Genomic DNA, 57073 nt, shown 5'->3' with positions numbered 1-57073 from the left:
CGGGCAAATGACGATGCCCTGAGGCGCCGTAAGCTTTGAAAGATTCACTGGCTTCTGCCAGTAGTGAAGGCACCTTGGCCCCTCGGCCTGCCCCCGTCACACCTGACTTGCAGTCAGCAATCAGCTGTTGAGGATCAACCAGCCCGGCTTCCAGCAGCGGCAGGTAGCCTAGCTGCACAGAGGTTGGATAGCAGCCTGGCACGGCCACCAGGCGCGCCGTTTTGATTTTTTCGCGGTGCATCTCGGGCAGGCCATAGACCGCTTCTTCAAGTAGCGAAGGCGCACCGTGAGGTTGGCCGTACCACTGGCTCCATACCTTGACATCACGCAGGCGGAAGTCAGCCGACAGGTCGATAATGCGGGTGCCTTTGTCCAAAAGCTCGCCAGCCAAAGCGTGGGCAACACCGTGGGGAGTGGCGAAAAATACCGCATCCATATCGCCTAACTGCTTTGCATCGGGTTCACTGAACGTCAATGTGTCGTAGTGGCCGCGCAGATTGGGATACATATCGCATACCTTGACGCCGGCTTCCGAGCGCGAGGTAATGGCTTCAACGCTGACATGGGGGTGCTGGGCGAGTAACCGCAGTAGCTCAACGCCGGTATAACCGGTACCGCCGACAATTCCGACCTTAATCACAAACGACTCCTTACACGTTGCACATTCGAGACAGGGTAATAATTAACAGCCTAAACAGATTGGCGCAGGCTGTCGAAGCGTATCGGGCTATGATACACAAGAGAACTACACTACATGCGTAAAGGAAGGTCGTCGTGGCGCGTTTTTCCCGATCAGATTTCACCCTCGAGGGGTTTCGACGCCAGTTGGCCCATGTTGATGCGCTGCCTCAGCTGTGCGTATTGGGGTTAGTGTCGGGGATCATTACGGGGGCGGCGATGGTCGCCTTCCGGCTACTGCTCGAAGCGGGGGCGGTGTTTTATATGCCGGATGGAAACCCGGAAGGATTTGAAGGACTGCCTCCGTGGCTGCGCTCACTGCTGCCTATTATTGCCGTTAGCGTGCTGGGGCTGCTGCTTTATCGGCAAAAAGCCGCTGCCCAAAAGATGGGAGTAGGGCACGTTATTGAGCGCCTCTCTTATCACCAGGGCCGCTTCCCAATGCGAAACTGGCTGAATCAATGGTGGGTGGGGGTGGTGTCGGTTCTTGGTGGGCTCTCTGCTGGACGGGAAGGCCCGGCTATTCATTTAGGCGCTGCCGCGTCAAGCGGGTTGGGAGTCAAGCTTCGGTTACCCAATAACAGCCTGCGCGTTTTGGTTGCCTGTGGGACGGCGGCGGGGATTTCTGCGTCGTTCAATACACCGGTTGCCGGGGTTATCTTCGCCATGGAAGTCGTCATGATGGAGTATACCCTGATGAGCTTTATGCCGGTGATTTTAGCCTCTACGATGGCGGCGCTCATTGCGCAGATGGTGTATGGCAATGAGCCGGCTTTTCGTATCCCCGAGGTCGTGCTGGGCTCGCTCATGAATTTACCATGGGTCATCGTACTCGGCTTTGTGGTCGGGCTATTGGCGGGGCTGTTTATTCATATTTCACGTAACAAACGCATGCAGGCATGGCCGTTGTGGCTTCGTTTGGCTTGTGTGGGGGTGGCGACCGGGGTGGTGGCATGGTGGTTTCCGCAGGTTCAGGGAATTGGCTACGACAGTGTGGCGGCGGCGCTTAATAATCAATTGGACATTAACGTGTTGCTGGCGCTGATGATTGCCAAGCTTTTGATTACCGCCCTGACCGTATCAGGTAGCGTACCTATCGGGATTATTGGCCCCACGCTGGTGATTGGTGCTGCGACAGGCGCGCTGGGCGGTATTTTGGGTGGCTGGCTATGGCCTGATAAAGCGTCAGACCCAGGCATTTACGCCATGTTAGGCATGGCGGCCATGATGGGGGCCGTGCTGCAAGCGCCGCTTGCGGCGTTAATGGCGCTGCTGGAGCTTACTCATACGCCGCATGTCATGTTGCCGGGTATGTTGGTGGTGGTGGTTGCCTGCCTGACGTCTCGCCAGCTTACCGGCTGCGAAGGATTTTTTATTAGTTCCGTACGTTATGGGCTGCACCCGCTTCAACAGCCGTTAATGCAGGCGCTTTCCCGCGTGTCGGTGCCTGCGGTGATGGAGCGAAGCCTGGTACGTACTGAGCGCAAGGTGACGTTTGAGCAGGCACGTAAACTACTGGAAACCAATCCTGTCTGGCTGATTATTGAGCGTTCAAATGAAGAAAAATTGGTACTAGCATTAAAAGCGTCGGCGCTGGCGCGGTGGCTTTTGGAGCACGATGAAGCGCTTGATGGCGATGCTCCTCCCGATAATGAATCCGTCGATTTACTGGAAATTCCGGGCCAGCGCCTGGAACTTGCGCCGATTGGCCTACAGGCCACCCTGTCAGAGGCGTTTGTAAAGCTTCAAGACGATGCCTTGGGCGCGCTTTATGTAGTGCACGGTTATCGGCCAAAGCGGCAGCGAATTTCAGGTATCATCACCCGTGGTGCCATTGAACGTTATTATTACTATTCTGACCCCAATACTGACGCTGACCCAAATACCCGTACTGACCCGAAAGCGAATGATTCGCCCGTATAAGGAGAGACAATGTATCTATGGTTGAAGGCCCTGCATTTAATGACCATGGTGACCTGGTTTGCCGCCCTGTTTTATTTGCCGCGGCTGTATGTGTATCACGCCATGGCACGAGATAAAGGCGACGATCAAGCTATCGCCTATTTCAAAACCATGGAGCGTAAGCTTTATCGCGGCATCATGACGCCTTCCATGATACTGGTGCTTATCTTTGGCGGGGCAATGCTGTATCTGGTGCCCGGCTGGTTCAGCCAAGGCTGGATGCACGTTAAACTCACCTTTGTGGTACTGCTGATCGCCTATCATCACGTCTGTCTGATTTATTTAAAACAGTTTGCCCAGGATCGCTGCACGAAAAGCCACACATTCTTTCGCTGGTTCAATGAAGCGCCGGTGATTGCGCTAGTGGCGATTATTCTACTTGCCGTTGTGAAACCTTTTTGATGCGCCAACCTCTTTCACCGGTTGTTTTAGTACTGGCGGGCCATGACCCGACGGGCGGAGCGGGTTTAGTGGCAGATAGCGAAGCCATTGCCGCCTGTGGCGGTTGGGCAGTGACGATTCCCACCGCGTTAACGGTACAAAACTGCCATAACGTGAGCCATGTCGTTCCGGCAGACCCCGCGTTGATGCGCCAAATGGCAGAGGCGCTTAGCGGGATGCAGGTTGCTGCGATCAAGCTGGGCCTGTTGGCAGATGAGGCAACGCTAAGGGCGGCTGAGCAGATTATTCGCCGTTTCCCTGGTATCCCGGTTGTGGCCGACCCGGTACTTAAAGCCGGTGGCGGTACTGAGTTATCTACACCCCAATTGCAACGCCTCTATGCGACTCGCCTGCTACCGCTTGTGGATATCTTAACTCCCAACCGTTATGAGCTTAAGCAGCTCACCCCAGAGATTGACGGCCCCCTGGATGATACGGCGCGCGCCGTCGCACTTTTATCCCAGGGTTGCCAGGCTATTTTAGTAACCGCGACCGATGAGCCTGTTCCAGGTAACGAGCAGCAGGTTGTTAATACACTGCACTCGCCGGATACCACGCGCCAATGGCAGTGGCCACGTCTGCCGGAACGGTTTCACGGTTCAGGCTGCACCTTGGCATCTGCCATTGCGGCACGCTTGGCCGCCGGTGAGCGTTTGCCGACGGCCTGTGAACAGGCCCAGCACTTTACCTGGGAGAGTCTGTCTCATGGATATCAGCCGCCTAGCGGGCAGTGTTTACCTAATCGCTTGCCACGGCCGGTTCGCTTTTGATTTTATTCGCGCTACGCCATTGATATTGAGGACGCCATGACCACATCTGCTGAACTGTTTGAGCTTGCTAGCCGCCATATTCCAGGTGGCGTAAATTCGCCGGTACGTGCGTTTAAAGGCCTGCACCGTCCGCCGGTATTTATGGAGCGCGCCCAGGGCGCTTATCTGTTTGATGTGGAAGGCAACCGCTACGTGGACTATGTAGGTTCCTGGGGCCCAATGATTACCGGTCATGCGGACCAGGATGTGTTGGCAGCGGTACGTGCTCGTTTGGACAACGGTCTCTCGTTTGGTACCCCGACCGCGGTTGAAACCACCATGGCAGATCTGATCTGCGAAATGATCCCCACCATGGAAATGGTGCGCATGACCAGCTCCGGTACGGAAGCCACCATGTCGGCGATCCGCTTGGCTCGCGGCACCACCGGGCGCGACAAGATCGTTAAGTTTGAAGGTAACTATCACGGCCATTCAGATTCGTTGCTGGTAAAAGCGGGCTCTGGCGCGCTCACCCATGGCGAACCCAGCTCGCCAGGTGTTCCCGCGTCACTTGCCGAGCACACCATTACGCTCTCCTATAACGATATTGAAGGCGTTGAGGCGTGCTTTGCTGAAATCGGTGACCAGATTGCCTGCATTATTGTTGAACCTGTTGCAGGTAACATGAACTGTATTCCTCCCCAGCCGGGCTTTTTGGAAACACTGCGCCGGGTGTGTAACGAGCATGAAAGCATTCTGATTTTCGATGAAGTCATGACCGGATTCCGCGTTGCGCTGGGCGGGGCTCAGGCGCATTACGGCATTACGCCTGATTTAACGTGCCTCGGTAAGATTGTTGGTGGTGGTATGCCAGTCGGTGCGTTTGGCGGCAAGCGCGAGATTATGCAAAATATCTCCCCCATGGGGCCGGTTTATCAGGCAGGTACGCTGTCGGGTAACCCCTTGGCGATGGCGGCAGGTATTGCGTTATTAACCAAGCTCCAGGTCCCCGGCTTTCATGACGCGCTTTCTCAGCGGGTTGAAACACTCTGCAGCGGCCTGAAAGAGCGTGCTAATGCAGCCGGTGTCTCCATGATGACACAGTCAGCGGGGGGCATGTTTGGGCTGTTTTTCACCTCTCAACGCCGTGTGGATAACTTTGCCCAGGCAACCGCGTGTGACCCCGAGGCGTTCCGCCGCTTCTTTGGCGCAATGCTGGATCACGGCGTTTATCTGGCCCCTTCGGCGTTTGAAGCAGGCTTTATGTCGAGCGCTCATACGCCTGAGGATATCCAATTTACGCTGGATGCTGCAGAAAAAGCCTTCTCAATAATGTAGTCAGGCAACCTGTCTGCTATATCCATGCCGGGAGAAATACAATGGCCACGGTAAATACCCTTGTTCTAGCAAGCGGCAATGCGGGAAAGCTTAACGAGTTCAATCAACTGCTGGCCCCATTGGGGTTGGATGTTCGCCCACAGGCAGATTTTGGCGTACATGATGTCGAAGAAACGGGGTTAACCTTTGTTGAAAATGCCCTTTTAAAAGCGCGTGAGGCGAGCCGGGTTAGCGGCTTACCGGCGCTTGCTGATGACTCCGGCCTTGAGGTTGATGCGCTTTCAGGGGCGCCGGGGATTTACTCCGCACGCTACGCTGGTGAGCCGAAAAGCGATCAGCGTAACAATGAAAAACTATTGGCAGCGCTTAATGACTGTGCGGAAGGTCAGCGCACCGGGCGCTACTGGTGCGTGCTGGTGTATTTGCGCCATCCTGCTGATCCGGTACCGGTTATTGTTCAGCACAGCTGGGAAGGGGAGTTACTTGCTCATCCACGCGGAGAGGGTGGCTTTGGCTATGACCCGCTGTTCTGGCTACCCGACCAGGGAATGAGCGTGGCGGAATTACCCAGTGACTTAAAAAATCGGCTAAGCCACCGTGGGCGGGCGCTTCAAGGGTTGGTTGATATACTTAAGGTGGCACATGGCTAAGCCATTACCTCCGTTATCGCTCTATATTCATACGCCCTGGTGCGTACGCAAGTGCCCTTATTGTGACTTCAACTCTCATGAACCTAACGGTGATTTACCCGAATCAGCTTATTTAAAAGCACTACTTCATGATCTGGATGGCGATCTGGCGTTAGCTGCTGAGCGTCAGATTCAAACCATCTTTATTGGCGGTGGTACGCCAAGCCTGATGTCGCCCGAGTTCTTTGAACGGCTGTTTAATGGAATACGCCGACGCTTGCCCTTCGCGCCCAATATAGAAATCACCATGGAGGCGAATCCTGGTACCACCGAGCAGGCACGCTTTACGGGCTACCGCGAGGCGGGCATCAATCGTCTCTCGTTGGGTATTCAAAGCTTTCAGCCCGCTCAGTTGAAGGCCTTGGGGCGTATTCACGGCGGTGAAGAGGCTATTACTGCGGTAGGCCAGGCGCGTGCGGCGGGGTTTGATAATATTAATATCGACCTGATGCACGGCTTGCCTGGCCAGACACCCTCCCTGGCGCTTGATGATATTGACCAGGCGCTTGCGCTGTCACCGGACCATCTCTCTTGGTATCAGCTAACCCTTGAGCCCAATACCGCGTTTCATTCACAGCCACCTGTTCTGCCTGAAGAGGAGGCGCTTTGGGATATTCAGGAGCTTGGCCATCAGCGATTGGAGCAGGCGGGCTTTGAACGCTACGAGATTTCGGCCTACGCAAAACCTGGCAAGCAGAGTCGGCACAACCTCAACTATTGGCAGTTTGGCGACTATCTGGGTATTGGCGCCGGGGCACACGGTAAGCTGACGACGATTGACCCGCAAGGGCAGTGGCATATTGAACGGCGCTGGAAAACGCGCCAGCCGGATGCTTACTTACGGCGTGATAATGACCCACGCGGTTTCGTGGCGGGCAAGCAGCCTATCGCGGCGGACGAGTTGCCGCTTGAGTTTTCCATGAATGCGCTTCGCTTAACCGAAGGGGTTGCCATGCAGGCCTGGTCGGCGCATACCGGCCAGCCGCAGGAAGCACTTTTAGCGCGTTTACACACCGCCGCCAAAAAAGGACTTTTGATGGAAATGCCCGAAAAGCTGCGTGCATCGCCTCAAGGTCTATTATTCTTGAATGAGTTGCTGGCCTTTATCAGCGACGAATAATTCAAGCGCAAAAATATACAAGGAGTGAGTGATGCGTATTTCTCGACTACTGACCCCATTGGCTGCTGCGATCTTAGTGGCGGGTTGTGCCACCTCTGACCCTTATGGTGGCCAGACACAACGTTCATCGACCGGCATGGGGACTGGGATTGGCGCGGCGGTAGGCGCTGCTGCGGGTGCACTTTCGGGTAGCGGAAGTACCAGCCGTCGTGATCGTGCCTTGATTGGTGCTGCCGTGGGTGCTGCTGCGGGTGCTGGTATTGGCGCTTACATGGACCGTCAAGAACAGCAGCTTCGCCAGAACCTGGAGGGCTCGCGCATTGAAATCGACCGTCGCGGCGACGACATCGTACTGAATATGCCCAGCAGCGTGACGTTCGGGTTTGACTCCTCAGATCTAACCGGCGATGCGCGCAGTGCGCTTAATGAAGTGGCTAACGTGCTCAAGCAGTATACCGATACGCGAGTTAATATTGCCGGCTTCACCGACAGCACCGGGGATGCCAGCTACAACCAGCGTCTCTCTGAGCGCCGAGCTCAGTCAGTGGGCAACTACTTAAGTCAAAACGGGGTATCCTCCTCGCGTCTTAACACCATGGGATACGGCGCTAACCAGCCGGTTGCCAGCAACGATACCGAGCAGGGCCGGGCGCAAAACCGCCGGGTTGAAATCACCCTGACGCCAATCGGTAACGGCCAGGGCTAAGTAAGACATAACTCCCCCGCGCATTACCGTTTAAAGCCCGCTATGATCCCATAGCGGGCTTTTTTCGTTCACTTATCTGCGAGTTACCATGCTGTCTTATCAACACGCCTATCACGCCGGTAATTTTGCCGATGTACACAAACACTTGACGCTTTACGCCGTCGTTGATTATTCATTACGTAAAAAAACACCCATTACATATATAGATACGCATGCGGGAAGAGGGCTTTACCCACTCGCCACCAAAGAGACGCAGCGGCTTCAGGAGTATCGTGAGGGTATTTGGCCGCTATGGCACGAACGCGAGGTACTCACCGACCCGTTACTCTGTGATTGGTTAAATGCTGTCACCAGCGTTCAGCCCAGTACCAGTGCGTTAACGCACTATCCCGGCTCCCCATGGTGGCTAAGCCAATCATTGCGCGAGCACGATAAGCTGCGCCTTTTTGAGCTTCATCCGGGTGAGCATGAGCACTTGAACACGCAGTCTCTTCCTCCTCAGGCAAAACGTATCTATGGCGATGGTTTAGCGGGTTTAACGGCCATGCTGCCGGTGTCTACCCCGCGGCTTTGCGTATTGATTGACCCTAGTTTTGAGCGTAAAGCGGAGTACCAGGAAGTGGTTGATACGGCGATATACACGCTTGAAAAGGCGCGCCACGCCATACTACTGATGTGGTATCCCCTGCTACCCGCTGGGCATCATCACGCGTTATTGGACGGGTTAAAGGCAAGCGGTATTCGCAAAATGTGGCGCAGCGAGCTTTTGCTGCGCGCGCCAGGCGAGCAAACGCACGGTATGTACGGTAGTGGTATGTTGGTCGTTAACCCGCCCTGGGGGCTTGATGAGCGCCTGAAGACCGCAATGGCAGAGGTAACCCGTTGCCTTGGAAGTGAAAGCCGCGTTGAGGCGCAGTGGTGGGTTGAGGAGTAGGGTGGCACAAAAACGTTGAGTGAAAGCCGCCCGCTAGATGATCTCTAGCGTGGTTTTAACACGCTCCACTACCACCACTATTCTAAACCATTTGACGTTAGGATTACGGTGGAACAACAGCGCCGCCCCGCCGATCCATAAAGTGAGCGTATTACTTGCCGATGCAGAAACTGCCAAAAATCTCGCCCAGCAAGTCATCAGCGCTAAACTCGCCGGTAATTTCACTCAGCGCTTGCTGCGCGTCGCGAAGGTCTTCGGCCAGCAGTTCTCCAGCGCCGTAGCCATCCAACTGGGCACGGCCGGTATCAAGCGCTGCCATTGCCCGGTCGAGGGCATCCAGGTGACGCCGACGTGCGGAGAAGCGTCCTTCGGTGGTCGCCGCAAAGCCCATCACGGTTTTCAAATGGGTTTTTAGGTTATCCACACCCGCACCGGTTTTGGCGGAAAGGCGAAGCGTGGGAGTGACTGTGGATAAATCAATTCCAGCCTGCTCAGCGCTGGTATCGATTTTGTTACGTACCAACGTTAAACGGCTTTGATCGGGAAGGCGGGCGACAAACTCGGGCCAGATCATCATGGGGTCGGTCGCCTCGGTGGTAGAGGCGTCCACCAATAGCAGTACCCGGTCGGCTTTCTCGATTTCTGCCCAGGCGCGGGCGACACCGATTTTTTCAACGGCGTCCGGGGTATCGCGCAAGCCCGCCGTATCAATAATGTGCAGTGGCATGCCATCAATATGGATGTGCTCACGCAGCACGTCCCGCGTGGTGCCTGCAATATCAGTCACAATGGCGGTCTCTTGTTCGGTCAACGCATTAAGCAGGCTGGACTTACCCGCATTGGGGCGACCGGCAATGACCACGTTCATGCCTTCGCGTAACAGCGCCCCTTGGCCGGCGGCTTTGCGCACGTCGCTGAGTGCTTGCTGAACACTTTCCAAACGCTGGGCGACATGACCATCCGCCAGAAAGTCGATCTCCTCTTCAGGGAAGTCGATGGCGGCTTCTACATAGACACGCAGCTCGATAAGCCGCTCAACCAGATGGGAGACGCGGGTAGAAAACTCGCCCTGTAGTGAGCGCACGGCATTTTCCGCCGCTGAACGCGAGGTGGCATCAATCAAGTCGGCAATCGCTTCGGCTTGGGCAAGGTCGAGCTTGTCATTGAGAAAGGCCCGTTCGGAGAACTCACCAGGCCGCGCCAACCGCGCGCCCAAGGCCACACAACGCTCAAGCAGCATGTCCATGATAATGGGGCCACCGTGCCCCTGTAGCTCCAGCACATCTTCGCCGGTAAAGGAGTGAGGGCCGTTGAACAGCAGGGCGATGCCTTCGTCAATAATGCTATCAGCGCCCTTAAAGGGGCCGTGATAGGCATGCCGAGGCGCCGGGCAGTGGCCGAGTACGGACTCTGCAATATCGCGACAGGCAGGCCCTGAGACGCGAATAATCCCTACGCCGCCACGCCCAGGCGGTGTCGCCAGAGCAGTAATCGTATCCTGGGTATAAAGTCGTTCAGCCATGGCGCGCCTCATTAATGGATGCGTACATTGTGAATTTGTCGTCTCTAAAACGCCAGACCCCCGCACGAGGGCGGGGGTCTGGGAGCGTGGTTAACAAGGATTACTTGGTTCGCATTCCTTTACCCACACTGGGGTCTTTTTCGATACTACGCGTAATAAAGTACTGTTGCGCGACCGAAATGATGTTGTTGGTTACCCAGTAGATGACCAGACCCGCCGGGAACCACAGGAAGAAGAAGGTGAAGATAATCGGCAGCATCTTCATGATCTTCGCCTGCATGGGGTCCGGAGGTGTCGGGTTCAGCAGCTGCTGAACATACATGGATATACCCATCAGTATTGGCAGGATGAAGTAAGGATCCTTCACCGATAGATCGTGAATCCAGAAGATAAACGGCGCATGGCGCAGCTCTACCGACTCCAGCAACATCCAGTAAAGCGCGATAAACACCGGCATCTGTATGACGATGGGTAAGCAGCCACCTAAAGGATTGATCTTCTCCTTTTGGTAGAATTTCATCATCTCTTGAGACATTTTCTGACGATCATCGCCATAGGTCTCTTTAAGACGCTGCATTTCCGGGCCCAGTTTCCGCATGCGTGCCATTGACTTATAAGCCTTGGCAGACAGCGGGAAGAGCACCAGCTTAACCACAACCGTCAGCAGAACAATTGACCAGCCCCAGTTGCCCACGATGTCGTGGATCTTATCCAGCAACCAGAACAGTGGGTTGGCAATAAACCACAACCAGCCATAGTCAACGGTCAGGCGCAGATTGGGTGCCACTTGCTCAAGGTGATCCTGAACCTTGGGGCCCATGTAGAGCGTGGCGCCCAGTGTCGCTTCACCTTCCGCCGCAATGTTGCTGGTGGGGCCTGCAAACGCCACCACGTTACGGTCACTTGAGTCAGTGGTAACGTAGTAAAGGTTTTGCTGATCTTGGGGCGGTGCCCAGGCAGAAACAAAGTAGTGCTGGATAAGCGCAATCCAGCCGCCCTGGGCTTCACGATTTTCAAAGTTACGGTTTTGAATGTCTTCAAAATCGATCTTTTCATAACGTTCGTCTGGCGTTGAGTACGCTGCCCCAATATAGGAGTTCATACCCATGGCAACGCCGCTTGACGGGTCAGGGCTGTTATCACGCGCTAATTGGCCAATAAAACGAGCACTTACCGGCGCATCGGTATTATTGGCAATATAGTAATCAACATTGACCGCGTAATTCCCACGTTCGAACGTAAGACGCTTGATAATATCAACGCCGTTAACGTCTGCCCGTAAATCAACGACCAGCTGGTCATCATCATCTGCCAGACGATAGGCATTGCTTTCCGGAGTAAATTCAATACGACTTGCTTGCCCGTCCAGCTGTAGGCCGGAACGTGCAACATAGCTACGCGTTGAATTATCCGAGAGCAACACATAGTTGCGTTCAGTATCCAGCGTCATTTTATGCTGAGGTAACGCAGCATAAATAATGTCGCCGCCGTGCGGGTCAATGCGCACGTCGAGAACATCGGTAGCCACCGCAATAAAGTCACGGCTAGATGTTTCGCTTTCAGTACTGCTTGCCAGCCCATCGTCTACCGCACTGTTGGGTGCCGACGTTGACGGAACCGTCAGGTCGTTACTGCTTTCAGCATTGGCTGAGGGGGCGTCACTACTGCTTTGCGTAATTTCAGGCGTCGAGTCGTAATCTGTCGGCCCATAATCCTGATTCCACTGGATCACCAGTAGATAGGCAAGTACTGCCATTGGAATCAGTAAGAGAAGTCGTTTTACGTCCATGAGGGTTCTGCCCGCTGGGTGATGAACATGCTAATGGCGCAGTGTCATTTACTCGACCCATGACACACGAAAGCCTGCCAAGCGGCAGGCCGAGGTCGAGCGGCGAGGTGTGTCGTCAAGTGTCACGTGTTACGCCATCAAGCGGTGGTGCAATTGATACCGTTTGCGCGTCACGCTGAAGGCGTTTCCACATACCATGCAACTGCCGACTAAGCGTTTCATTGTCGATATCCTGCACACCGCGCTTGGCTAATATCACAATATCCATGGAGGGAAGGTGATCCTGGCGAAGCCTGACGGACTCTCGGACTAGACGCTTAAAGCGGTTGCGATCTACAGCGCGCTTTGCATTTTTCTTGCTGACGATTAGTCCAATGCGAGGATGCCCTCGGGTAGTCATGCGCGCTAACGCCATCATACCTTTGCCATGAACTTTAAGGTCAGCTTGTTCAAACACGTGACTAAAATCCCCAGCGTTTAAAAGACGCAAACGCCGGGGAAAGCCTTGAGGCGGCACACGCAATCCGAGATCAGGCGCTCAGACGCTTGCGGCCTTTCGCACGGCGGCGAGAGATAACGGCACGGCCGTTTTTGGTTGCCATGCGAGCACGGAAGCCATGCATGCGCTTGCGTTTGAGAACGCTGGGTTGAAAAGTGCGTTTCATAACTCGTAATTCCCACGTGGTTTAGGACGGATGTGAATCCAAAAGACCCGGCCCAGTGAGGAAACTAGCCGGGGAGTTTCAATTCAAGACCGGAAATTGTAGAGGCTTCCCGCGCCGGGTGCAATTTTTCCTTGCATAAAAACCAACAAAAAGGCAGTGGGCATGGGGCCTGCCGGCTTTTTTACGCGAAAATCAAAACAGTTATTATTACTAATGAGGTTTTTAAATCTTGTTGTTATTAATAGTGGGGATACTATTTGTGGATAAGTGAATAATAAATAGGTTAATCAATATGATAAAATCATAAAAACAATGTGCATAAGTGTCGTATAAGCGGTCTATAAACTGTTGTTTTGATGTGCGTAGAGATGTGGAAAAACGCTAAAAACGGATCTGTCCCCACTCCATCAGCGGGTTGTCCCACGTGCTTACGATAAGTTGTCCACAGGCATAATTGTTAGCCAAACCCGTGTGGATAACCAAGCTTTAGAGCGCTACAATGGTCGGCCGTTTTCAACTGATGGTGAGATGAGTGTCACTCGCGCTTTGGCAACAGTGCCTGGACTACCTGCAGGACGAATTGAATTCTCAGCAATTCAATACCTGGATACGTCCCTTGCAGGCAGAAGAAGGAGAGTCCAATGAGTTGCGCTTACTGGCGCCTAATCGCTTTGTGCGCGATTGGGTGAGTGACAAGTATGCCAAGCGAATCAGTGAGCTGATCCGCGAGCTTGCGCCGTCTAAACCACCCAAAGTAAGCCTGACCGTAGGTAGCCGTCGTCCAGTAGCGGCAGTCCCCCAGCCGCGTGATTTGGGTAATCCTGTTTCCGCTTCAACCTCGGCGCCTTCAGTGCATACGCCCCCGCGCGGTGATATTGCCGATGAGCGTGAAATTGATCAGCTGCGTGAGCGTGAAGAAACGCCGCGCCGGCGGACTAATGAGCGTCAGGTCCAGGTCGAAGGTAGTCTTAAGCACGGCAGTGGGCTGAACCCAAATTTTACGTTTGATACCTTCGTGGAAGGTAAATCCAACCAACTGGCGCGTGCGGCGTCTCGGCAGGTTTCAGAAAATCCGGGTGGCGCCTATAACCCACTATTTCTATACGGTGGGGTAGGTCTGGGTAAAACGCACTTGATGCACGCCGTAGGCAATGCGCTGGCTGGCCGCCGGGAAAATGCCCGGGTGGTGTATCTGCATTCTGAGCGTTTTGTTGCCGATATGGTCAAGGCACTTCAACTTAATGCGATCAACGACTTCAAACGCTTTTATCGCAGTGTTGATGCGTTACTCATTGATGATATTCAATTTTTTGCTGGCAAGGAGCGCTCCCAAGAGGAGTTTTTCCATACCTTTAATGCGCTTTTGGAAGGCGGCCAGCAAATGATTCTCACCTCTGATCGTTATCCAAAGGAGATCAGTGGTGTTGAGGAGCGCCTGAAATCGCGCTTTGGATGGGGCTTGACGGTGGCTATTGAGCCGCCCGAACTTGAAACCCGCGTAGCCATCTTGATGAAAAAAGCCGACCAGGCCAAAGTTGATTTACCTCATGATGCGGCCTTCTTTATTGCTCAAAAAATTCGCTCGAACGTACGTGAATTGGAAGGGGCACTGAAAAAAGTGATTGCTGACTCACACTTTATGGGTAAGCCGATTACCCAGGACTTTATTCGTGAGTCGCTAAAAGATTTACTCGCGCTACAAGATAAGCAGGTGGGTGTAGATAATATCCAGCGCACAGTCGCCGAGTATTACAAAATCAAGGTGGCAGATTTATTATCCAAGCGACGCTCGCGCTCAGTCGCTCGCCCCCGGCAGGTGGCCATGGCGCTAGCCAAGGAATTGACCAATCATAGTTTGCCGGAAATTGGCGATGCGTTTGGTGGCCGTGATCATACAACGGTACTTCACGCTTGCCGCAAGGTGAAAGCCTTGCAAGAGGAGAGCGCGGATATTCGCGAAGATTACAAAAATCTGTTGCGCCTTTTAACCAGCTAAATCATCCATGGGATTGGCCTGCCGTCTGCAGGTTTTCAGGATATAAACCGGAGTGTTGATGAAATTTTCCATTTCCCGAGAGGCATTGCTGCGTCCGCTGACTCTGGTGGCAGGCGTGGTAGAACGGCGCCAAACGCTACCTGTACTGTCTAATGTGCTGATTCAGGTCGAAGGTGACCAGGTCGCACTAACCGGTACGGACCTTGAGGTTGAACTCATCGGGCGTACTGTCGCAAGCCAGGTTGACCAGCCAGGGGCGGCAACCGTGCCTGCTCGTAAGCTGATGGATATTTGTAAATCGCTGCCTGATCAGTCCGATATCCAACTGACCGTTGAAGATGGCCGAGCGGTGCTGCGCAGCGGTCGTTCACGCTTTACGCTCTCGACATTACCGGTCGCTGAATTCCCCAATATTGAAGATGCCGATAGCAGTCAGGAGTTAAGCGTTCCACGGGGCACGTTAAAGCATCTTATTGAAACCACATCATTTGCCATGGCGCAGCAGGATGTTCGCTACTATCTCAATGGCATGCTGTTGGAAATTCAAAGTAACTTGCTACGCACGGTGGCGACAGACGGCCACCGCTTGGCGATGTGTTCACGTCCTGTTGATGTCGCGGTTAGCCAGCCGCAGAAGCTGATTGTACCTCGTAAGGGTATTCTTGAGCTTTCGCGCCTGTTGGATGATAGCGATGAGCCGGTAAGCCTGACGTTGGGTTCAACCCATGTGCGTGCTCATACCGGTGATTTCACCTTTACGTCCAAGCTGATTGACGGGAAGTTCCCTGACTATGAGCGCGTCGTACCACGCAATGGCGATAAGGTGCTCATTGCTGAACGCGCCGAGTTGCGTCAGGTGCTGTCACGTACAGCGATTCTCTCCAATGAGAAGTATCGTGGTGTGCGCTTATACCTGGAAGAGGGCAACCTTAAGGTCATGGCGAATAACCCTGAACAGGAAGAAGCCGAAGAGAACGTGGCCGTCGAATATAACGGCTCTGCGATGGAAGTCGGCTTCAACGTGGGTTATTTGGTTGACGTGCTTAGCGTGCTAAATGAAGACAGAGTGCAAATAACGCTGGCCGACCCTAATAGCAGCGCGCTGCTTGAAGAGCCGGGTGGTGGCGATGCGCTGTATGTTGTTATGCCCATGCGGTTGTAATATAGCGTTTTATAAATGCCAAACGGGGCGGCGCTTCTGGTAGCAGGGGCGCCGCTTTCTCTTAGGAGGTGGTTACGCCTTTTACCCGAGTGTTTACATGAGCTTGAGTCAGCTTAACTTCCAAGGGTTACGGAATTTAGCGCCGCTGGATATGCATCCTTCTCGGGGGATCAATATCATCACTGGGCTGAACGGAAGTGGCAAAACCAGCCTGCTGGAAGGCATTCATGTTTTGGGAATGGGCCGCTCGTTTCGTACCCGTCAGCTAAAGCATGCCATCCAATCTGATGTGGCGCATATGACGCTCTACGGGCGCCTGAAAGGGGAGCCAGAGATTTCCATAGGGGTGCGCCGGTTACGGGCTCAGCGTGAACTAGAGCTGCGTTTGCGTGGGGATAAGGGGGTACGCTTGGCCGAGTTGGTCGAGGCGATGCCTTTGCAACTAATCAATCCTGACGCTTTTAGGCTTCTTGAAGGGTCTCCAGCCGGGCGGCGCGAGTTTCTTGACTGGGGAGTGTTTCACGTGAAACATCACTTTCTGGAAGCATGGAAGCGTACACGTCGAGCAGTGAAACATCGGAACGCATTACTCAGGCGTGGTAGAATAGACCCACAGGAAATGGCGGCCTGGGAACAAGAATTGGCGCTATGGGGCGAGGTAGTCGATAGGTTGCGGTTTGAATGGTTTAGTGAGTTTCTGCCTGTCTTTGAAGAAACGCTGAATGTACTTCTTCCATTACCTGGCTTAAAACTTAACTACGCTCGAGGATGGGACAAACAGAAAACGCTGGCTGATGTGCTTCAGGATAACCGAGTCACCGATCAGCAAAAGGGGTTTACCCAACAAGGCCCTCAGCGTGCCGATTTGCGTATCAGGCTTAATAAACAGCCTGCTGTTGAAGTACTTTCCAGAGGCCAGCAAAAGCTAGTGGTAAGCGCACTCAAGCTTGCCCAGGGGCGGTTTCTGGAAAGAACGGCACAGCGTCACTGCATTTATTTAATTGATGATTTGCCAGCAGAGCTGGATGTGCAACACCAACAGCGTTTCTGTCAGTTGCTTGAAGAGATGCAGTGTCAGGCATTTATTACCAGCGTCGACCCCGCCGCATTACAACCTATGTGGCAATCTAAAACCCTGGTTAGCATGTTTCACGTGAAACATGACCCGCAAGGGCTTGGCCAGTTGGTGCAAGATGGGTAGACGATACGGGACAAGACAGACTTCACGACGGAGTGGTCAATGAGCGAACAGGCTTACGATTCATCAAGCATCAAGGTGCTCAAAGGACTGGATGCAGTACGCAAACGTCCTGGTATGTACATCGGTGATACCGACGACGGCACCGGGTTGCACCACATGGTCTTCGAGTTGGTGGATAACTCCATCGATGAGGCTTTGGCGGGCCATTGTAGTGAAATTCGCGTGGTTATTCATGCCGATGAGTCGGTAACCGTTAGCGATAATGGTCGCGGTATTCCTACCGAGCTGCACGAAGAGGAGGGCGTCTCTGCCGCAGAAGTCATCATGACCGTGTTACACGCGGGCGGTAAGTTTGACGATAACTCTTATAAAGTATCTGGCGGTCTTCACGGTGTGGGTGTCTCCGTGGTTAATGCGCTTTCTGAAGAGCTACGCTTAACCATCTGGCGCCAGGGCGAAGTGTTTGAGCAGATTTATCACCATGGCGTGCCTCAGGCACCGCTTAGCGTGGTGGGTAAAACGGAAAAAACCGGATCACGTGTTCATTTCCGCCCTTCCCAGAACACCTTTGCTAATATTGAATTCCATTACGATATTTTGGCCAAACGTCTGCGTGAGCTGTCGTTTCTGAACTCTGGCGTTGCCATTCGGCTAATGGATGATCGCAGCGGTAAGGAAGAGCTGTTTCATTACGAAGGCGGCTTGAAAGCCTTTGTTGATCACCTCAACTCCAATAAAACGGTTCTGAACCCTGTTTTCCACTTTACTGCCTCGCGGGAGGACGGTGTTGAAGTCGAAGTGGCAATGCAGTGGAGCGACGTCTTTACGGAAAGCATCTTCTGCTATACCAATAATATCCCTCAGCGTGATGGCGGTACTCACTTGGCCGGCTTCCGGGCAGCACTGACGCGCACGATGAATAACTACATCGAAGCGGAAGGCCTGCTCAAAAAAGCCAAGGTAAGCACGGCGGGTGATGATGCTCGTGAAGGCTTAACGGCGATTGTTTCTGTCAAAGTGCCTGACCCGAAATTCTCTTCACAAACCAAGGACAAGCTGGTGTCCAGTGAAGTGAAAACAGCCGTTGAGCAGGAAATGGGCCGCCTGTTTTCTGACTACCTGATTGAAAAGCCAAACGAAGCCAAAGCAATCGTTAATAAAATGCTGGATGCGGCACGTGCGCGTGAAGCGGCACGTAAGGCCCGGGACATGACGCGGCGTAAAGGCGCGCTGGATATTGCAGGCCTGCCGGGCAAACTTGCTGATTGCCAGGAGAAAGACCCCAGTCAGTCAGAGCTTTACCTGGTGGAGGGCGACTCGGCCGGTGGCAGTGCCAAGCAGGGGCGTGACCGTCGCACGCAGGCCATTTTGCCGCTTAAAGGTAAAATCCTGAACGTCGAAAAAGCACGTTTTGACAAAATGCTTTCGTCAGCTGAAGTGGGTACGCTCATCACCGCGCTGGGCTGTGGTATCGGTCGCGAAGAGTTTAACCCCGATAAACTCCGTTATCACTCCATCATCATCATGACCGATGCGGATGTCGACGGTTCACATATTCGTACCTTGCTACTGACCTTCTTCTTCCGCCAAATGCCGGAGCTGATTGAGCGCGGCCATATTTTTATTGCCCAGCCGCCGCTCTATAAAATCAAGCGAGGCAAGCAAGAGCTCTACCTTAAAGATGAGCAGGCCATGGTCGATTACTTGACCACGACAGCGCTGGATGGCGCAGGTCTATACGTAAATGCGGACGCGCCGGGTATCTCCGGTTCGCAGCTGGAAGCCCTGGTAAACCAGTATCGCAACGTGATGAAGCGTATCGATCGCCTGGCACGCGTTTACCCGATTGAAGTATTGAAGCAGATCATCCATGTCACAGGATTGCAGGGCGAGGCGAGTCTTAAAGATCGTGTCACCATGGAAAACTGGATTGCTGAACTGCAAAAAGTCATGGATGACATGGTGGCCTATGAAGGCGGGCCGCGTTACACCTTCTATCTGAAAGAAGATGAGGAGCGTGGCTTGTTACTGCCTACCGTGTCGCTTATTGCGCATGGCGTGACTACCGAGTACGACTGGGGCCTGGACTTCTTTGAAAGTGCGGATTATCGGGCTATTTCAGCGCTGGGTGATACTCTTAATGGGCTGCTTGAAGAGGGCGCCTTTATTTCCCGTGGCGAGCGTCAGAAGCCTGTGGCTCACTTCTCCGAGGTGTTGCAGTGGCTAATGCAGGAAGGTCAGCGTGGCCTTTCGGTACAGCGCTATAAAGGGCTGGGCGAAATGAACCCAGATCAGCTTTGGGAAACCACCATGGACCCGGATAGCCGCCGTATGCTGCGTGTTACGGTTGAAGACGCCGTCGCCGCCGATATGATGTTTAACACCTTGATGGGTGATGATGTAGAGCCACGGCGTAACTTTATCGAAAGCAATGCCTTGGTCGCTAATCTGGACGTATAAGGCACCGAGCGAAGCTCGCATAACATGTTTCACGTGAAACATTGTTTGAAATGAAAAATGCCGCTGGCTTAAAGCCAGCGGCATTTTTTTGAGCTATAAAATTCAGCCGGATGAACGGGATAACAGCCAATCAACAAACTCGGCTAAATCTGTATAAACGTGGGCATTTTCCAGGCCTACGCCCTTGGCCAGTGTTTTCTCGCCTTTGCCAGTTTTTACTAATACCGACTGACAGCCACATGCTTCGCCCGCTTGCAGGTCGCGCAGGCTATCACCTACCATCCAACTGCCGGATAAGCTCGATAAACTTAGCGCACGCTGAATATCATGCAGCAAGCCCGGTAAGGGTTTGCGGCACTCGCAATCATCGGCGGGTCCATGCGGGCAATAAGCGATATGCGCAATGGTTCCTCCTGCGGCATTGACCAACGCATTTAGACGGTCATGCATTTGACCGAGAACGCCTGCATCGTAATAACCGCGGCCAATGCCCGACTGATTCGTGGCTATCGCAACGGTGTAGCCGGCTTGGGATAATTTAGCGATAGCATGGATGGAAGAAGGGTAGGGCAGCCACTCTTCGAGTGACTTTATATAGGCGTCAGAATCCTGATTAATGACGCCGTCACGATCAAGAATAACCAGCTGCTCGGGGGAGATAGGCATTGCGCGTTCCATTAAAGACGCTGATTAAGCATCGCCAACGCCTGCAACGTGACGCTAATTTTGCGGCCATCACTACCCAGGTATTTAAATGGGATATTTTTGCAAGCGGAGTAGTTTGGGCAGCGTTTTTTTAAACTGCTCTCGAACTTCCTGCCGGGCGCTGTGCAATCCATCAATCAGCGCAGGGGTTAAACGTTCGATTTGCATCGGTGATTTAGAGAGTTTGCCATAGAGTGAAAAGATAAAGCAGTACCAATCGCGCACCATACAGTTGATTGGGGTATGTACTTTACCTGGATCCGTTTCAAAATCGATAAAGACAGTTTGGTCGTGGGTGATAAGGATATTGCGTGCGAACGCTTCACTCAGGTAGCAATTGCGCTCATGAACCGCGTTGAGTGCCTGAATGCTTTGACTAAGCGCTTTATCCACTTCCTCAACACTGCTCGCCTTTTTGAGCTTTTCCAGCAGTGTCACCGCGGGTTGTTCAGGCGACCCTGCATCCGCTAAAAGAAGGGCTTGAGGATTTTCGGCCAGGATGACGGGAACGGAGATACCTGCTTCACTTAAGGCTCTAATCCGTTGGGCCTCGGTGAAAATACTTTGCTCGCCGCCCAGGTTGGGGACCGGCTTTAACGCTTCAATATTAAACCATGCAGCCAATAACTTGAGCGGCGCATAGGCAAGCTGCGAGTTCCGTTTGGCGGCACGTTTTAACCACACCTTTTGGCCATTCAGCGTATGGGAAGCCATGCTAGCCTGTTGCTGGGGAAATGAGTCCAGTAGAAAGAGATCGTACACAGGGCAACTCCAGAGTGCTTATGCACCCAAGCAATAACACGCATTACGTCTACAAAGGGGAATTAACGCATCAGGAAAACTTTATTTTAGTAAAAATCGATTATTTTTTCACGGTGTTTCACGTGAAACAAACCAGCAGCGCGTGAAGAGACCTTCAAAGAGGAGCGTCACGATTATACGTCACAGCCAGAAATGAGCGCGCTAAAAGGCAGGTAGGGGAAGGAGTGATAAGCGTGCTGCCGGTGGCATAAAAGCCACCGGCAGACGGTCGAGAGAGCGTTATTGGGGGAGCAGCGAAATATCAGCAACTTCCAGGAACAGTGCCTGAAGGCTCGCCAAAAGAGCAAGACGGTTATTGCGCACTGCTTCATCATCCGCCATGACCATCACCTGATCAAAAAATGCATCAACGGGTTCACGAAGCGTCGCCAGTACATCCAGCGCTTGCTGATAATCACCGGTACCAAACAGCGGGGCTACCTGCTCCTGGCGGCTGGTAACGGCCTTGAATAGTACCTGCTCGGCTTCCTCTTGCAGCAGGCTCGGGTCAACCTGAAGGTTGCCGTTGTGATCCTGCTTGCTCAGAATATTGGTCACGCGCTTGTTAGCGGCGGCTAACGCAGCTGCCTCTTCACGTTGAGCAAAGGCTTTCACCGCGCGCAGCCGGCGAGCGAAATCGAGCGGGTTGGTGACCGGGCGTGCACGCACCGCTAGGTACATCTCGGCGCTAATGCCTTCTTCCTGACCCCAAGCGCGGAAGCGATCCAGCATATAGGTCAGCACGTCCTCTACCAGCCCCTCAGCCTTGGGCAGCCCCTGATGCTGCTGAGCGGCGGCATCTAAAAGCTCGCGCAGATCAAGATTCAGCTCGCCCTTGATCAGGATATTCAACACGCCAATTGAGGCGCGGCGCAGGGCGAAGGGATCTTTTGCGCCGGTTGGACGCTGACCAATACCAAAGATACCTACCAGGGTGTCCAGGCGATCCGCCAAGGCCAGCGTTTGCCCGGTCAGGCTTTGCGGAATAGCATCGCTGGCAAAGCGTGGCAGGTACTGCTCTTCAATCGCTTGAGCAACATCCGCAGGCTCGCCGTCCTGCTCGGCGTAGTAGCGACCCATAATGCCCTGTAACTCAGGGAACTCGAGCACCATTTCGGTGACCAGGTCACACTTGGCAAGTGCCACAGCACGCTGTGCATTGGCAACGTCACCGTTGATCTTCTCAGCAATGAAAGTGGCAATAGCGGTGGTACGACGTGCTTTGTCGGCCAGTGTTCCCAACTGCTGCTGAAACACTACGCTTTCAAGTTGCGGAATGCGCGAAGCCAGGCTCTGCTTACGGTCGGTATCGTAGAAGAAGGCGGCATCCGCCAGGCGCGGACGAATGACTTTTTCGTTACCCGAAATTACCTGTTGTGGATCAGCGCTATCGATATTGGAGATAGTGATAAACAGCGGTTTGAGCTTGCCCTGGTCATCCAGCAGGTGGAAGTACTTTTGATTGGCCTTCATGGAGGAGATCAAACACTCCGCCGGGACCTCCAAAAAGCGCTCATCGAAACTGCCGGTAAGTGCGACCGGCCACTCCACCAAACCACTGACCTCAACGAGCAGGGTTTCGTCGATAACGGCATTGGCGTCCTGTACTTCCGCTTCGGCTAGTACTTGCTCGCGAATGCGTTCGCGACGCAGCTTGCGGTCCGCCAATACGTAAGCGTTTTCGAGCGTGGCCAGATAATCATCGGCGTGCTCAAGCTGAATCGCATTGGGGGCGTGGAAGCGGTGGCCATAGGTGGTGCGGCTAGCCTGTAATCCCAGCACTTCTGCGGCAATGACATCGCTGCCGTAAAGTGCGACCAACCAGTGCACCGGGCGGGAGAACTCAATACGTGATGCCCCCCAGCGCATATTTTTAGGTACAGGCAGGCCCTGAATGGCTTTACGCAGAATCTCGGGCAGAAGTGCTTGAAGGCTCTCACCCTGCTGCTGTTCGCGGTAGCCAAGCCAAGTGCCTTTGTCTGTTTCCAGGTGAATTAGCTCATCGACGCTAACACCACAGGAACGAGCGAAGCCTTCGGCTGCTTTGCTTGCAACACCGTCTTTAAAGGCGGCGGCCAGCGCCGGACCACGACGCTCTACCTCGCGGTCCGGCTGTTTATCGGCAAGCTCGCTGACCTTGACGGCTAAACGGCGAGGTGTGGCGTAAGCGGTCACGTGCTGGAAAGGAATCTCGGCCTCTTGCAGGCCTTTTTCAATCCCCGCAGCAAACGCGTCAGAGAGTGCATCCAGCGCCGCGGGTGGCAGCTCTTCGGCGCCCAGTTCTAATAAAAGCGTATCAACAGCCATTATGCATCTCCCTGATCGGCAAGTAGTTCGCGGCGAAGCGCTTCTGGAGCCATGGGGAAACCTGCTGCTTTACGCGACTCAAAGTAGGTATGGGCAACATCCCGCGCCATGGTGCGCACGCGCAGAATAAAGCGCTGACGCTCGGTTACCGAAATAGCGTGACGGGCATCCAGAAGGTTAAAGGTGTGTGATGCCTTGAGTACCTGCTCATAAGCAGGTAAGGGCAGGTTGGCGGTCAGCAGCTTGGCACACTCACGCTCCTGGTGATCGAAGGAGGCAAACAGCTGATCGACGTCGGCATGCTCGAAGTTATAGGTCGATTGCTCACGCTCGTTCTGCAGATACACATCGCCATAGGTGACTTGGCTACCGTCCGGGGCAATCGCCCATACCAGGTCGTAAACGCTGTCAACGTTTTGCAGATACATGGCAATCCGCTCAAGACCATAGGTCAGCTCACCGGTAACGGGGTAGCACTCAATACCGCCCGCTTGCTGGAAATAGGTGAACTGGGTAACTTCCATCCCATTGAGCCATACTTCCCAACCCAGGCCCCAAGCGCCCAGTGTTGGCGATTCCCAGTTATCCTCAACAAAGCGCACATCGTGGATCAGTGGGTCCAGGCCTAAACGCTTTAGTGAGCCAAGATAAAGGTCCTGCAGATTACTTGGCGATGGCTTCATGACGACCTGAAACTGGTAGTAGTGCTGCAGGCGATTGGGGTTTTCGCCATAGCGGCCATCGGTTGGGCGGCGAGAAGGCTGAACGTAGGCCGCGTTCCAGCTTTCCGGGCCGATTGAGCGTAGGAAAGTAGCGGGATGAAAGGTGCCCGCGCCAACTTCCATATCAAGAGGTTGGAGAATGACGCAGCCCTGTTCTGCCCAGTACTGTTGCAGAGCAAGGATCAAGCCTTGGAAGGTCGACACATCAGGTGTCGATTGGTTTGTCGAGACACTCATCGCAGAAAGCACCGTTGGCCATGAATTCATAAGCCGTCAAGTATACAATCCTAGGCAGATGGGTTATAGGCACATAAGCCAACAGAACCGCTTTTGGTTAAGGAGAGCAAAATGATCGTTGTAACAGGCGGTGCCGGTTTTATTGGCGCAAACATCGTGAAAGCACTGAATGCGCGCGGCCGTAATGATGTCATGGTGGTGGATGACCTGCGCGACGGCACTAAATTTGTCAATTTAGCCGACTGTACGCTGGCCGATTACCTGGATAAAGATGACTTTCTTGCCAAGGTAGAGGCCGCGTTGCGCGGCGAGATAACCGACTTGCCAAACATCGAGGCGATTTTTCATGAAGGGGCGTGTTCCGATACCACGGAGTGGGACGGCCAGTACATGATGAAAAATAACTTCGAGTACTCGAAGGTACTGCTGAATTATTGTGAGAAATTCGGTATCCCTTTCCTCTACGCATCATCCGCCGCGACCTATGGCGGCAGTGACGTCTTTAAAGAGGCGCCCGAGTACGAAAAACCGCTTAATGTCTACGGTTACTCCAAGCTGCTGTTTGATCAACATGTGCGCTCACGCTGGGAGTCGCTGACTACCCAGGTCGTTGGTTTCCGTTATTTCAATGTTTACGGCCCTCGTGAACAGCATAAAGGCAAGATGGCAAGTGTCGCTTACCATAACCATCTTCAAATCCGTAACGGCGAAACCCTGAAACTGTTTGGCGCCTATGGTGGTTATGAGGCTGGCATGCAGAGCCGGGATTTTGTGTACGTGGGCGATGTCGTCGACGTCAATCTATGGTTTTTGGATAACCCTCAAGCGTCTGGCATTTTTAACCTGGGAACTGGCCGAGCAGAGCCCTTTAAAGCGATTGGCGAAGCAGTCATCGACTTCTATGGTAAAGGCGAGATCAATTACATCGATTTTCCTGAAGAGTTGAAAGGCCGTTATCAAAGCTACACGCGTGCCGACATCAGTCATTTGCGTGAAGCCGGCTGCGATGTTGAGTTCAAAACCGTGGCCCAAGGGGTTAGCGCTTACCTGGAGTGGCTAAATGGCTAATTCCGCCAAGCGTCTGCTGGTGGTTGGCCCGTCATGGGTGGGCGATATGGTCATGGCGCAAAGCCTCTTTATGACGCTTAAAGCGCGTCAGCCTGATGCGACCATTGGGGTGGTTGCGCCCGCGTGGTCACAGCCCATTTTAGAGCGTATGCCGGAGGTAGACGAAGTGCTCCCCTTGGCTGTTGGTCACGGCGAGTTTGGTTTGGCTAATCGCCGTGAACTCTCCAGCCAGCTAAAAGGGCGCTTTGACCGTGCCATTGTGCTGCCACGCTCCTGGAAAGCCGCCCTCGTTCCCTTCATGGCTCGCATTCCTGAGCGGGTGGGCTTTTTGGGCGAGCATCGCTATGGGCTTTTAAAAGAGCGCCGCAAGCTAGATAAGCAGGTTCTGGACCAGACCGTAAAGCGGTTTGTATCGCTGGGTTTGCCTCGTGATGAAGCGCTAAACGGGGATTTTCCGATCCCCAGGCCGCGTTTAATGATCGACCGGGATAACCTGGTTAATTTGCGCCTGGCTCATGCGCTGTCATCGCGGCCCGCCATTGGCATGATGCCCGGTGCAGAATATGGGCCTGCCAAGCAGTGGCCGCTGGCCTATTTTCACAACCTGGCCGCACAACTTATCAGCGACGGTTTTGAAATTCGGGTACTGGGTGGGCCAAAAGATCATTCGGCAGGCGAGAGCATTGTGAAAGGGCTTCCCCATGCGCATAATTTATGCGGCAAAACGCAGTTAGCCGATGCGGTAGACCTGTTGGCCGACTGTCGGCAAGTGGTAACCAACGACTCAGGTCTCATGCATGTGGCCGCTGCCGTCGGCGTGCGCATTCATGCGCTTTACGGCTCTTCGTCACCGGCCTATACGCCGCCCTTGACCAACAACGCTGTCGCTCATTATTTGGGGCTCTACTGCTCGCCCTGCTTTAAGCGTGTTTGCCCGTTGGGGCATACCAACTGCCTTAATCAGTTAGCGGTAGAGCAGGTCTATCAGGCGATGCAAGCCGACCCGCAGCGTGCCAGCGGCTTGATCATTAATGGGTGATGTTTACTTCGTCGGCCTGATCCGCTGGCGTTTCTGTCACTTGAGTTGCTGAGGTATCTTCTGCTTCGCGGCGTTGGGGCGTTAGCCCTTCCCATAAGCGGTGCTGCAGGGCGGTTTCCTCACGCAAGCGCTCGTTGAGTGTTTCGATACCATGCACCTCAGCCAGCGTGGGTTTTTCACTGAGTAGTGAAGCACCCAGCCCTGCTCGGTGATCGTTCAAGGTAAAGCCAAGCGCTTCTAATATCGTTGGAAACACATCCAGCATCGTGGCATCGCGGCGAATACGCTGGGGCTCAATATAGTCGCCTAGCATAATCAGCGTGTTATCGCGGTCCAGGGCTGTCAGTTGGTCCCATACGGAGACTCGCATGGTGAGGTGATCGCTGAGTACAACTACCAGCGTATTATCCAAAAGCCCTTCGCGCTGTAACTGCTCGATAAATACCCGTGCTTCATGAGCCGAGCACTCCACTGAGTACAGAATATCCTGGCCATCAAATATGCCCTGGCGGTCCTGGCAGGATTGGGACGGAAACCCGCTCGGCGCATGGGCTGCCAGGTTAAGATTCACCACTGCCCAGGGGCCGCTATTCTCTTCATTTAACCGGCGTATTTCATCAGCGGTAAACTCATAAAGCGTGTCGTCATGGAGTCCCCAGTTATTTAAATACTCTGGATCTTCCATGTCGGGTAAAAACGCTTCTTTACCCATTACGCGATTAAACTGATGACCACGATAGAAAAGGCCTTTACCCGCGAACTGCGTACTAGCGCCCCCCAGGTAGCTTAATTGATACCCTTGAGCCGCTAAAATATCACCCAGGCAGTCAACGCCAGGCACCACCTTTTTCAATGGCTCAAACTGTGTATCGTGTAAAAGCCCGGCAGGCATTAGCGGAACACCGCACTGACTGGCGATCATTCCCGCCATGGTCCAGCCGGTGTTTTCCATTTGTCGGATGCCTTCGAAAACCAGACCCTGTTCGCCCAGCGTGTTCAAGTCGGCATAAGCGTCATCAAAAACCTCGTTGCTATAGGTCCGCTCAAGGCTCTCCAGGTACATGATTAGCAGATTAGGCGTGTGTGACTGCTCGCCGGTCATGGGCGGCATATAACGTCGATTTAACCACTCTCTATCATCAGCCACGACGGCAACGCTGCGTTGCCCCAAGCCATAAAGTAACGGGTTGGTCGCCAGCAAAATAATCGCAAAATAGCGCTCGGCTAGTCGCCAGCGCTGGTCATGGCGGGAAAGCCACGTAATGGAGCATAAAATGCCCAGCATAGTCAGCGTATAAAGCACCGCGACCACCATTTTGCTGGCGCCGCCGTGCTCCGCGATACCGGCCTGTAAATGAAAAAACACAGCGCCTAAATCGACATTGCCGAAGCTGTCAGCTAAATAAACGTACACGCCCATCAAGCTTAGCGGCACTAATGACCAGGGCCATACTTTGCGGTAGCGAGCATTTGCTGGGCGACCCCAGCTCAGCTTCAACCCCGTGCCGATCCAACCAGCGGCGATGAGAAAGAGCGCCCACCAGGGCAGGCGAGTTAACACGGTAGCGGCATAGCCCAGGCTAAGGCCAATGGTCGCTAGTGGCAGCCAGGGAGTAAGTTTCAGTATCCTTGAAAAGGGCATGCCATATCCTAATGCTATTGCAATTTTGGTAAAATAACGTTGTTGGTGCTAGTGCAATGTTACGCTAAAGCGCCGCTGAAAAACCATCTGCCTTCTTATGCCCTTGATCGGCAGGGGGGGGAAGTTTGATTTTCTATATGGCAGCACGTTGAGGCAGCCTACTGTGGCTATATGAATGAGCTGTTGGTTTTTATCGATCCAGGGTGGGTTGGCAGCGATGTTTAATAGTATGGCGGCTTACGGTAGAATTTAAATAGTTGACTATATACATCTATCTGCAACCGCTATCAGAAGTATTCGTCATTTATTGTAATGAAGCATTCTTTAAATTGAACTCAACCACAGTGGTTCCTTATGAAAAAAATAGAAGTGTCATTTATTACGATAAATTATAATTCTTCACAATATACAGCTGAATTAATTAATAGCATTTTATCGAATACTGATAGCGTATCTTACGAAATTATTGTTGTTGATAATGCCTCTGAAGATAAAGATTTTTTAAATCTGAAAGAGTTTCTGAAAGATAAAAATGACGTGAAATTAATTAGGAACTCCATCAACAGCGGGTTCTCAAGTGGCAACATGCTAGGGGTAAATCATGCGAGTGGACAGTATTACTTTTTTGTTAACAATGATTGTAAACTTTTAAATAATACGGCAGGTGTATTAAAGACATATCTGGATTCAAACGCAGAGGTGGCGTTGGCAACTGCTCAAATAGTCGATGCCAACAACAATTATTCATCTTCGCACAAACAGTTTCCCCATCTTTTAAAACAGCTGTTTGGTAACAGCGTGCAAAGAAAGTTTTCAAAGGTTAAATTTCCAAGCAATCGTGTGAAGCTAGATAAACCCACACAGGTTGAAGTTGTTAGTGGCTCTTGCATGTTTTTTAATGCAGATGCTTTCTGCGATATTGGTGGTTTTGATACCGCCTTTTTTCTTTACTGTGAAGAAGAGGATATTGCTAAAAGAGTTTGGGAGTCTGGTAGTAAAGTTTTTTTTATTCCTGAAGCACAGGTATTTCACGAAGCGGGTGGTAGCACAGAGCAGGGGTTTCTAATGCAACAAGAGTTTTATATTTCCTATTACCACTTGCTAAGTAAACACTACAATCGCACCAGTCGAACTCTACTTAAAATAGCATTATTCTTTAAGCTGTTTTTTAGAATGTTTAAGAAGAAAATGGGCGTCAGAATGTTCCTGTTAATGCTAAGTGGATTTCCGCAAAAAAACAGCTTGAGATACTCTCAAAAAATAAAGAAGCACCACGAAGAGGTCGTTTAGAAAACAGCAAGATGCTAATTAAAAAGATGCTAATTTTTACATGCGATTTGTGAAAGCTATGATGCTGCTACCTTGAAAAATTCTTAAGCTGAGAAATCCTCTTGCCAATTTCTGCTGTGTTGATTGTTAAAAATGAAGCGCACCATCTGCGTGAATGCCTTGATACGCTCACCTGGGCCGACGAAATTGTCGTGCTGGATGCGGGGAGCCAGGATGAAACCTGCGCGATTGCGCGCGAGTATACGGATAACGTAAGTGTTAATACGGATTGGCAGGGCTTTGGCGTACAGCGTCAGCGCGCCGAGGCGCTGGCCAGCCACGAATGGATATTGATGGTGGATGCCGATGAGCGCATTACGCCAGCGCTGCAAAAAAGCATTCAGGAGGCTGTGCAGGGGGGGCCAGCCGTTTTTAGTCTCGGGCGGCTTTCCTGGTGTTTCGGGCGGTTTATTCGTCATTCTGGCTGGTACCCGGACTGGGTCGCGCGTCTCTATCCCAAAGGGCAAGCATCCTATAATGCAGCGCTGGTACATGAAAAACTGGTGGTGCCCGATGGTCTAGCGGTCAAACGCCTATCAGGTGATTTGCTGCACTACACTTACCGTGATCTGCGCCATTATCTGGAAAAATCTGCCCACTATGCGCAGGCGTGGTCGGAGCAACGGGCCGCTCAGGGTAAAACAGCCACGCTGGCGAGCGGTTTCACACATGGGCTTGCCTGCTTTGTGAAGATGTATCTGCTAAAAGCGGGCTTTAAGGATGGCAAGCAGGGGTTCTTGCTAGCGCTTTTGTCAGCGCACTCTACGTTTAATAAGTACGCTGACTTATGGATCCGCACCCGAACATCACCCCCGCATAAACGCTGAAAGGAGAAACGTTGAAATTTGCTGAGCGGCAGCGTCAATATCAATCGCCGACATGTCCTGCTGATCAGCAGTGGCTGGAGGGCTAAAGGCCAGCCGCTTTTCAGCGCTGTTGCACGTTTGCCAGCGCAGTGGGGTGGCCGAGCGTTTAGCCGGGTAGAATCCTGCGGTGGCGATGTCCAAGCATCCAGCAATATGCAGCGGACCAGTTGAGCCCGCAATCAGCATATCGGCCTCGGCCAGCCGGTGGGCAAACTCAGCGATGTTGCTGCTCTCGGGTAGATGCCTGGCCGTGACGCCAGCGCTGGCAAGCCGGTCGATTAACGCTTGGGCAGGTGCCTCTTCTCTAGGGCCGGCGCTGATCAACCAATTAATAGGTGGCGCTTCTTTCACCTGCTGGTCTATTTGAGCAATAAGCCCCGCGTACTGATCAATTGAAAGATTAACCGCCGAGCCACCGCTGCCTGGATGCACAACGATAGATACTTCGGCTGTCATCTCCTCTGTCGGCGTTTGGCCCTGCATTTGTGTTCTGGGCAGTGGCCAAAAGGGCGGTTCGGGCAGTGCAGGCAGCTTAAGCGAAAGCCTGGATAACAGCTCGCACGCTAGGTCCACGTTGTACTGATATTCAGGCTTTGCCGATTGAGAGCGGCGCTGGCGAATGCGCACGTTGTAAAACAGTTGAGCCCACTTGGTCGCAGGAGCAACACGAAGCGGTATACCTGCCCGCCAGCCTAGCCAGCCAATGCGTGGCGTTGAAAACAGGGTCAGCAGCGCATCAAACTGGGCGGATTTTACGCGCTTAAGCAGTGCTTTCTGGGCGTGTTTGTCAGCATGGCTACCAGGGTCGATAATCACCTCATCCACCCAAGGGCATTCGCTAGCCAGCGGTGCAGTGTAAGCCGGTACCAGCACCGTAATATGCGGCGTAGGTGATGCGCTTTTTAGGCAGGCCAGCGCTGGCCAGGCCAGCATGAAATCACCAATTTTATCATTACGTACGACCAGCACTTTCTGCGCCATTTTGGGTGCCCCGTTAATTGCAGTCTGTATACTACAAGAGAATGAAGGGCTTGTTTAACAGTGCGTGGCGAAGTGAGGGATGCGATGGTAAATAAGGTGGTGCAACTTTGTCTGTCGAAGGGTAACGGCGGAATGGAGTTTTATGTTGACCGTATAACCGAGGATTTAAAAGCGGCCCAGATTGACGTCATCGGCATCTGCCTTGAGGGCACGCGGATTAATACTTATATGCAGCGTCATCAGATACCTTACCTGGCATTCAAAAGCAGTACCCAAGCGCTAAAGCACGTGTTACGCATCCGCCGATGGTTGATCGAAGAGAACGTTCGCGTTATCCACTGCCATAAATCGAGTGACCTGCGTTTAACTGCACTTTTAAAACTGGTTATGCCGAGTGTTCGAGTGTTCTACACCGACCACATGGGCGGGCAGCGCCCCAAAAAAAGTCTTTACCACCGCTTCGCTTATGCCAATGTAGAACGCGTCCTGTCGATTAGCCAGGCGACCCACCTTCGTAACATTCGCAATCTTCCGCTGCCCAGCGAAAGGGTTGTCTGCTTACCTCACGGTGTCGATATCAATAAGTATCGCCCTTGCAATGATGAGCGTTTTATTCACACCAAACGTGCAGAATTAGGAGTGCCTGAAGAGGCCGTTATTATCGGATTGCCTGGGCGCGTGACGCCAGGTAAAGGCCAGGATGTCTGGGTTAAAGCACTACTGGAACTTGATCCCGCGTTGCCCTTTTACGCCGTGTCGATAGGCGGTACTGACTATGCGTCCGGGGGGGAAGAAAGTTTCTATAGCGAGCTACAAGCGATGATTGCGGGCACGCCGCTTGAGAAAAGAATCAGTTTTCTCGGCCACCGCAGTGACCTACCCGAGATCTTGCCCGCGCTGGATTTGGTATGTATCCCCTCAGAAAATGAAGCGTTTGGCTTGACCATTATTGAGTCGATGGCGTGCGCATTGCCGATTATTGGCTCCAACACGGGGTCGCTACCCGAACTGGTCGATGAAGCCTCTGGCGTGCTCGTGGGCCCGCACGATATTAACGCGTGGGCCAAAGCGATGGAGGCCATGGTGCGTGATGAAACAACGCGTCATGCCATGGGTAAGGCTGCCCGCGCGCGCGTTGAACAGCATTTTAGTAACCAGCGGCATGTAAAGCGCTTGATTGAGTATTACAAAATCTCGGCAGATGAAGGGTAGACCCGCTTGAATGCGTCAGCCAGCCGCTCGGGTGTCAGCCCCTGCTCAACATGATTCGTTGAATGGATGATTTCATGGAGCGTTGCCTGGGGTTGCCATGCGCTGTCGATAACCGTATACACGCCCACCGTGGGGCGATTATAGGCGCTGGCGATATGCACAATAGAGGTGTCGGGTGAGAAAACGACGGCGGCATATTTGACGAGAGCGGCTGACACCAACAGTGAGCACGGGCCAGGAAACGTGTGAACAAATGGAAACGGTTTGGCTAACTGCACGGCTTTTTGTTCACCACTGGGGGCATAGGGAATAACCAACGGTAACCCTGTGGTTTTGTGAACAATATCCATAAGCGCCTTGGCTTTAGCCATGGAAATACAGCGATAGTCAGCGCCGCCATCAAGATTAAACAGTACATAGGGACCAAGCACGCTCGCCCACTGATGGACTTCCTGATCGATATTGGCAGGGATCGGCAGCTCAAAGCGCCCTTCGACACTACCTAACCCGACTTTCTCAATCAGCTTGGACCAGCGAGTGGGTAGCGATGTGTCATACGTGATTGGCTGGCCAAAGTCAGCGAATGCCTGCATGTTGTAAGCGCTATAAGTGAGGTTCATACGGGCTTTCAGTTTGCCCACAAAATAGATGCCGGGAGAGGTGGCGTGTCCCGTTGCATCTACGCAAAGATCAATACTTCCATGGCGCTTTCGAAGGTTCCTCGCGAGCGTTTTGACCGCTTTATAGTCCCTGTCTCTGGGGACAGTTTGAACTTCAACTCCCTCACTTTTCAGTGTTTCGAAGACCGGGGCGTTTCTGTGCGATGCTACGACACAAAGCCAATCAACATGGCGCGCCTGTAAGGCTCTGATGATGGGGTAAATAGCCATTCCGTCGCCAACCGATTTTGGGCAGAGAATGACTGCCTTGCGCACCGTGTCGGGTTGCCAGCTGTCGGGAGTGTAGTCGTACCAGCGTTCAAGCAGCCTGCGCCCAAGCGCCTTGTTCCATCTTGGCATTCGATTATTTTCCTTACGCGCTCATTATAATTCGATAATCAGTATTTTATAAGAATAAGGCGTTAGTAAGGAAGATACTTTAGGTCATTAGGCTTGGCGGATATATTTAGCTTTCCCTGCCAGTGAGTGCCCTTTCAGCATAGCCTTGTCGGATAGGGGTTATGGCGTGAGGTGCGTTAAACTTCGCCACTGAGCGGGAAAGGCGCGCCAGATTAGCAGCTTGCCATTTGCCTGGAGGGCGTAGGCGGCAGCGGTCCAGGTCAATCAACCAGGGTTTTCCTGCCGGGTCGACCAGTATATTGCGTGCGTTAAGGTCGACATGATCAAGCCCTGCATCATGAAAGCGTTTGATCATCGCGCCTACCCTTGCAAGCAGCGCATTATCGGCGCTGTTTTCAGTAAGCAGCGAGGCTAACGCCTGAGCGCCGGGGACCCTTACCGTTAATAGCGCCGCTTCATAAGTGACACCATAGCGGGTGACGCAGCAGGCAACCGGGGCTGGAACGGGCAGGCCCTGTTCAAACAGCGTGGCGGTTAAGCGCAGTTCTCGAAAGGCGCGGGTATGCTCGGCACCTGTCCATAGATAGCGCTTTTCACTCAACCTGGCGACCATGCCGCCGCGTCGATAGGGGCGCAGCACCCACTGCTGGGTCGGCGTTGCCTGTAGGAAAAGGCTGCTGCCCCGGCCGGGCGCTTCACCTACCACAAGGTCCTTGCCGCGCCAGTAATTCGCGCTGAACAGCTCAGGCCCAATCGGGTGTGATAGTTGGTGTGATCCCGGTGCGTCACTTAAACTGTCTGCATCATGTAACATCAGACTATTTTTTTGCCGGAGTGCCGTTAAGCGCATGAAGCCCTCGTTGCCTGCTGAACCCAACCACATTGCCATTTTGCGCCTCTCCGCCTTGGGAGATGTGTGCAATCTCGTGCCGACGGTACGCGCATTGCAGCGCCAGTGGCCACGAGCGCGTATTACCTGGATTATCGGCAAGGGGGAGCATAGTCTACTGGCGGGGCTTTCCGGGGTCGAGTTTGTCGTGTACGACAAGTCGACCGGCCTTGCTGGAATGCGCCGCTTGTGGCGCGAGCTTGCCGATACACGCTTTGATGTACTGCTGCATATGCAGCAGGCGATTCGCGCCAGCGTGCTCTCTCTGGGCCTAAAAGCCAATGTACGCGTAGGGTATGACAAGGCTCGCGCCAAGGATGCCCAGCACTGGTTTACCCAGCATCAGCTGGCGCCGCATCCCAAGGCGCATGTGCTGGAATCCTTTATGGATTTTGCTCGCCTTCTGGGTGTGAAGGACGACCACCTGGAGTGGAACATGCCGGTACCCGCGATGGCCTATGAAGAGGCGCGGGTCATCAGTGGCGAATCGCCTTATCTTGTCATCAACCCATGCAGTAATGCCCGCTTGCGCAATTTTCGCAATTGGTCGGTGGAAGGTTACGCCAGCGTTATCGAACACGCCTGGCGACACCATGGTCTAAAAAGCGTGCTGACCGGGGGAAGCAGTACGCTTGAGCGCGAAATAGGCGAGCAGATTGAAGCCTTGTGCCAGCCGGGCAGCGTGATTAATGCGATAGGCGGCACGTCATTGAAAGGCGTGTTGGCCCTGATTGGCCAGGCGCGTGCGGTGATCGCGCCGGATACCGGCCCCGCCCACATGGCCAATGCGATGGGAACGCCCACCCTAGGGCTGTATGCCACCACGAATCCGCAGCGGGCGGCGCCTTATTGCTGGCGTGATTTCGCCGTCAATGCGTATCCGGATGCCGTGCATGCCTACCTACATAAGTCGGTGGGCGAGGTCGCCTGGGGGCAGCGGGTGCGCCATCAGGATGCGATGCAGCTCATTAAAACCGAGACCGTTATTGCCCAGCTGGATACGCTTCTTGCGCATACAGCGTCAGACACAGTTGCAGGATCTATTCATGAAAGTTGATTTAACCGCGTTAGAACATGCCCATATACTGGTCGTCGGCGATGTCATGCTTGACCGTTACTGGCACGGTGGCACGTCGCGCATTTCTCCTGAAGCCCCGGTACCGGTCGTGCGTGTTGAAGAGGCCGACGACCGCCCCGGGGGGGCGGCCAACGTGGCGCTGAATGTGGCCTCTTTAGGCGGCCATGCAGCCCTGGCAGGCGTTGTCGGGGATGACGACAACGCGGTGTTATTGGAAAACCGGCTGCATACAGCCAATGTAAATACTCACTTTCAGCGCAGCCCCGACGTGCCCACGATTACCAAGCTGCGTGTGATGAGTCGTAACCAGCAACTGCTGCGGCTGGATTTTGAACAACGCCTGGATAACATCGACACTGGCGATTTATTGGCCCAGGTGGAACAGGCGTTGCCGGACTGCGATGTTGTGATCCTTTCAGACTACGGTAAAGGCACGCTCAACCAGGTGGAGCGGCTGATTGCCCAAGCGCGTGCGCATGGCAAGCGCGTTTTGATTGACCCCAAAGGGCAAGACTTCAGTAAGTATCGCGGAGCGAGCTTGATCACGCCTAACCTTGCAGAGTTTGAAGCCGTGGTAGGCCACTGCGCAAGCGATGCTGAGCTTGCCAAGCGCGGCGAAGCGCTGCGCGCCGAGCTTGAGCTGGAAGCCCTGCTGGTCACCCGCAGCGAAAAAGGCATGACGTTGATCTGCGAAGGCCAGCCGCCTATTCATTTACCTACGCGCGCTCAGGAAGTGTTTGATGTCACCGGGGCCGGTGACACGGTCATTGGCTTAATGGGCCTCGCGTTGGCCGCAGGCCATGCCTTGCCCGAAGCCATGATGCTGGCGAATCTGGGCGCGGGTCTGGTGGTTGCCAAGCCAGGCACCGCGACACTCTCAATAGCCGAGCTTTATACCGCGCTACACGGCGATAGGCTCGCCGAGTTTGGGGTTATCGAGCCGGCGCCTCTCGTTGAGGCTGTGCGTGCGGCACAGCTACGCGGTGAAAGGGTCGTCATGACCAATGGCTGCTTTGATATTCTGCATGCAGGGCATGTGGCCTATCTGGAGCAGGCAAAACGCCTCGGTGATCGCCTGATTGTGGCGGTAAATGACGATGCCTCCATTGGCCGTCTTAAAGGGCCCAAGCGGCCGATTAATCCGCTCAATCGACGTATGCAGGTGCTGGCTGGCCTGGGCGCGGTCGATTGGGTTGTGCCGTTTAGTAACGATACGCCGCAAGCGCTGATCGAAACCGTTCTGCCTGATATCCTGGTAAAAGGCGGTGACTACCACCCAGACGATATTGCCGGTGGAGACGCCGTTCGAGCCAATGGAGGAGACGTTAAAGTGCTCGGGTTTGAGGACGGCGTATCCACCTCGGCGATGATTAGCTCCATTTTGGACCGCGAGGGATAATGGGGCGAATTAACTGGCCGCGCCTTGGCTATTCTGCGGCGCTCTATGCGCTTTCATCACTGATTGGCTGGCGCATCTGGCGTGAGCAAGTACCTACTTACTCACGTTGGCAGCGGCTGGGCAGGCGCCTTGGTAAGCTGCCTACGCCGCCGCGTATTTGGTTGCACTGTGCCTCGGTAGGTGAGGTCCGTGCGGCCCGCCCGCTGATAGAGGGCCTGCTCGTCCGCTACCCTCGCCATAGCCTGCTGTTAACCACCATGACCGCTACGGGCGCACAGCAGGCGCAGGCATTGATCGAGCAGCAGCTTGATCACCGCCCCCGACTCGCGCACTGCTTTCTACCCCTGGATTTTCCCGGTGCGGCCAAACGGTTTGTGCACCGCGTAGCGCCTGAGCTTGCCATCATGTTTGAAACCGAGCTTTGGCCTAATCTGCTTGATGCGTGTCAGCAACATGGCACGCCGGTTGCGGTGGTCAATGGGCGGCTCTCGCCTCGAGCGTTCAAGCGCTATCAGAAAGTTGCCCCGCTAATGGCCCGCACACTGGCCAATGTCGATTGGCTGGCAGCCAAGTCTGCTGACGATGCCAGGCGGTTTGAAGCGCTAGGCGCTGCGCCCGATAAAACGGCGGTGGTGGGGTCGTTAAAGTTTGAAGTAGGTCTGCCATCAAGGGGGTCGGTTGAAAGTGAGCGCTTACTTTTAGAGTGGGAAGGGCGACCTGTCTGGGTCGCCGGTTCTACCCGTGATGGCGAAGAAGCGCTACTGCTGGAAGCGCACCGGCAATTGCTACATCAATTTCCTGACGCCCTGCTGGTGCTTGTACCGCGCCACCCTCAACGCTTTGATGAGGTCGCAGCACTGTGTGAAGCAAAGAAATGGGAGACAAGTCGGCGCAGCCAGGGCGAACCTGTTACCCCTGCTACCCAAGTGTATCTAGGCGATACGCTGGGTGAGCTGGCTGTTCTCTATGGTGCAGGCCAGGTGGCATTTGTTGGCGGCAGCCTGGTGCCGCTAGGCGGGCACAACGTGCTCGAGCCCGCAGCGCTGGGTAAACCCGTGCTCAGCGGTCCTTTTATCGAAAACTTTGCTGATGTGGTCGAGCCGCTGGAAACGGCTGGCGCACTTACTCTGGTGGCGGATGTCGATGCGCTGGTCGATGCCTTGCAGTGCCGCTTCGTCGACCCCAAACGTTGCCTTCAAGAAGGCCAGGCTGGCCAATCCGCTATCAAAGCGCAGCAGGGTGCGCTTGCACGCACCCTGGAGGGCCTCGAGGCGCTCTCACGCGCTGAACGATAAGCCCTTAACGCACGATACGCTCAACACCACCTGCTTTACCCAGCAGCAATACATCGGCCCCGCGCGCGGCAAACAAGCCATTGGTCACAACGCCGACAATGGCGTTAATGCGCGCTTCCATGGCAACCGGGTCTTCAATCATAAAATCAAAACAGTCGATAATATGATTGCCGTTATCCGTGACGACGCCCTGACGGTAGACCGGGTCGACACCCAGTTTCACCAGCTCACGGGCCACGTAAGAGCGTGCCATGGGAATGACTTCCACCGGCAAAGGGAAATCGCCCAGCGTTGCCACGTACTTTGAACCATCGGCGATGCAGATAAAACGCTCGGCACAGGCCGCCACGATTTTCTCACGAGTAAGTGCGGCGCCGCCTCCTTTAATCATGTGTAAGTGAGCATTTACTTCGTCGGCGCCGTCGATGTAGAAGGGGACGGTGCCTACGCTGTTGAGTTCAAACACTTCAATGCCCAGGCCTTCCAAACGCTTGGCACTGGCTTCTGAGCTTGCCACCGCGCCTTTAAAACGGTCGCGAAACGGCCCTAATCGATCAATGAACAAATTAGCCGTTGAGCCAGTGCCAATGCCCAGTACGGTGTCCTTTTCCAATCCTGATTCAATCTCTTTAATTGCCGCATCTGCGACGGCGGCTTTGAGTTCATCTTGAGTCATGTGTTTTTCCAGGTCAGAGGAGGAGGGTTATTGCGTTAGTATACCGACCAAAGCGCTGGCTGCCGATGGAAACACAGTAGACGTCAGTAGGCGTAATCTGCTACCAATACAGGCTTTGTTAGTGTTTTAACCCCTCACCGTAACGCGTACTCTCACTCACGATTTTCCATTGGATACCTGCATGCTTGAAGCTACCGTCAAAAAGATTCTCCAGGCCAACGTTTACGAAGCCGCTTGTGAGACCCCGATCTCCCCCGCTCCCTTTTTGTCGCGTCGCTTTAACAACCAGATTTTGATTAAGCGTGAGGACCTACAGCCGGTGTTCTCGTTCAAGATTCGTGGCGCCTATAACAAAATGGCTCAGCTCACCGAGGCGCAAAAGGAAAAAGGCGTCATTGCGGCGTCTGCGGGTAATCATGCACAAGGTCTTGCCATGGCGGCAAAACTGATGGGCGTGAAAGCGGTGATTGTGATGCCGCGTATTACGCCGGAAATCAAGGTCCAGGCGGTACGTGCTCGAGGGGCAAAAGTCGTGCTGAAAGGCGATGCGTTTGCCGCCGCTGCCGAGCATGCTCACGAGTTGATCAAAGAGCACGGCTACACCTATATTCCGCCATTTGATGACATTGATGTGATTGCAGGCCAGGGCACGATAGGTGTCGAGATTCTGCGTCAGCACAGCGGGCGTCTGGACGCTATTTTTGTGCCTGTCGGCGGCGGCGGATTGATTGCAGGCGTGGCGGCGTACGTGAAGTACTTGCGCCCTGATATCAAGATTATCGGTGTAGAGGCGGAAGACAGCGCCTGTCTAAAAGCCGCTTTGGCGGCGGGCGAGCGCGTCGTGCTCGACCAGGTCGGTGTATTTGCCGAAGGTGTCGCGGTTGCTCAAATTGGCGAGGCACCGTTCTCGCTGGTGAAGGACCTGGTTGATGATGTCATTACGGTGAATACCGATGAGATGTGTGCCGCCGTCAAGGATATCTTTGACGATACCCGTGCCGTTGCTGAAACCTCTGGAGCGCTGTCGCTTGCCGGCTTGAAAAAATATGTACAGCAAACCGGCGCTGAGGGAGAAACGCTGTTATGTATTAACTCCGGCGCTAATACCAACTTTGATCGACTACAGCATATTGCCGAGCGTACCGAGCTTGGCGAACAGCGCGAAGCTATTTTAGCGGTGACCATTGATGAAAAACCCGGCAGCTTTAAAAAGTTTTGCCGGGCGCTGGGTAAGCGCATGGTGACCGAATTCAGCTACCGCTATGCGGACGAAAGCGACGCGCATATTTTTGTAGGGATTCAAGTAAAGCCGGGCGGCGAAGATCGTCAGGCCGTGATCGCCAAGCTGCGTGATGGTGGTTATCAGGTGGAAGATTTAACCGATAACGAACTGGCCAAGCTGCATATTCGCCATCTAAGCGGTGGCCGGCCCAGCGAGCGCTTTGAAGAAGAAGTGTACCGCTTCGAGTTCCCTGAACGCCCGGGGGCACTGATGAATTTCCTGACTCAACTGCCCCATGATTGGAATATTTCACTGTTCCATTATCGTAATCACGGTGCGGCTTATGGTCGCGTCCTGGTGGGTATGCAGGTTCCCGGCAGTGACCAAACTCATGTGGCAGATTATCTGGATGCGATTGGCTATCGTTACTGGCGTGAAAGCGACAACCCGGCTTACCAGCTGTTCATGGCCTAGGGTGTTTTGCTAGGTGGGTAAGTGCTCGCTAACTGCAAAATTCAGGGCCAATAAGGGCTCATGAGTTATCAAAACGTCTAAATAAGCAAAAAAACAGCCTGTTTTGTCGTTGTCATTGATGCCCTTATGGCCCTATAGTCGTCAACGATATTTATGTGGTGCGTCGCCCTTTCTAAAACGCAGGTGGGTGATGCATTAATGCATTGGCGAAAGGCGTTGGAGAATCGGCATGCGGCGGAAAAAGCCTGATATGGTAATGGCATTAACAGTAGTGTTCTTGTTAGGCGTACTCGCCACTGGCTATGCACAGGCGTTATCGGGAAGTTAAACGTAACGCTTAAGGCATCGCAGCCATTTGCCAAAAGGTAGTGTGAGCTGACTTTAAGAGAGTCAGCTCTTTTTTTTGCCAGCACGCACGATACTCTCGTCGCTAACCACGGCGGTTAGCGGCACATCCCAGGGTTCAACTGGGAGCGATTCGACACGCTGACAGGCGTGGGCAACGCCAATTAAGGCAGGCGCCGGGCCTTGCCTGCGCATAAACGCAAGACTGCGGTCGTAGAAGCCGCCCCCCATTCCCATGCGGTTTGCCTCGGCATCAAACCCTACCAGCGGCACAATGAGCGTATCCAGCGCCCAAGCGGGCAACCGATTGTGGCGGTGAGCGCCAAACTGGGTATCCGGTTCAAGAATCCCAAAGCGGTTTTTTACCATGGGCGTCGTCGCGTGGTAGTTAACGAACCACAGTGAGTTATCGCTTAGCGGGCGCAGAACCGGGAGATAAACGTCGACATTACGCTGGCGGAGCCAGGGTAGTAAAAGCGTAGGGTCGATTTCACCGTTAACCGGTAAATAGAGGCTGATGCGCTTGGCGCGCTGAATTTCAGGCAACCGTTTGAGCTGTTGGCAAAGGCGTAGAGCGGCTTGGCGCTGCTCATGTTTTGAAAGGGCGAGGCGTTGTCGGCGTAGCGCAAGGCGCAGGGTGCGCTTGGCCTCAGGATGATGCAGGCTTTCCATAAATAAGAGTTCCCCAGAGTGCCGCTGTCATTCTGGCCCTGAACCTACTGGTTCAGAGTGGGTGGCCGCAGCCAAACCGTCAGGCTTTCCGACGCACGGACATGCACACGGGTCTGGCTAGCAATTGGCCCCCTGGGTACTGCGCATAGGCTCGAGGGACTATAACGACTGGCGTACACCCCAGAGAACCCCGCTATTCTAACAGAGCCAGCGGCCATGCCAAAGTATTGAGTGAAAGGTTGCCTAAGGCTGGCGGGTTTTTTCCAACGCCCGCTCAAGACGGTCATTTAGCTTGTTCAAGTTGGCTTCGCTTGCCCGGTGCTCATCCAACGCTTCAAGCAGTTCATGAGTGATATTAAGCGCCGCGATCAACGTGACACGCTCACTGCCCAGGGTGCCGCTTTGCGCTTGGATACCGTTCATGGCGCGATCCAGGTAGCGAGCGGCGCGATCAAGCTTGGCTTCTTCCCCGGTATCGCAGGCAATGACATAGCTGCGCCCGAGAAGGGTAATTTCTTTCGTTGGCCGCTTGGCGTTACTCATTTAAAGCTCCAGCGCGGGCCAGCGAGGGGCCCAATGCGTTAACATCATGGCATAGGAAAACAGTCGTCGCTCACTATAAGAGAGGCGCTTGTACGGGGTCAACGCGCAAGTGTCCAGGGCGCATTAACGTATGAATCATTATTACACAGCGAGTTATTACTATGTCATTGATTGATGAGCGCCAAGACTTTTCTGACGTAGCCGATGTTTTTTTGCTGCATGGAAGTATGCAGTCACCGGCCTTTTTAGACGGACGTTTAAGCGCCCTTTTAGCGCTGCGCGATGTAAGTGCCGAGGCATGGCTTGAAGAGGTCTGCATAAGCCTGGGCGTTGAGCAACCGCGTGACCAGCCCAGTGCAGAACGCCTGCTGGGTTGGCGGCGCCAAACGCTGGAGGCGCTCAGCGCCAGCGACTTGAACTATGCGCCGCTACTCCCCGATGAGCTGTTCTCGCTGGGCGAGCAAGCCCAGGGGCTAAAAGAGTGGACGCTGGGCTTTATGGAAGTCGTCGAGGAAGTGGTGGATGGCGAGCTTCGCGAGCGCTGGTCACAAACGCTGAGTGAGGCGATTGACGATTTGGCAGGCATTGGCCACATCGAAACAGATATTGACGACAGCCCTGAAAATGAGAATGACCTGTTTGCTCTGACGGAGCATGTGCGGATGGCAGCCATGCTGCTGTATACCGAGCAGCACCCGGGCAAGCCCCAGGTTGAGCAAGCCGACGCGCCCGTTCACTAATTCTTCGGAGTTTGTATGTTGCCTGAGTTACTTCCCCGGCCGCCTGCGATTGGCAACGAAGAGTATCGCGCTCGCCGTGACGCCTTGATTGCGCAGTTGCCCGCAAACGCCGCTGTCGTGCTGCCTGGTGCTTCGCTGGTTACCCGTTCACACGACAGTGAGTACACGTTTCGTCAAAACAGTGATTTTTACTATCTGACCGGAATCACTGAGCCTGATGCGCTGCTGGTGTTGCTTCGCGGTCATGACGCCGGGCAGAGCATTGTGTTTTGCCAGGACCGCGACCCAACGATGGAAGCCTGGACAGGCCGCCGTTTGGGCGCCCGGGGCGTTGAAGCGGAGCATGGCATCGACCAGGCGTTTGAAAATGCTGACCGCGAGGCACAGCTGCCAGTGCTGCTGGAGGGCCGCGAACTGCTTTACGTGCCCCTGGATAATCCCGATGCGCTGGGTATTGCCGAAGAGGCTTTCTCCTTCGCCCTAGCGGGGCTGCGCCGTGGGCGGGCCCCGCTCAAAGGCTGGCTGGATGTCAGCGCGCTGATTCATGCGATGCGGCTAATAAAAAGCGAGGCCGAGATTGCCCTGCTGCGCCATGCCGCAGCGATTTCAGCGAAGGCCCATGTACGTGCCATGCAGGCATCGCGCCCAGGGCTTTACGAGTATCAGCTGCAGGCCGAGCTTGAGCATGAGTTTGTCTGGCAGGGCGGCAGCGGGCCTGCTTACAGTACGATTGTGGGCGGCGGTGCGAACGCATGCGTATTACACTATATTGAGAATCGTGCAGCGCTAACCAACGATAGCCTGGTGTTAATTGATGCCGGGGCCGAGTTTGGGCTTTATGCCGGAGATATCACCCGTACCTTTCCGGTAAATGGCCGGTTTACCGAGGCTCAGCGGGCCCTTTATCAAGTCGTACTGAGCGCCCAGGAGCGCGCAGTCGCCGCTATAAAACCCGGGGCGACGCTCGTTGATGTTCACCAGAACGTCGTTAAGGATTTAACGGCTGGGTTGATTGCGTTGGGGTTACTTGAAGGCGATGTTCAAGCCCGAATTGATGACGAAAGCTACCGGCGTTTTTACCTGCACTCTACGTCCCACTGGTTGGGGCTGGATGTCCACGATGTTGGTAGCTACCGGCTGGATGAAAAAACGCCACGACCTTTAGTTGCGGGTATGGTGTTAACCATTGAGCCAGGACTCTACATTCCCGACGCAGAGGATGTTCCGCCTGCGTATCGTGGAATCGGTATCAGGATTGAGGATAACGTCGTAGTGACCGACGAAGGGTATGAAAACCTGACGGCGGGAGTACCTAAAGGCATGGCTGACATTGAAGCGCTAATGGTTAAATAATAAGCGTATATTGATTGTCTGAATATCTATTATGTAATTTACGTTACGCCATTACGATATGGCGGTGCGCTAGGTGACAGGAGATGCTAATGCCGTCGTCGACGGATACGCCAGTAAAGACGACCACACACGATATCGTGATTGTGGGGGGCGGATTAGTGGGCGCCAGCCTGGGCTGTGCACTGGCCCCGCTTATCAAGCGTTATGGCTGGAAAGTCGCCATTATCGAAGCGACGCCGATGAATGAAGCGCCGCTTGAAAAGAGTTGGCAGCCGAGCTTTGATGCGCGTGCAAGCGCCATTGCTGAAGGCTCAGCACAGCGTTTTCAACAGTTGGGCATTTGGGATGCGATGCAGGGCGAAGCAACGCCTATTCGGTATATTCATATCAGTGAGCGTGGCCGCTTGGGAGCGACGCGGCTCAGTGCCCAGGGATTAGGCGTCGATGCGCTAGGTCATGTTATCCCCAATGCCTGGATGGGCCGTGTGCTTCACCACCATCTTAAAACGCTGCCGGTCGATTGGTACTGCCCGGCCAAGGTAGAAAAGCTTGCCCCAGAAGGTGGCGGGCACTATCTGCGCCTTTCTGACGGCAGCGAGCTGCGCGCCGCCTTAACCGTGCTGGCCGATGGAGGGCGTTCGGGACTTAAAGAGCAGTTGGGTATCAACAGTCGCCATAATTCCTACGAGCAGACAGCGCTCATTACCCATGTGGGCATCAGCCAACCACACGAGGGTATTGCCTATGAGCGCTTCACTCAGGAGGGGCCGATTGCCTTGTTGCCTTTGCCAGGTCAGGCAATGGAGCTGATATGGACACACCCCAGCGGTCAGGAACATGCGCGAATGGCGCTCCCGGACCGTGAGTTTCTTGCCCAGTTACAGAGCGCCTTTGGTGACCGGGTGGGACGTTTCACTCGCGTAGGAAAACGCTACAGCTACCCGCTTTCGTTGGTAACAGCAGAAGAGCCGGTTCGTCCGGGGCTGGCGGTCCTGGGAAATGCAGCTCATGCCCTGCACCCTGTTGCCGGTCAAGGCTTTAACCTGGCGTTACGCGGTATTATGGACCTCGTTGAAGCGCTTGAGCAGGGCGAACAGACCGGGCTGCCACTGGGTGATATGACGACGCTGCAGGCCTTTGAGCAGAAGCGTGCGCGTGATCGCCGCAATGTCATTCGCTTTAGCGACGGGTTGGTGCGCCTGTTCGGACACACGTTACCGCTTCTGTCTCACGCTCGGGCAGCCGGGCTTATCGGCCTTAACCTTGTAGGGCCGCTGCGACGCAGCCTGGCGCGCCGCGCGATGGGGCTGGAGCGTTAGGCATGCCTCGCTGTTTAAGATTAAAGATGCCAAACGCTTAGCCAGCTATTTGGCTCAACAGGAACAAAGCTCTAAGAGCTGGGCTCGGATAGGAGCGTTATGGATACGCACGCGACAGACACTGCACCGACAGAAAATTTTGACGTTATTGTCGTGGGCGCAGGCATGGTGGGAACAGCGCTAACAGCCTTGCTGGCACAAGCAGGTATGCATGTGGCACTGGTGGAAGCGCGCCATGAACCCCAGCGCTGGGAGGCCGTTAACAAGACGCTTCCCACGCCCCGGGTCAGTGCATTAACGCCAGTATCTCAGCGCCTGTTAACCCATCTGGACGTTTGGCCCGCCATGGCCGAATGTCGCGTAACGCCGTATCGCTATATGCAGGTATGGGATGCGGAAGGCAGTGGTGAAATCAAATTTTCGGCCGATGAAGCCGGGGTGCCCGTACTGGGGCATATAGTAGAGAATGCGATTACTCAGGCGGCGCTCAATGATGCGGTACTGGATCATTCCAGAGTAGAGCATTTTTTTGGTTGCCGGGTTCAGGCGCTACAAACCTCAGCGACAGGACGTTGGCTAGTGCTGGACGATGCGCGCAAGCTGCATGCACCGCTGCTGGTAGCGGCGGATGGTGCGCGTTCAACCCTGCGGGAGCTGGCCGACATAGAGATCACCAGCGACGATATGGGCCAAGAGGCTGTGGTCACTACCGTCAAGTGTGCTCATGTACACGGCAGCACCGCGCGGCAAGCGTTTACCCAGAGCGGCCCGCTGGCCTTCTTGCCGATCACGCTAGAGGACGATGCACGCTACTGCTCGATTGTTTGGTCGACCACGCCCGAGCACGCGTTGGCGCTCAGCCATTTTACGCCTGACGAGTTAGGGAAGGCGCTGGGCGAGGCATTCGGTTATCGCCTGGGCGAGGTGGAGGTGTGTGATCGTGCGTATCGTTTCCCGCTGGTACAGCGTCATGCAAGGCAGTATGTATTGCCGCACTTCGCGCTGATCGGCGACGCGGCGCACAGCATTCATCCATTGGCAGGGCAGGGCGTTAACCTCGGTTTGATGGATGCCGCGGTATTGGCTGAAGAAGTGGTTAGCGCCTGGAAACGCGGCGCCCCGTGGGGTGAGTTAACCACATTGAAACGCTATGAGCGCAGGCGGCGCTTGGATAACAGTGCCATGTTAGGGCTGATGAAAGGGTTCAGGGAGCTGTTTGGCACCCAAATGCCGCTCTTTACACTGGCCCGCAATCTCGGCATGAGCGGTATGAACCAGCTAAGCCCTGTTAAACGCAGCGTCATGCGGCAGGCCACCGGAGAGCGGGGGCGCTTGCCGCACAGCTGCCGCTAACGGCGGCGGTCGACCACATTAAGCGCTTTGAGAAGATTGAGCGCTTCACTCATTTGGTAGTCATCACGTAGCCGCTCGGTCGCGGATGAACGTGTCTGGGTGGCGGGCTGCTGTGCATCCAGGTGGCCGCCCAGGTCCGCCTCACGAAGCTCCGGGCGGCTTTCGGCGACTTCCAGACGGCCTCGTACTACTTCTACATCGGGCGCGATGCCCTGCGCCTGAATGGAGCGTCCGTTTGGCGTGTAGTAAAGCGCGGTGGTGAGTTTCAAACCTTCACCATTACCCAGCGGCATGACCTGCTGAACGGAACCCTTTCCGAAACTGTCTGTGCCCATAATGACGCCGCGGCGTTGGTCTTGAAGCGCACCCGCCACAATTTCTGCGGCCGAAGCGCTGCCGCTGTTAATCAGCACGACCAGCGGAATATCACTGGCGGGCGTGGCGGATGAGGCTGAAAATGACATGGCAGTATCGGAAAGCCGGCCTTCGGTATACACAATCAGGCCGTTATCCAGAAACAGGTCTGCTACACCGGCCGCCGCCTGGAGTACACCGCCGGGATTATTGCGCAGGTCAAGAATCAGCCCTTCCAGCGGCTGTTCGCGCGTCATGCGCTCTATTGCCTGGCGTGCCTGTTCTGGCGTACGCGACTGAAACTGACTAATTCGCAGGTAGCCATAGCCGGGCTCAAGAAGCTCATGCTTAACGCTTTCGCTGCGGATGGCCTCACGGGTAAGGTTGAACTCACGCGGGGTGTCCTCTCCCGTGCGTAGAATCATCATGCGCAACTGGCTGCCTGGTTCGCCGCGCATTAGCGTAACGGCTTCTTGAAGCGACATGCCTTCAGTCGGCGTACCGTCAATGGCAACGATAACATCCCGAGGAAGCAGACCAGCCCGTGAGGCGGGCGTATCATCAATCGGGGTGATCACCAGGAGTTGGCCGTTTTCCATGCCAACTTCTATACCAATGCCGCCAAACTCTCCTTGAGTGGTTTCGCGCAGGCTTTGATACTCTTCCGCATCAAGATAGGCAGAGTGAGGGTCGAGTTCGCTGAGCATACCGCGCATGGCATTACGCAGTAGCGTGCGGTCATCGACCTCTTCAACGTAGCCACGCTTGATACGCTCAAACACCTCGGCAAAGGTCTGGATCTCTTCAAGGGGTAATTCATCAGCTGTGGCGGGCTGGGCAAACAGCGGTAGCGGTGCCGACAATAGCGCAACAGGAAGCAGAGTCACCAGAAGGCGCTTGGCAGAGGCCGGTACTTCGTTAACAAATAGCGTCATGCAGACTCCGCAAGGCGTTAGGCAGTGTTTAAAGCTGCCCCAAGTTGACATTACCGTTCTGTCTGAAAAGTGTCTGCGTTCGGCAACGTTTCAGACAGAACCTAATACGGTTCAGCTTATCCCGTCAGCGGCGCGCAATCCAACGCTGTGGGTTAATTGGTTTGCCACTCTGACGTACTTCAAAGTAGAGCGCATTACTTGATTGTCCACCACTGTCGCCTACGCGGCCAATTTCGTCGCCGCGACTGACCTGCTGGCCAGGACGTACGCTAAACTGCTGTAAGTGAGCATAGAGCGTCATGATCTGGTCGCCGTGGTCAATAATCAGCAGGTTGCCGAAGCCGCGCATCCAATCGGCAAATACCACCCGCCCGGTGTGCACGGCGTTTACCTGCGTACCGGCGCTTGCCTGGATGACAATACCGTTATAGTGAACGCCATCACGACGATTAAATGTTGTGGTGATGGCACCTTGCACGGGCCACGGCAAATCCCCTTGAGTACGGGTAATCTGAGTGCTGGGCGTGGGGGCATCCAGGCGCGCTAGTTCCTCCTGAATTTCACGCAGCTTACGCTCGGCCTGCTCCCGGTTATCGTTAAGATCCGCCAGGCGATCAGCTTCGCTACCATAGCGATCATCCAGCGTGGCCACGACGTTGCGCCGGTCGGAGGAGCGCTCAGCAAGCCGTACCCGCTGCGCATCCAGCTCGGTGGCGACACTTGCCAGGCGCGTTTGGCGCTCGTTAAGGGCCTGCTCCGTATCGGCAAGCGCGGTATCCAGCCGGGCAATATCGGCAAGACGTTCATTGCGTGCTTGAGTAAAGCGGTTCAGGTAAGCCTGCATACGGTCAAGCTCGGCCGGGTCGCCCTGGTTCAGCAGCAGCTTGAGCTGTGGCGTCGGCCCTAGCCGGTAAAGCGCCGCGAGTTGTTGGCTGAGGGCGGCGTACTGGCTGGCTTGCTCGTCCTCCAAGCGGTCGCGATGCTGGCGCAGCTGGGTCATTTCATCGTCCAACTGGCGCCGCTCGGCCTGTAAGGCATCCAGCCGCTGGTGAGTGTCGGCCAGCTCCGTTTCAACCTCGCGTAGTTCACGTTCGGCGCTGTCCCGTGCTTCTCCTGTTGTACTCAGCCGCTGCGTAAGCGACTCAATTTCCTGGCCAAGCGCATCCAGCTGCTGGCGCGTTGCCTGCTCATCCGACTGGGCCAAACCCGCCGGTGAGTACACAATGACCAGTAGCGCACCCAGTACTAACGCGGTTCGCACAGGACGTCGCAACGGTATGATCAAGTGAAATCAATCAGCGGGTTCCCGGTCATGGCCTCGGGAACCGGTTGATTCATCATGGTCAAGAGTGTGGGGGCCAGGTCGCACAGGCGGCCATCGCTTAACGTGCCGGCTCGCTCACCCACGTAAACCAGCGGTACCACAAAGGTGGTGTGGGCCGTTTGGGGGGCGCCTGTGACCGGATGCACCATCTGCTCGGCATTACCGTGGTCGGCGGTTACCAGGCAAGCACCGCCAGCGCGCTCAATCGCGTCAATAACGCGGCCAACGCAGATATCGACCGTTTCAATAGCTGTTACCGCCGCGTTGAAGTCGCCGGTATGGCCCACCATATCGCCGTTGGCATAGTTACATACGATGAAGTCAAAGCGGCCGCTGTCGATAGCCTCAACGAGGTTGTCGGTGATCTCGTAAGCGCTCATCTCGGGTTTTTCGTCGTAGGTCTTCACGTCCCGAGGGGAGGGTACCAGAATACGCTCTTCGCCCTCATACTCGGCTTCGTTGCCACCCGAGAAGAAAAAGGTAACGTGGGGGTACTTCTCTGTTTCGGCAATACGCAGCTGCGTTAAACCGCGCTTGGCGACGACTTCGCCCAGGGTATCGTTGAGATCAAATGGCGGAAACGCGGCCGGTGCAGGAATGTCCGCCGCGTACTGGGTCAACATGACCAAGCCCTTGCCCGCCAGCGATGGGCAGGCCCTACGTGAAAAGCCGCTGAAGTCAGGCTCTACAAATGCGCGGGTAAGTTCGCGCGCGCGGTCAGAGCGGAAGTTAAGAAACAGGGCGGCATCACCGTCTTGCAGGGTAACGCACTTGTCGTTGAGCAATACGCAGCTTGGCAGGACAAATTCGTCGGTTTCGCCGCGCTCATAGGCGTCGCGCAACGCGGTTTCGGCGCTGGTGGCATAGATGTCAGCCTGGCCTTCGGTCAGCAGATGGTAGGCTTTTTCTACCCGCTCCCAGCGGTTATCGCGGTCCATGGCGTAAAAGCGGCCAATAATGGAGGCCACAAAACCATTTTCAGCGCCTACCAGCTCGGCCAGGCGGGCATTAGCGCGTTCGATAGAAGCCAGCGCGCTTTGAGGCGGCATGTCTCGGCCATCCAAAAATGCATGAATAAAGATACGTTGCGCGCCGCGGCGAGCCGCCAGTTCGGCCATCGCGATGAAATGATCTTCATGGCTATGTACGCCGCCAGGCGAGAGCAGGCCCAGCAGATGAACGGCGCGGTCATTGGCCACGGCATCATCAATCGGCTGTGTCAGGTTTTCGTTAACGTCCAGATCGCCCTCTTTAATGGCTTTGGTGATCCGTGTGAAGTCCTGATAAACGATGCGTCCGGCACCCAGATTCATATGGCCCACTTCTGAGTTGCCCATTTGCCCATCGGGCAGGCCTACGTGGTGGCCGTCAGTATGCACAAACGCGTGTGGACGATTCGCCCAAAGCGCATCCATTACGGGCGTGTTGGCCGATGCCACCGCGTTATTAGCGCTATCGGGGTTGTGTCCATAACCGTCAAGAATGATCAGCGCGACGGGACGCGGAGTAGACGTAGCCATAAGAACCTCGTTCGGTTGAGTAATCCAAGCGGCGTAAAGCAATCAGCAACGAAAGCGCTGTTTGAAAGTAAAGAGGTTTAAAAAGGTGAGTCAACTCACGTTATTTTCAAACAACTCCTTGTGATCAGGGTCGCGACTGATGCACGCTTGGGGCATCATAACGTAGGCGACCGCCGGGCGTCATGAGCAAGGCCTGCGCGGGGTGCCCTGTGACGTGTATACTTATCGCGTTTTGACGGCGGCGTTGCCGCTTTTTTCTGCATAGACCAAGAGATTGTGTTCGCGATGATCGATCAGTTGTTCGAATTCGTACAGAACCACCCCCTGCTCGTTGGGGCGTTTTTGCTGGTGCTAGTAGCGTGGCTTATTTATGAAACGCGTAGTGCTTCAACCAATGCGGTGACCTCAACCCAGGCCACCCAGCTCATCAACCGAGAAGATGCGGTTGTGCTGGACATTCGTGAAAGCAAAGACTTCAAAGCCGGGCATATTGCTGGCGCACGTAACATTCCCCATAACAAGCTTGATAACCGTATGAACGAGCTGGATAAAGTGAAAAACCAGCCGATCATCGTCGTATGCAAGCATGGGCAAAGTGCAGGCGCGGTTCAAGCCAAGCTTGCCAAGGCCGGTTTCGAGCGTGTGACTAAATTGAAAGGTGGCATGGCGCAGTGGCAGGCCGATAGCCTTCCCGTCGTTAAGAAGTAAGCGTTCTCACCTTTTACTATTGATTCAATGAACAACGAGGAGTTTCCCCATGGCGGAAGATAACAACACCCCGCAGGCTGGTGCAGCAGCGTCCGGCGACAAGCCGCAGCTGAAGTTCTCTATGCAGCGTATTTACGTGAAAGATATCTCCTTTGAAGCACCTAACTCACCGTCTGTTTTCAAGCAGGCGTTTAAGCCGAAGGTGAATCTGGATCTTAATACCACCAGCACTAAAATCGATGACGACCAGTATGAAGTGGTTGTGAAAGTCACCGCTCAGGTCAACGATTCAGAAACCGGCACTACCTCGTTTCTTGCAGAGGTTGAACAAGCGGGTTTATTCCGTATTTCGGGCATCGAAGGCGCTCAGTTGGAGCAGACACTGGGTGCGTTCTGCCCCAACCTGCTGTTCCCTTACGCGCGTGAGTGTGTTGATAACCTGGTAAACCGTGGTGGCTTCCCGCCACTGATGTTGGCACCGGTGAACTTTGAAGCCATGTACGCCCAGCGTAAGCAGCGTGAAGCGCAACAGGAAAATCAGGCTGAAGTGAGTACTCACTAAGCATGCAGGCTGCCGACTGGTATGCCGTGCATGGCAAAATGCCGCGCCTCCATGTACCGGCTGTTTTTGCAGTAGGCCAAGAGGTAGTGCTGCCGGAAGGCCCGGCGCGCCATGTCACCCGCGTACTGCGCATGGGTGAAGGCGCGCCTTTGGTGCTGTTCGATGGCCAAGGCAATGAAGCGGGCGTCCGCTTGGCCGAGGTAGGGCGTAAGCACACGACGGCGGTTATCGACGCCGTTTGGGTCGGTGAGGGGGAGTCACCCTTTGCTGTTCACCTTGGCCAGGCGATCTCCAAAGGCGACCGGATGGATTACGCGATCCAGAAGGCGGTTGAATTAGGTGTCGCTGCTATCACGCCACTGTATACAGAGCGTGGTGATGTACGTTTAAAGGGTGATCGTGAAGCCAAAAAGCTGGCCCATTGGCAGGCTGTTGCGGCAAGCGCTTGCGAACAAAGTGGCCGGGCGGTAGTGCCTGTCGTTCACTCGCCACTAAGCCTTGTTGAGTGGCTAAGTGCCCGCCATGAGCCGCTTCGCTTGATGCTGCACTTGGCAACGGGTAATACGTTTGATCAGCCGGAACGCCCTGAGGCCGCCGCACTTTTAATTGGCCCTGAAGGTGGCTTAACGGAGACAGATATTGCAGCCGCTCAGGCAGCTGGCTTTACGCCATTAACGCTAGGGCCACGTGTTCTGCGTACGGAAACAGCCCCGGTGGTTGCCTTGACCCTTCTACAGCACTACTTTGGTGATTTGTAAGCGCCTACTAACACCTTCATTGATCCCCTTCCTCAGTGGCCTGCTGTTTAGCGTTAGCCTTCGTTATAGGCTTTACAAGTGTGAATGAGTAGCCATTAGCCTGGCCTGCGTTAAGCAGCGGCCATCACTATGTAGCGGGCCAGCTGCTTTGCTCGGTGATCCTCAGGCGCCATACTATAGACTCACTTTTTAAGGACGGCACCCATGGTCCGTGAATCAACGACTCCTCCTCGCGCTACAAGCGACGCCTCTGCCCAGTTAGGCGAAGTGGCGTATTTAACTGTTGTGACCGTTAATAACACGGGCGCGTTTTTGCGTTGGGGGCAGCCCAAGGACGTTCTCTTGCCGTACAGTGAGCAAATCTTCCGGCCGGATCCTGGCAAGCGGGTGCTGGTCATGCTGTATGAAGATGACCAGGGGCGGCCTGTGGCCTCCATGCGGCTTGATCGCTTTTTAACCGATGATGCCTGGGCGCTTGAAAAGGGGAATGAGGTGAGCGTCGTGGTCGCTGACCGCACCGACCTCGGTATGAAAGTAGCGGTTGATCACCGCTATTGGGGGCTCATTTATCAGGATGATATTTCTCAGCCGCTGCGCCGCGGGCAGGCGCTAAAAGGCTACGTCAAGCAGCGCCGTGAGGATGGCCGGTTGGATATTTCTCTGTTGCCGCCAGGCGCGGCGCGATTAGACGTCGTCGGCGATAAGATACTTAAAGCACTGCGTGAAAGCGGCGGCTATCTACCGCTGGGCGATAAAAGTGACGCCCACGCGATTAAGGCGCGCTTAGGGGTAAGTAAAAGTGCGTTTAAACAAGCCATTGGGCGGCTTTATAAGCAGCAACTGATTATCTTAGAGCCTGACGCGATACGGCTGGTGCCGGGCGCGCTTGCCCCGTAACGGCGCCAATGGTTGGAGCCTGACAGGCAGTACGGCATACTGCCTACCTATTGTTTACGTATGGATTGTGCCCCGATGAGTCAATCAAATCTGCATCTCGGTGTCGTGATGGACCCTATCAGCGACATCGCTTACAAGAAAGATACCACCATAGCCATGCTGTGGGCGGCCCAGGAACGCGGCTATATCCTGCACTATATGGAGCAGGAAGATCTTTTCTTACAGGCGGGGCAGGCCTACGCACGCATGCGACCACTAACCGTGCATCGCGACCCTGAGCATTGGTATGACCTGGGTGAAGCGGCTGCCCGGCCACTGGCTGAGCTTGATGTGATGTTAATGCGTAAAGACCCGCCGGTGGATGCTGACTTCACCAATGCGGTCCACCTCCTGGGTTTTGCTGAGCGTGACGGCGTGCTTATTGTTAATCCAACCTCAGCGCTTTTACAGTGTAATGAGAAGTTGTTTGCCCAGCAGTTTCCTCAGTGCTGCACGCCCACCATGGTGGCCAGCCGCGATGATGTGCTGCGGGCCTTTCATGCCGAGCACGGCGATGTGATTTTCAAACCGCTGGACGGGATGGGTGGCACCGGGATTTTTCATATCGGCCCTGATGGCCGCAATATTGGCGCGGTCATTGAGCAGCTAACGCTGCGTGGTCAGCGCCAGATTATGGTTCAGCGCTACCTGCCTGACATTAAAGACGGCGACACGCGTATCCTGCTGGTGGACGGCGAGCCGGTGCCCTTTGGGCTGGCGCGCATCCCATCGGCTGGTGAAACGCGCGGCAACCTGGCAGCCGGTGGCCGTGGTGTCGCACGTGATCTCACTGAGCGTGATTACTGGTTGATTGAGCAAGTACAGCCAATGATTCGTGAAAAAGGCCTGATGTTTGTAGGGCTGGACGTGATTGGCGACTACATCACTGAAATTAACGTTACCAGCCCCACCTGCGTGCGTGAAATTGATGACCAGCGCGGCACGAATATCGCGGGCCTGTTGTTGGATGCCATCGAACGCCGCTTGAGCGCTGCTTGATACGCCTGATTCACACTTGATGATAAGAAAGGTCTGCTGGCTATGTCAGCAGGCCGTAGGAGACGCATGCAAAGTTTGAAACACCATTTTTTAATGGCGATGCCGCATCTGGATGATCCTGACTTTGTGGGCAGCCTGATCTACCTCTGTGATCATGACCATAACGGCTGCATGGGGGTTATCACCAACCGCCCGTTGGATATGACGCTGGATGCACTGTTTGATCAGTTGGAGCTGGGGGGGGAAGACAGCCCCCATCGCAATGCCCCAGTCTATTACGGTGGCCCTACGCACAAGGATCGCGGCTTTATCCTCCATCTTGGCGATAGCCAGGAGTGGGACTCCAGCGTTCAGGTAGAGGATGGTGTGGCACTGACGACCTCTATGGATATTCTTCAGGCGCTAGCTAACGGTGAAGGTCCTGAGCACTTTCTGATTTGTCTGGGCTGTGCGGGGTGGGAGGTCGGTCAGCTTGAAGATGAACTAAAGGACAATAGCTGGCTGACGGTTGAGGGCCAGACGGAAGTGCTGTTCAACACGCCACCTGCTGAGCGCTTAACGGCTGCCGCAGGATTGTTAGGAGTGGATCTATACCTGATGACTCGTGATGCAGGGCACGCGTAATGGCAGAGGTTGGCCAGCGCTTAATTCTTGCCTTTGATTATGGTACGCGGCGTATTGGGGTAGCCGTGGGCAATGAGCTTTTAAAAAGCGCCCGCGAGCTTTCCCCACTTACTGCACGTGACGGCATCCCCGACTGGAATAAAGTAGAGCAACTGCTGAAAGAGTGGCAGCCGGACCTTCTGGTGGTTGGCTTACCGCTCAATATGGATGACAGCGAGTCGGACATGAGTAAGCGTGCCCGCAAGTTTGGCAACCGTTTACATGGGCGCTACGGCAAACCCTGCGTGATGGTAGACGAACGTGGCTCTACCCGCGAAGCCAAGCTGATTGCCCGCGAAGCGGGTCACCGAGGCAACTACCGCGAAGAGAGCGTCGATGGCATTGCGGCGGTGTTGATTTTGGAAGGCTGGTTTGCCCATCAGGAAGGTCTTCCCGATGGGCGTTCTGCTCTCTAGCGTATAATAAGTAGCGTTAGCGATCCAGTGTCCCGATCTGGCTGGGTACAAACCAGCGCACCGGGCGAAGGTCTTTCTCAATCAGAGAGTCGACGTGCAGCAGCGTTGCAAAGATGGCCATCCGCATGGCGATGCCGTTATCTGTCTGACGAAAGATCGCCAAGCGCGGGTCGCCGTTAAGATCCACGTTCAAATCATTCGCGCCGGGGCGGCTATCGCGGGGCAGCGGGTGCATAACAATGGTCGATTCACTGCAGCGTTGATCCAGAAACGCCTTGTTGACTATAAAGTCATCCGAGATGCCCTGGAAGTTCTCGTTCATTTCTTCGGTAAAGCGCTCTTTCTGAATTCGCGTGGTGTACACAACATCCAGATCACTGAAGTCAGTGGCTAAATGATCGCGTACCTCTACCTGGTGCCCGCGTGATGTGACCAGGTCAATCAGTGCAGTAGGCATTTCAAGCCCGGGCGGCGATACCAGTGTGATACGTAACGGATCGTATAAAGAAAGCAGCTTGATCAGAGAGTGCACCGTACGCCCATACTTGAGATCGCCGGTCAGCAGAATATGTGCTCCGCCAAACGATTTGCCTAATCGCTGAAACTCCTTATCGATCGTATAGATATCCAATAGCGCTTGGCTTGGGTGTTCACCAGGGCCGTCGCCGCCGTTAATCACCGGTACATTCGTCGCCGCCGCAAACTCGGCAACAGAGCCTTGGTCCGGGTGGCGCATGACAATCGCATCGCAGTAGCCACTCATTACCCGGCTGGTATCGTAAAGCGACTCGCCTTTGGCCATGGATGAGAACGTAAAGCCTGTGGTATCACATACGCTGCCGCCCAACCGACAAAACGCCGTATGAAAACTTACCCGGGTGCGCGTACTGGCTTCGAAGAACAAGTTGCCCAAAACGGCGCCTTCAAGAACACGGGTAACCTGACGGCGCTGGGCAATGGGCTCCATTTGGGCCGCAACGCGTAGAAGGTGGTTAACGCTGTCGCGGTTTAAGGAGTCAACGGATAGCAGGTGGGGGCTCATCATGGACCTCATGTTGAAGTAGAAGGCGAAGTGGGTAGATGAAGTGATTGCGTGTAGTGTAACCGCCAATACGTGGTTCGCCGAAGTGCTTTCACGGCCTTATAAAAGAGGCTGCTGACGTTTTTCAAACATATTTCACCCAGCCCCTTGCCAAACGC

The 57073-nt window shown here is 54.5% G+C and carries 52 protein-coding genes and 1 other RNA gene (1 of these 53 cut by a window edge); 32 read left to right on the top strand and 21 right to left on the bottom strand.

Going from position 1 to position 57073, the window contains the following annotated elements; translation table 11 throughout:
* Positions 1-640 carry the 5' portion of an N-acetyl-gamma-glutamyl-phosphate reductase gene (gene argC, locus ACT3TC_RS12100; protein ID WP_172118732.1) on the bottom strand. 395 nt of this gene lie to the left of the window's left edge, so the window shows 640 of its 1035 coding nt (coding positions 1-640); its start codon is at positions 638-640; the stop codon falls past the left edge of the window.
* Between the two features lie 134 nt (positions 641-774).
* Between argC and ACT3TC_RS12095 the strand changes: the two genes are divergently transcribed.
* From ACT3TC_RS12095 to ACT3TC_RS12060, 8 genes are all read left to right on the top strand, one after another.
* Positions 775-2601, top strand: coding sequence for a chloride channel protein (locus tag ACT3TC_RS12095; RefSeq protein WP_444640217.1), 1827 nt, complete (start codon positions 775-777; stop codon positions 2599-2601).
* A 9-nt stretch (positions 2602-2610) separates the two neighbouring features.
* Positions 2611-3042 (top strand): protoporphyrinogen oxidase HemJ, encoded by a 432-nt coding sequence (gene hemJ, locus ACT3TC_RS12090; protein WP_087107012.1) that lies wholly within the window; start codon positions 2611-2613, stop codon positions 3040-3042.
* Complete coding sequence (gene thiD / locus ACT3TC_RS12085; RefSeq protein WP_444640216.1) at positions 3042-3851, top strand: bifunctional hydroxymethylpyrimidine kinase/phosphomethylpyrimidine kinase; 810 nt, start codon at positions 3042-3044, stop codon at positions 3849-3851. The genes hemJ and thiD overlap by 1 nt, the downstream gene beginning before the upstream one ends.
* A 36-nt stretch (positions 3852-3887) precedes the next feature.
* The gene (gene hemL / locus ACT3TC_RS12080) at positions 3888-5168 is read left to right on the top strand and encodes a glutamate-1-semialdehyde 2,1-aminomutase (protein WP_192526769.1); all 1281 of its coding nucleotides are present in this window, start codon (positions 3888-3890) and stop codon (positions 5166-5168) included.
* A 41-nt stretch (positions 5169-5209) separates the two neighbouring features.
* A complete protein-coding gene (gene rdgB / locus ACT3TC_RS12075) occupies positions 5210-5818 on the top strand; it encodes an RdgB/HAM1 family non-canonical purine NTP pyrophosphatase (RefSeq protein WP_444622520.1) in 609 nt (202 codons plus the stop codon).
* Positions 5811-6977, top strand: a complete 1167-nt coding sequence (hemW, locus tag ACT3TC_RS12070) for a radical SAM family heme chaperone HemW (protein WP_444622519.1) — start codon at positions 5811-5813, stop codon at positions 6975-6977. The genes rdgB and hemW overlap by 8 nt, the downstream gene beginning before the upstream one ends.
* Before the next feature lie 31 nt (positions 6978-7008).
* On the top strand, positions 7009-7683 hold the full coding sequence (locus ACT3TC_RS12065; RefSeq protein WP_192526767.1) for an OmpA family protein: 675 nt from the start codon (positions 7009-7011) through the stop codon (positions 7681-7683).
* A gap of 88 nt (positions 7684-7771) precedes the next feature.
* On the top strand, positions 7772-8617 hold the full coding sequence (locus ACT3TC_RS12060; protein WP_193053436.1) for a 23S rRNA (adenine(2030)-N(6))-methyltransferase RlmJ: 846 nt from the start codon (positions 7772-7774) through the stop codon (positions 8615-8617).
* A gap of 151 nt (positions 8618-8768) precedes the next feature.
* Here ACT3TC_RS12060 and mnmE read toward each other — a convergent pair whose 3' ends face one another.
* The 4 genes from mnmE to rpmH all read right to left on the bottom strand — a co-directional run bounded on the left by mnmE (position 8769) and on the right by rpmH (position 12593).
* Positions 8769-10139, bottom strand: a complete 1371-nt coding sequence (gene mnmE, locus ACT3TC_RS12055; RefSeq protein WP_193053435.1) for a tRNA uridine-5-carboxymethylaminomethyl(34) synthesis GTPase MnmE — start codon at positions 10137-10139, stop codon at positions 8769-8771.
* Between the two features lie 100 nt (positions 10140-10239).
* A complete protein-coding gene (yidC, locus tag ACT3TC_RS12050) occupies positions 10240-11928 on the bottom strand; it encodes a membrane protein insertase YidC (protein ID WP_193053434.1) in 1689 nt (562 codons plus the stop codon).
* Positions 11929-12043: 115 nt separating this feature from the next.
* Positions 12044-12445 (bottom strand): ribonuclease P protein component, encoded by a 402-nt coding sequence (gene rnpA, locus ACT3TC_RS12045; protein WP_192526761.1) that lies wholly within the window; start codon positions 12443-12445, stop codon positions 12044-12046.
* A gap of 13 nt (positions 12446-12458) precedes the next feature.
* Positions 12459-12593 (bottom strand): 50S ribosomal protein L34, encoded by a 135-nt coding sequence (gene rpmH, locus ACT3TC_RS12040; RefSeq protein ID WP_172118745.1) that lies wholly within the window; start codon positions 12591-12593, stop codon positions 12459-12461.
* A gap of 532 nt (positions 12594-13125) precedes the next feature.
* Between rpmH and dnaA the strand changes: the two genes are divergently transcribed.
* The 4 genes from dnaA to gyrB all read left to right on the top strand — a co-directional run bounded on the left by dnaA (position 13126) and on the right by gyrB (position 19412).
* A complete protein-coding gene (gene dnaA, locus ACT3TC_RS12035; protein WP_192526760.1) occupies positions 13126-14589 on the top strand; it encodes a chromosomal replication initiator protein DnaA in 1464 nt (487 codons plus the stop codon).
* A 58-nt stretch (positions 14590-14647) separates the two neighbouring features.
* Positions 14648-15751: a DNA polymerase III subunit beta gene (dnaN, locus tag ACT3TC_RS12030; protein WP_087106978.1), complete on the top strand. Its 1104-nt coding sequence runs from the start codon at positions 14648-14650 to the stop codon at positions 15749-15751.
* A 97-nt stretch (positions 15752-15848) separates the two neighbouring features.
* Complete coding sequence (gene recF / locus ACT3TC_RS12025) at positions 15849-16952, top strand: DNA replication/repair protein RecF (protein WP_193053432.1); 1104 nt, start codon at positions 15849-15851, stop codon at positions 16950-16952.
* A 39-nt stretch (positions 16953-16991) separates the two neighbouring features.
* Complete coding sequence (gene gyrB, locus ACT3TC_RS12020) at positions 16992-19412, top strand: DNA topoisomerase (ATP-hydrolyzing) subunit B (protein WP_193056893.1); 2421 nt, start codon at positions 16992-16994, stop codon at positions 19410-19412.
* A 102-nt stretch (positions 19413-19514) separates the two neighbouring features.
* On the opposite strand, the gene gmhB is transcribed toward gyrB, so the two are convergent.
* From gmhB to glyQ, 4 genes are all read right to left on the bottom strand, one after another.
* A complete protein-coding gene (gene gmhB / locus ACT3TC_RS12015; protein ID WP_193053430.1) occupies positions 19515-20078 on the bottom strand; it encodes a D-glycero-beta-D-manno-heptose 1,7-bisphosphate 7-phosphatase in 564 nt (187 codons plus the stop codon).
* Between the two features lie 84 nt (positions 20079-20162).
* A complete protein-coding gene (locus tag ACT3TC_RS12010; protein WP_444640215.1) occupies positions 20163-20879 on the bottom strand; it encodes a hypothetical protein in 717 nt (238 codons plus the stop codon).
* 279 nt (positions 20880-21158) lie between these two features.
* Positions 21159-23225, bottom strand: coding sequence for a glycine--tRNA ligase subunit beta (gene glyS / locus ACT3TC_RS12005; protein ID WP_192526756.1), 2067 nt, complete (start codon positions 23223-23225; stop codon positions 21159-21161).
* Positions 23225-24184 carry a glycine--tRNA ligase subunit alpha gene (glyQ, locus tag ACT3TC_RS12000; RefSeq protein ID WP_172118752.1) on the bottom strand — a complete coding sequence of 320 codons (960 nt, stop codon included), beginning with the start codon at positions 24182-24184 and terminating at the stop codon, positions 23225-23227. Before glyQ ends, glyS begins: the two co-directional genes overlap by 1 nt.
* A 111-nt stretch (positions 24185-24295) precedes the next feature.
* Here glyQ and rfaD point away from each other — a divergent pair, with 111 nt between their 5' ends.
* Together rfaD and waaF are read left to right on the top strand one after the other, a co-directional pair.
* The gene (gene rfaD / locus ACT3TC_RS11995; protein WP_087106966.1) at positions 24296-25252 is read left to right on the top strand and encodes an ADP-glyceromanno-heptose 6-epimerase; all 957 of its coding nucleotides are present in this window, start codon (positions 24296-24298) and stop codon (positions 25250-25252) included.
* Positions 25245-26291: a lipopolysaccharide heptosyltransferase II gene (gene waaF / locus ACT3TC_RS11990; RefSeq protein ID WP_193053428.1), complete on the top strand. Its 1047-nt coding sequence runs from the start codon at positions 25245-25247 to the stop codon at positions 26289-26291. The genes rfaD and waaF overlap by 8 nt, the downstream gene beginning before the upstream one ends.
* Here waaF and ACT3TC_RS11985 read toward each other — a convergent pair.
* Complete coding sequence (locus ACT3TC_RS11985; RefSeq protein ID WP_193053427.1) at positions 26281-27933, bottom strand: sulfatase-like hydrolase/transferase; 1653 nt, start codon at positions 27931-27933, stop codon at positions 26281-26283. The two genes, waaF and ACT3TC_RS11985, sit on opposite strands and share 11 nt — an antisense overlap.
* Positions 27934-28287: 354 nt before the next feature.
* On the opposite strand from ACT3TC_RS11985, the gene ACT3TC_RS11980 reads away from it, so the two are divergent.
* Both ACT3TC_RS11980 and ACT3TC_RS11975 read left to right on the top strand, forming a co-directional pair.
* Positions 28288-29223 carry a glycosyltransferase family 2 protein gene (locus ACT3TC_RS11980; RefSeq protein ID WP_193053426.1) on the top strand — a complete coding sequence of 312 codons (936 nt, stop codon included), beginning with the start codon at positions 28288-28290 and terminating at the stop codon, positions 29221-29223.
* Between the two features lie 101 nt (positions 29224-29324).
* Positions 29325-30089: a glycosyltransferase family 2 protein gene (locus tag ACT3TC_RS11975; protein ID WP_193053425.1), complete on the top strand. Its 765-nt coding sequence runs from the start codon at positions 29325-29327 to the stop codon at positions 30087-30089.
* Here the strand turns inward: ACT3TC_RS11975 and ACT3TC_RS11970 are convergent.
* The gene (locus ACT3TC_RS11970) at positions 30069-31109 is read right to left on the bottom strand and encodes a glycosyltransferase family 9 protein (protein ID WP_193053424.1); all 1041 of its coding nucleotides are present in this window, start codon (positions 31107-31109) and stop codon (positions 30069-30071) included. The two genes, ACT3TC_RS11975 and ACT3TC_RS11970, sit on opposite strands and share 21 nt — an antisense overlap.
* A gap of 84 nt (positions 31110-31193) precedes the next feature.
* Here ACT3TC_RS11970 and ACT3TC_RS11965 point away from each other — a divergent pair, with 84 nt between their 5' ends.
* Positions 31194-32321: a glycosyltransferase gene (locus ACT3TC_RS11965; protein ID WP_444640214.1), complete on the top strand. Its 1128-nt coding sequence runs from the start codon at positions 31194-31196 to the stop codon at positions 32319-32321.
* Here ACT3TC_RS11965 and ACT3TC_RS11960 read toward each other — a convergent pair.
* On the bottom strand, positions 32294-33340 hold the full coding sequence (locus ACT3TC_RS11960) for a glycosyltransferase family 9 protein (RefSeq protein ID WP_193053422.1): 1047 nt from the start codon (positions 33338-33340) through the stop codon (positions 32294-32296). The genes ACT3TC_RS11965 and ACT3TC_RS11960 overlap by 28 nt on opposite strands.
* 106 nt (positions 33341-33446) lie before the next feature.
* A complete protein-coding gene (locus ACT3TC_RS11955; RefSeq protein WP_193053421.1) occupies positions 33447-34190 on the bottom strand; it encodes a 3-deoxy-D-manno-octulosonic acid kinase in 744 nt (247 codons plus the stop codon).
* Here ACT3TC_RS11955 and ACT3TC_RS11950 point away from each other — a divergent pair.
* Genes ACT3TC_RS11950 through waaA form a run of 3 tightly spaced genes read left to right on the top strand, consistent with a single transcriptional unit; the run spans position 34189 to position 38001 of the window.
* On the top strand, positions 34189-35286 hold the full coding sequence (locus ACT3TC_RS11950) for a glycosyltransferase family 9 protein (protein ID WP_193053420.1): 1098 nt from the start codon (positions 34189-34191) through the stop codon (positions 35284-35286). The genes ACT3TC_RS11955 and ACT3TC_RS11950 overlap by 2 nt on opposite strands.
* The gene (gene hldE / locus ACT3TC_RS11945) at positions 35276-36706 is read left to right on the top strand and encodes a bifunctional D-glycero-beta-D-manno-heptose-7-phosphate kinase/D-glycero-beta-D-manno-heptose 1-phosphate adenylyltransferase HldE (RefSeq protein WP_193053419.1); all 1431 of its coding nucleotides are present in this window, start codon (positions 35276-35278) and stop codon (positions 36704-36706) included. The genes ACT3TC_RS11950 and hldE overlap by 11 nt, the downstream gene beginning before the upstream one ends.
* Positions 36706-38001, top strand: coding sequence for a lipid IV(A) 3-deoxy-D-manno-octulosonic acid transferase (waaA, locus tag ACT3TC_RS11940; RefSeq protein WP_193053418.1), 1296 nt, complete (start codon positions 36706-36708; stop codon positions 37999-38001). The genes hldE and waaA overlap by 1 nt, the downstream gene beginning before the upstream one ends.
* 4 nt (positions 38002-38005) lie before the next feature.
* Here waaA and rpiA read toward each other — a convergent pair whose 3' ends face one another.
* Positions 38006-38677 carry a ribose-5-phosphate isomerase RpiA gene (gene rpiA, locus ACT3TC_RS11935; protein WP_193053417.1) on the bottom strand — a complete coding sequence of 224 codons (672 nt, stop codon included), beginning with the start codon at positions 38675-38677 and terminating at the stop codon, positions 38006-38008.
* A 181-nt stretch (positions 38678-38858) separates the two neighbouring features.
* Here rpiA and ilvA point away from each other — a divergent pair, with 181 nt between their 5' ends.
* Positions 38859-40373, top strand: coding sequence for a threonine ammonia-lyase, biosynthetic (gene ilvA, locus ACT3TC_RS11930; protein WP_172118926.1), 1515 nt, complete (start codon positions 38859-38861; stop codon positions 40371-40373).
* 390 nt (positions 40374-40763) lie between these two features.
* On the opposite strand, the gene ACT3TC_RS11925 is transcribed toward ilvA, so the two are convergent.
* The 3 genes from ACT3TC_RS11925 to ACT3TC_RS11915 all read right to left on the bottom strand — a co-directional run bounded on the left by ACT3TC_RS11925 (position 40764) and on the right by ACT3TC_RS11915 (position 41933).
* Positions 40764-41390 (bottom strand): 5-formyltetrahydrofolate cyclo-ligase, encoded by a 627-nt coding sequence (locus ACT3TC_RS11925; RefSeq protein WP_444640213.1) that lies wholly within the window; start codon positions 41388-41390, stop codon positions 40764-40766.
* Between the two features lie 6 nt (positions 41391-41396).
* Positions 41397-41580, bottom strand: a non-coding RNA gene (gene ssrS, locus ACT3TC_RS11920) — 6S RNA.
* Positions 41581-41633: 53 nt separating this feature from the next.
* Positions 41634-41933, bottom strand: coding sequence for a cell division protein ZapA (locus ACT3TC_RS11915; protein ID WP_172118924.1), 300 nt, complete (start codon positions 41931-41933; stop codon positions 41634-41636).
* Between the two features lie 161 nt (positions 41934-42094).
* Here ACT3TC_RS11915 and ACT3TC_RS11910 point away from each other — a divergent pair, with 161 nt between their 5' ends.
* The 4 genes from ACT3TC_RS11910 (at position 42095) to ACT3TC_RS11895 (ending at position 46698) form a co-directional block, all read left to right on the top strand.
* Entirely contained in the window at positions 42095-42673 is a 579-nt protein-coding gene (locus ACT3TC_RS11910; RefSeq protein ID WP_087106933.1) for a UPF0149 family protein, read from the top strand.
* A 15-nt stretch (positions 42674-42688) separates the two neighbouring features.
* Positions 42689-44026 (top strand): Xaa-Pro aminopeptidase, encoded by a 1338-nt coding sequence (gene pepP / locus ACT3TC_RS11905; RefSeq protein WP_444640212.1) that lies wholly within the window; start codon positions 42689-42691, stop codon positions 44024-44026.
* Positions 44027-44115: 89 nt separating this feature from the next.
* Positions 44116-45345 (top strand): 2-octaprenyl-6-methoxyphenyl hydroxylase, encoded by a 1230-nt coding sequence (ubiH, locus tag ACT3TC_RS11900; RefSeq protein WP_193057347.1) that lies wholly within the window; start codon positions 44116-44118, stop codon positions 45343-45345.
* 99 nt (positions 45346-45444) lie between these two features.
* Positions 45445-46698 carry a UbiH/UbiF/VisC/COQ6 family ubiquinone biosynthesis hydroxylase gene (locus ACT3TC_RS11895; protein WP_444640211.1) on the top strand — a complete coding sequence of 418 codons (1254 nt, stop codon included), beginning with the start codon at positions 45445-45447 and terminating at the stop codon, positions 46696-46698.
* Here the strand turns inward: ACT3TC_RS11895 and ACT3TC_RS11890 are convergent.
* The 3 genes from ACT3TC_RS11890 to gpmI form a co-directional block, all read right to left on the bottom strand.
* Complete coding sequence (locus tag ACT3TC_RS11890) at positions 46695-47987, bottom strand: S41 family peptidase (RefSeq protein ID WP_444640210.1); 1293 nt, start codon at positions 47985-47987, stop codon at positions 46695-46697. The genes ACT3TC_RS11895 and ACT3TC_RS11890 overlap by 4 nt on opposite strands.
* Before the next feature lie 124 nt (positions 47988-48111).
* The gene (locus tag ACT3TC_RS11885; RefSeq protein WP_444640209.1) at positions 48112-49248 is read right to left on the bottom strand and encodes a murein hydrolase activator EnvC family protein; all 1137 of its coding nucleotides are present in this window, start codon (positions 49246-49248) and stop codon (positions 48112-48114) included.
* 20 nt (positions 49249-49268) lie between these two features.
* Positions 49269-50831 carry a 2,3-bisphosphoglycerate-independent phosphoglycerate mutase gene (gene gpmI / locus ACT3TC_RS11880; RefSeq protein ID WP_172118919.1) on the bottom strand — a complete coding sequence of 521 codons (1563 nt, stop codon included), beginning with the start codon at positions 50829-50831 and terminating at the stop codon, positions 49269-49271.
* A gap of 285 nt (positions 50832-51116) precedes the next feature.
* On the opposite strand from gpmI, the gene ACT3TC_RS11875 reads away from it, so the two are divergent.
* The 7 genes from ACT3TC_RS11875 (at position 51117) to ruvX (ending at position 55873) form a co-directional block, all read left to right on the top strand.
* The gene (locus ACT3TC_RS11875; RefSeq protein WP_193053411.1) at positions 51117-51539 is read left to right on the top strand and encodes a rhodanese-like domain-containing protein; all 423 of its coding nucleotides are present in this window, start codon (positions 51117-51119) and stop codon (positions 51537-51539) included.
* A 49-nt stretch (positions 51540-51588) separates the two neighbouring features.
* Positions 51589-52101 carry a protein-export chaperone SecB gene (gene secB, locus ACT3TC_RS11870; RefSeq protein WP_193057352.1) on the top strand — a complete coding sequence of 171 codons (513 nt, stop codon included), beginning with the start codon at positions 51589-51591 and terminating at the stop codon, positions 52099-52101.
* A 2-nt stretch (positions 52102-52103) separates the two neighbouring features.
* On the top strand, positions 52104-52859 hold the full coding sequence (locus ACT3TC_RS11865; protein WP_444640208.1) for a 16S rRNA (uracil(1498)-N(3))-methyltransferase: 756 nt from the start codon (positions 52104-52106) through the stop codon (positions 52857-52859).
* 204 nt (positions 52860-53063) lie between these two features.
* The gene (locus ACT3TC_RS11860; protein WP_444640207.1) at positions 53064-53756 is read left to right on the top strand and encodes a CvfB family protein; all 693 of its coding nucleotides are present in this window, start codon (positions 53064-53066) and stop codon (positions 53754-53756) included.
* Positions 53757-53831: 75 nt separating this feature from the next.
* Positions 53832-54794, top strand: coding sequence for a glutathione synthase (gene gshB, locus ACT3TC_RS11855; RefSeq protein WP_444640206.1), 963 nt, complete (start codon positions 53832-53834; stop codon positions 54792-54794).
* A gap of 66 nt (positions 54795-54860) precedes the next feature.
* Positions 54861-55418, top strand: coding sequence for a YqgE/AlgH family protein (locus ACT3TC_RS11850; protein ID WP_444627770.1), 558 nt, complete (start codon positions 54861-54863; stop codon positions 55416-55418).
* Positions 55418-55873 carry a Holliday junction resolvase RuvX gene (gene ruvX, locus ACT3TC_RS11845; protein ID WP_087106910.1) on the top strand — a complete coding sequence of 152 codons (456 nt, stop codon included), beginning with the start codon at positions 55418-55420 and terminating at the stop codon, positions 55871-55873. Before ACT3TC_RS11850 ends, ruvX begins: the two co-directional genes overlap by 1 nt.
* Before the next feature lie 16 nt (positions 55874-55889).
* On the opposite strand, the gene pyrB is transcribed toward ruvX, so the two are convergent.
* The gene (pyrB, locus tag ACT3TC_RS11840) at positions 55890-56915 is read right to left on the bottom strand and encodes an aspartate carbamoyltransferase (protein WP_172118936.1); all 1026 of its coding nucleotides are present in this window, start codon (positions 56913-56915) and stop codon (positions 55890-55892) included.
* Positions 56916-57073: the final 158 nt, after the last annotated feature.

It is taken from the genome of Halomonas sp. AOP27-A1-41, from assembly GCF_052378605.1.
Taxonomy (GTDB): Bacteria; Pseudomonadota; Gammaproteobacteria; order Pseudomonadales; family Halomonadaceae; genus Vreelandella; species Vreelandella citrativorans.
Note: the sequence above shows the minus strand (reverse complement) of the source record. Positions and strands in the feature narration are given on the sequence as shown.

Excerpts from the sequence above, each read along its gene's own strand:
- hldE (WP_193053419.1), top strand. The coding sequence starts at position 35,276 with ATGAAAGTTGATTTAACCGCGTTAGAACATGCCCATATACTGGTCGTC.
- pepP (WP_444640212.1), top strand. The coding sequence starts at position 42,689 with ATGTTGCCTGAGTTACTTCCCCGGCCGCCTGCGATTGGCAACGAAGAG.
- dnaN (WP_087106978.1), top strand. The coding sequence starts at position 14,648 with ATGAAATTTTCCATTTCCCGAGAGGCATTGCTGCGTCCGCTGACTCTG.
- secB (WP_193057352.1), top strand. The coding sequence starts at position 51,589 with ATGGCGGAAGATAACAACACCCCGCAGGCTGGTGCAGCAGCGTCCGGC.
- ACT3TC_RS11955 (WP_193053421.1), bottom strand. The coding sequence starts at position 34,190 with ATGCGCTTAACGGCACTCCGGCAAAAAAATAGTCTGATGTTACATGAT.
- ACT3TC_RS11890 (WP_444640210.1), bottom strand. The coding sequence starts at position 47,987 with ATGACGCTATTTGTTAACGAAGTACCGGCCTCTGCCAAGCGCCTTCTG.
- thiD (WP_444640216.1), top strand. The coding sequence starts at position 3,042 with ATGCGCCAACCTCTTTCACCGGTTGTTTTAGTACTGGCGGGCCATGAC.
- ruvX (WP_087106910.1), top strand. The coding sequence starts at position 55,418 with ATGGCAGAGGTTGGCCAGCGCTTAATTCTTGCCTTTGATTATGGTACG.
- ilvA (WP_172118926.1), top strand. The coding sequence starts at position 38,859 with ATGCTTGAAGCTACCGTCAAAAAGATTCTCCAGGCCAACGTTTACGAA.
- ACT3TC_RS11960 (WP_193053422.1), bottom strand. The coding sequence starts at position 33,340 with ATGCCAAGATGGAACAAGGCGCTTGGGCGCAGGCTGCTTGAACGCTGG.
- ACT3TC_RS11965 (WP_444640214.1), top strand. The coding sequence starts at position 31,194 with ATGGTAAATAAGGTGGTGCAACTTTGTCTGTCGAAGGGTAACGGCGGA.
- waaF (WP_193053428.1), top strand. The coding sequence starts at position 25,245 with ATGGCTAATTCCGCCAAGCGTCTGCTGGTGGTTGGCCCGTCATGGGTG.
- recF (WP_193053432.1), top strand. The coding sequence starts at position 15,849 with ATGAGCTTGAGTCAGCTTAACTTCCAAGGGTTACGGAATTTAGCGCCG.
- ACT3TC_RS11985 (WP_193053427.1), bottom strand. The coding sequence starts at position 27,933 with ATGCCCTTTTCAAGGATACTGAAACTTACTCCCTGGCTGCCACTAGCG.
- hemJ (WP_087107012.1), top strand. The coding sequence starts at position 2,611 with ATGTATCTATGGTTGAAGGCCCTGCATTTAATGACCATGGTGACCTGG.
- glyQ (WP_172118752.1), bottom strand. The coding sequence starts at position 24,184 with ATGAGTGTCTCGACAAACCAATCGACACCTGATGTGTCGACCTTCCAA.
- gshB (WP_444640206.1), top strand. The coding sequence starts at position 53,832 with ATGAGTCAATCAAATCTGCATCTCGGTGTCGTGATGGACCCTATCAGC.
- ACT3TC_RS11925 (WP_444640213.1), bottom strand. The coding sequence starts at position 41,390 with ATGGAAAGCCTGCATCATCCTGAGGCCAAGCGCACCCTGCGCCTTGCG.
- hemW (WP_444622519.1), top strand. The coding sequence starts at position 5,811 with ATGGCTAAGCCATTACCTCCGTTATCGCTCTATATTCATACGCCCTGG.
- rfaD (WP_087106966.1), top strand. The coding sequence starts at position 24,296 with ATGATCGTTGTAACAGGCGGTGCCGGTTTTATTGGCGCAAACATCGTG.
- pyrB (WP_172118936.1), bottom strand. The coding sequence starts at position 56,915 with ATGAGCCCCCACCTGCTATCCGTTGACTCCTTAAACCGCGACAGCGTT.
- ACT3TC_RS11850 (WP_444627770.1), top strand. The coding sequence starts at position 54,861 with ATGCAAAGTTTGAAACACCATTTTTTAATGGCGATGCCGCATCTGGAT.
- yidC (WP_193053434.1), bottom strand. The coding sequence starts at position 11,928 with ATGGACGTAAAACGACTTCTCTTACTGATTCCAATGGCAGTACTTGCC.
- ACT3TC_RS11970 (WP_193053424.1), bottom strand. The coding sequence starts at position 31,109 with ATGGCGCAGAAAGTGCTGGTCGTACGTAATGATAAAATTGGTGATTTC.
- ACT3TC_RS11950 (WP_193053420.1), top strand. The coding sequence starts at position 34,189 with ATGAAGCCCTCGTTGCCTGCTGAACCCAACCACATTGCCATTTTGCGC.
- gpmI (WP_172118919.1), bottom strand. The coding sequence starts at position 50,831 with ATGGCTACGTCTACTCCGCGTCCCGTCGCGCTGATCATTCTTGACGGT.
- ACT3TC_RS12060 (WP_193053436.1), top strand. The coding sequence starts at position 7,772 with ATGCTGTCTTATCAACACGCCTATCACGCCGGTAATTTTGCCGATGTA.
- ACT3TC_RS11895 (WP_444640211.1), top strand. The coding sequence starts at position 45,445 with ATGGATACGCACGCGACAGACACTGCACCGACAGAAAATTTTGACGTT.
- glyS (WP_192526756.1), bottom strand. The coding sequence starts at position 23,225 with ATGGCTGTTGATACGCTTTTATTAGAACTGGGCGCCGAAGAGCTGCCA.
- ACT3TC_RS11875 (WP_193053411.1), top strand. The coding sequence starts at position 51,117 with ATGATCGATCAGTTGTTCGAATTCGTACAGAACCACCCCCTGCTCGTT.
- ACT3TC_RS11910 (WP_087106933.1), top strand. The coding sequence starts at position 42,095 with ATGTCATTGATTGATGAGCGCCAAGACTTTTCTGACGTAGCCGATGTT.
- rpmH (WP_172118745.1), bottom strand. The coding sequence starts at position 12,593 with ATGAAACGCACTTTTCAACCCAGCGTTCTCAAACGCAAGCGCATGCAT.
- ACT3TC_RS11860 (WP_444640207.1), top strand. The coding sequence starts at position 53,064 with ATGGTCCGTGAATCAACGACTCCTCCTCGCGCTACAAGCGACGCCTCT.
- hemL (WP_192526769.1), top strand. The coding sequence starts at position 3,888 with ATGACCACATCTGCTGAACTGTTTGAGCTTGCTAGCCGCCATATTCCA.
- rpiA (WP_193053417.1), bottom strand. The coding sequence starts at position 38,677 with ATGACTCAAGATGAACTCAAAGCCGCCGTCGCAGATGCGGCAATTAAA.
- ubiH (WP_193057347.1), top strand. The coding sequence starts at position 44,116 with ATGCCGTCGTCGACGGATACGCCAGTAAAGACGACCACACACGATATC.
- gyrB (WP_193056893.1), top strand. The coding sequence starts at position 16,992 with ATGAGCGAACAGGCTTACGATTCATCAAGCATCAAGGTGCTCAAAGGA.
- mnmE (WP_193053435.1), bottom strand. The coding sequence starts at position 10,139 with ATGGCTGAACGACTTTATACCCAGGATACGATTACTGCTCTGGCGACA.
- waaA (WP_193053418.1), top strand. The coding sequence starts at position 36,706 with ATGGGGCGAATTAACTGGCCGCGCCTTGGCTATTCTGCGGCGCTCTAT.
- gmhB (WP_193053430.1), bottom strand. The coding sequence starts at position 20,078 with ATGCCTATCTCCCCCGAGCAGCTGGTTATTCTTGATCGTGACGGCGTC.
- ACT3TC_RS11915 (WP_172118924.1), bottom strand. The coding sequence starts at position 41,933 with ATGAGTAACGCCAAGCGGCCAACGAAAGAAATTACCCTTCTCGGGCGC.
- ACT3TC_RS11865 (WP_444640208.1), top strand. The coding sequence starts at position 52,104 with ATGCAGGCTGCCGACTGGTATGCCGTGCATGGCAAAATGCCGCGCCTC.
- rdgB (WP_444622520.1), top strand. The coding sequence starts at position 5,210 with ATGGCCACGGTAAATACCCTTGTTCTAGCAAGCGGCAATGCGGGAAAG.
- ACT3TC_RS11980 (WP_193053426.1), top strand. The coding sequence starts at position 28,288 with ATGAAAAAAATAGAAGTGTCATTTATTACGATAAATTATAATTCTTCA.
- ACT3TC_RS12065 (WP_192526767.1), top strand. The coding sequence starts at position 7,009 with ATGCGTATTTCTCGACTACTGACCCCATTGGCTGCTGCGATCTTAGTG.